General features: G+C 49.4%; 55 protein-coding genes and 2 pseudogenes (1 of these 57 cut by a window edge). 25 read left to right on the forward strand and 32 right to left on the reverse strand.

The window, feature by feature from the left end; genetic code table 11:
- On the reverse strand, positions 1-188 hold a 188-nt coding region (locus tag H141_RS0104200), incomplete at its 3' end, for a transposase domain-containing protein (protein ID WP_019674993.1).
- A 353-nt stretch (positions 189-541) separates the two neighbouring features.
- Here H141_RS0104200 and H141_RS0104205 point away from each other — a divergent pair.
- From H141_RS0104205 to H141_RS0104220, 3 genes are all read left to right on the forward strand, one after another.
- Positions 542-874: a hypothetical protein gene (locus H141_RS0104205; RefSeq protein WP_019674994.1), complete on the forward strand. Its 333-nt coding sequence runs from the start codon at positions 542-544 to the stop codon at positions 872-874.
- 134 nt (positions 875-1,008) lie between these two features.
- On the forward strand, positions 1,009-1,239 hold the full coding sequence (locus tag H141_RS0104215; RefSeq protein ID WP_019674996.1) for a type II toxin-antitoxin system CcdA family antitoxin: 231 nt from the start codon (positions 1,009-1,011) through the stop codon (positions 1,237-1,239).
- Positions 1,239-1,532: a CcdB family protein gene (locus H141_RS0104220; protein WP_019674997.1), complete on the forward strand. Its 294-nt coding sequence runs from the start codon at positions 1,239-1,241 to the stop codon at positions 1,530-1,532. The genes H141_RS0104215 and H141_RS0104220 overlap by 1 nt, the downstream gene beginning before the upstream one ends.
- Positions 1,533-1,593: 61 nt before the next feature.
- Here H141_RS0104220 and H141_RS0104225 read toward each other — a convergent pair whose 3' ends face one another.
- The 5 genes from H141_RS0104225 to H141_RS0104245 form a co-directional block, all read right to left on the reverse strand.
- Complete coding sequence (locus H141_RS0104225) at positions 1,594-2,058, reverse strand: hypothetical protein (RefSeq protein WP_019674998.1); 465 nt, start codon at positions 2,056-2,058, stop codon at positions 1,594-1,596.
- Between the two features lie 24 nt (positions 2,059-2,082).
- Positions 2,083-2,613, reverse strand: a complete 531-nt coding sequence (locus tag H141_RS0104230) for a hypothetical protein (RefSeq protein WP_019674999.1) — start codon at positions 2,611-2,613, stop codon at positions 2,083-2,085.
- Entirely contained in the window at positions 2,613-3,488 is an 876-nt protein-coding gene (locus H141_RS0104235; RefSeq protein WP_019675000.1) for a hypothetical protein, read from the reverse strand. The genes H141_RS0104230 and H141_RS0104235 overlap by 1 nt, the downstream gene beginning before the upstream one ends.
- Positions 3,489-3,674: 186 nt before the next feature.
- Positions 3,675-3,920: a Rho-binding antiterminator gene (locus tag H141_RS0104240; RefSeq protein ID WP_019675001.1), complete on the reverse strand. Its 246-nt coding sequence runs from the start codon at positions 3,918-3,920 to the stop codon at positions 3,675-3,677.
- Positions 3,921-3,939: 19 nt separating this feature from the next.
- On the reverse strand, positions 3,940-4,668 hold the full coding sequence (locus H141_RS0104245; protein ID WP_019675002.1) for a PepSY-associated TM helix domain-containing protein: 729 nt from the start codon (positions 4,666-4,668) through the stop codon (positions 3,940-3,942).
- Positions 4,669-4,984: 316 nt separating this feature from the next.
- Between H141_RS0104245 and H141_RS20885 the strand changes: the two genes are divergently transcribed.
- The gene (locus H141_RS20885) at positions 4,985-6,166 is read left to right on the forward strand and encodes a nuclease-related domain-containing protein (RefSeq protein WP_083923027.1); all 1,182 of its coding nucleotides are present in this window, start codon (positions 4,985-4,987) and stop codon (positions 6,164-6,166) included.
- On the opposite strand, the gene H141_RS0104255 is transcribed toward H141_RS20885, so the two are convergent.
- Together H141_RS0104255 and H141_RS0104260 are read right to left on the reverse strand one after the other, a co-directional pair.
- Complete coding sequence (locus H141_RS0104255; protein ID WP_019675004.1) at positions 6,163-6,669, reverse strand: YgjP-like metallopeptidase domain-containing protein; 507 nt, start codon at positions 6,667-6,669, stop codon at positions 6,163-6,165. The genes H141_RS20885 and H141_RS0104255 overlap by 4 nt on opposite strands.
- A gap of 89 nt (positions 6,670-6,758) precedes the next feature.
- Positions 6,759-7,652 carry a hypothetical protein gene (locus tag H141_RS0104260; protein WP_019675005.1) on the reverse strand — a complete coding sequence of 298 codons (894 nt, stop codon included), beginning with the start codon at positions 7,650-7,652 and terminating at the stop codon, positions 6,759-6,761.
- Between the two features lie 228 nt (positions 7,653-7,880).
- Between H141_RS0104260 and glsB the strand changes: the two genes are divergently transcribed.
- On the forward strand, positions 7,881-8,819 hold the full coding sequence (gene glsB, locus H141_RS0104270) for a glutaminase B (protein WP_019675007.1): 939 nt from the start codon (positions 7,881-7,883) through the stop codon (positions 8,817-8,819).
- Here glsB and ctlX read toward each other — a convergent pair.
- Entirely contained in the window at positions 8,816-9,727 is a 912-nt protein-coding gene (gene ctlX / locus H141_RS0104275; RefSeq protein WP_019675008.1) for a citrulline utilization hydrolase CtlX, read from the reverse strand. The two genes, glsB and ctlX, sit on opposite strands and share 4 nt — an antisense overlap.
- A 199-nt stretch (positions 9,728-9,926) precedes the next feature.
- On the opposite strand from ctlX, the gene H141_RS0104280 reads away from it, so the two are divergent.
- The gene (locus tag H141_RS0104280) at positions 9,927-10,838 is read left to right on the forward strand and encodes a substrate-binding periplasmic protein (RefSeq protein WP_019675009.1); all 912 of its coding nucleotides are present in this window, start codon (positions 9,927-9,929) and stop codon (positions 10,836-10,838) included.
- A 4-nt stretch (positions 10,839-10,842) separates the two neighbouring features.
- On the opposite strand, the gene H141_RS0104285 is transcribed toward H141_RS0104280, so the two are convergent.
- From H141_RS0104285 to H141_RS0104300, 4 genes are all read right to left on the reverse strand, one after another.
- Entirely contained in the window at positions 10,843-12,015 is a 1,173-nt protein-coding gene (locus H141_RS0104285; protein ID WP_019675010.1) for a GGDEF domain-containing protein, read from the reverse strand.
- Positions 12,016-12,193: 178 nt separating this feature from the next.
- Complete coding sequence (locus tag H141_RS0104290; protein ID WP_019675011.1) at positions 12,194-12,448, reverse strand: TIGR03643 family protein; 255 nt, start codon at positions 12,446-12,448, stop codon at positions 12,194-12,196.
- Positions 12,445-13,152: a cupin domain-containing protein gene (locus H141_RS0104295; RefSeq protein ID WP_019675012.1), complete on the reverse strand. Its 708-nt coding sequence runs from the start codon at positions 13,150-13,152 to the stop codon at positions 12,445-12,447. The genes H141_RS0104290 and H141_RS0104295 overlap by 4 nt, the downstream gene beginning before the upstream one ends.
- Before the next feature lie 13 nt (positions 13,153-13,165).
- Positions 13,166-13,537, reverse strand: a complete 372-nt coding sequence (locus H141_RS0104300; RefSeq protein ID WP_019675013.1) for a VOC family protein — start codon at positions 13,535-13,537, stop codon at positions 13,166-13,168.
- A gap of 245 nt (positions 13,538-13,782) precedes the next feature.
- Here H141_RS0104300 and H141_RS0104305 point away from each other — a divergent pair, with 245 nt between their 5' ends.
- Positions 13,783-14,466: a substrate-binding periplasmic protein gene (locus tag H141_RS0104305; RefSeq protein WP_019675014.1), complete on the forward strand. Its 684-nt coding sequence runs from the start codon at positions 13,783-13,785 to the stop codon at positions 14,464-14,466.
- A gap of 140 nt (positions 14,467-14,606) precedes the next feature.
- Here the strand turns inward: H141_RS0104305 and H141_RS0104315 are convergent, their stop codons facing one another.
- Both H141_RS0104315 and H141_RS0104320 read right to left on the reverse strand, forming a co-directional pair.
- Positions 14,607-15,488, reverse strand: coding sequence for a universal stress protein (locus H141_RS0104315; protein WP_019675016.1), 882 nt, complete (start codon positions 15,486-15,488; stop codon positions 14,607-14,609).
- A 157-nt stretch (positions 15,489-15,645) separates the two neighbouring features.
- Positions 15,646-16,203, reverse strand: a complete 558-nt coding sequence (locus tag H141_RS0104320; RefSeq protein ID WP_019675017.1) for an ECF-type sigma factor — start codon at positions 16,201-16,203, stop codon at positions 15,646-15,648.
- Positions 16,204-16,286: 83 nt separating this feature from the next.
- On the opposite strand from H141_RS0104320, the gene H141_RS0104325 reads away from it, so the two are divergent.
- On the forward strand, positions 16,287-18,764 hold the full coding sequence (locus H141_RS0104325) for a tetratricopeptide repeat protein (RefSeq protein ID WP_169337164.1): 2,478 nt from the start codon (positions 16,287-16,289) through the stop codon (positions 18,762-18,764).
- A 54-nt stretch (positions 18,765-18,818) separates the two neighbouring features.
- Here H141_RS0104325 and H141_RS0104330 read toward each other — a convergent pair whose 3' ends face one another.
- The 11 genes from H141_RS0104330 to H141_RS0104380 all read right to left on the reverse strand — a co-directional run bounded on the left by H141_RS0104330 (position 18,819) and on the right by H141_RS0104380 (position 31,541).
- A complete protein-coding gene (locus H141_RS0104330) occupies positions 18,819-20,210 on the reverse strand; it encodes a sensor histidine kinase (RefSeq protein WP_019675019.1) in 1,392 nt (463 codons plus the stop codon).
- Positions 20,200-20,868, reverse strand: a complete 669-nt coding sequence (locus H141_RS0104335; protein WP_019675020.1) for a winged helix-turn-helix domain-containing protein — start codon at positions 20,866-20,868, stop codon at positions 20,200-20,202. The genes H141_RS0104330 and H141_RS0104335 overlap by 11 nt, the downstream gene beginning before the upstream one ends.
- A gap of 99 nt (positions 20,869-20,967) precedes the next feature.
- The gene (locus H141_RS0104340; RefSeq protein ID WP_019675021.1) at positions 20,968-22,611 is read right to left on the reverse strand and encodes a phosphoethanolamine transferase; all 1,644 of its coding nucleotides are present in this window, start codon (positions 22,609-22,611) and stop codon (positions 20,968-20,970) included.
- A 69-nt stretch (positions 22,612-22,680) separates the two neighbouring features.
- Entirely contained in the window at positions 22,681-23,379 is a 699-nt protein-coding gene (locus H141_RS0104345; RefSeq protein WP_019675022.1) for a phosphatase PAP2 family protein, read from the reverse strand.
- Positions 23,379-23,735 (reverse strand): diacylglycerol kinase, encoded by a 357-nt coding sequence (locus H141_RS0104350; RefSeq protein WP_019675023.1) that lies wholly within the window; start codon positions 23,733-23,735, stop codon positions 23,379-23,381. Before H141_RS0104350 ends, H141_RS0104345 begins: the two co-directional genes overlap by 1 nt.
- Before the next feature lie 78 nt (positions 23,736-23,813).
- A complete protein-coding gene (locus tag H141_RS0104355; protein WP_019675024.1) occupies positions 23,814-24,128 on the reverse strand; it encodes a DUF3240 family protein in 315 nt (104 codons plus the stop codon).
- Positions 24,115-27,180: an efflux RND transporter permease subunit gene (locus H141_RS0104360; RefSeq protein ID WP_019675025.1), complete on the reverse strand. Its 3,066-nt coding sequence runs from the start codon at positions 27,178-27,180 to the stop codon at positions 24,115-24,117. Before H141_RS0104360 ends, H141_RS0104355 begins: the two co-directional genes overlap by 14 nt.
- Before the next feature lie 2 nt (positions 27,181-27,182).
- Complete coding sequence (locus tag H141_RS0104365) at positions 27,183-28,220, reverse strand: hypothetical protein (protein ID WP_019675026.1); 1,038 nt, start codon at positions 28,218-28,220, stop codon at positions 27,183-27,185.
- Positions 28,217-29,374 carry a TolC family protein gene (locus H141_RS0104370; RefSeq protein ID WP_169337165.1) on the reverse strand — a complete coding sequence of 386 codons (1,158 nt, stop codon included), beginning with the start codon at positions 29,372-29,374 and terminating at the stop codon, positions 28,217-28,219. Before H141_RS0104370 ends, H141_RS0104365 begins: the two co-directional genes overlap by 4 nt.
- A 191-nt stretch (positions 29,375-29,565) precedes the next feature.
- A complete protein-coding gene (locus H141_RS0104375) occupies positions 29,566-30,870 on the reverse strand; it encodes an ATP-binding protein (protein WP_205620338.1) in 1,305 nt (434 codons plus the stop codon).
- A gap of 11 nt (positions 30,871-30,881) precedes the next feature.
- Entirely contained in the window at positions 30,882-31,541 is a 660-nt protein-coding gene (locus H141_RS0104380; protein ID WP_019675029.1) for a response regulator, read from the reverse strand.
- Between the two features lie 162 nt (positions 31,542-31,703).
- Here H141_RS0104380 and H141_RS0104385 point away from each other — a divergent pair, with 162 nt between their 5' ends.
- From H141_RS0104385 to H141_RS0104425, 9 genes are all read left to right on the forward strand, one after another.
- Complete coding sequence (locus tag H141_RS0104385; protein WP_019675030.1) at positions 31,704-32,024, forward strand: PepSY domain-containing protein; 321 nt, start codon at positions 31,704-31,706, stop codon at positions 32,022-32,024.
- A 120-nt stretch (positions 32,025-32,144) separates the two neighbouring features.
- Positions 32,145-33,431, forward strand: a complete 1,287-nt coding sequence (locus H141_RS0104390) for a ferredoxin reductase family protein (protein ID WP_019675031.1) — start codon at positions 32,145-32,147, stop codon at positions 33,429-33,431.
- Positions 33,432-33,512: 81 nt separating this feature from the next.
- Positions 33,513-33,983, forward strand: a complete 471-nt coding sequence (locus H141_RS0104395; protein WP_019675032.1) for a DUF2271 domain-containing protein — start codon at positions 33,513-33,515, stop codon at positions 33,981-33,983.
- A 36-nt stretch (positions 33,984-34,019) separates the two neighbouring features.
- A complete protein-coding gene (locus H141_RS0104400) occupies positions 34,020-34,709 on the forward strand; it encodes a VIT1/CCC1 transporter family protein (RefSeq protein WP_019675033.1) in 690 nt (229 codons plus the stop codon).
- Positions 34,710-34,801: 92 nt separating this feature from the next.
- Entirely contained in the window at positions 34,802-36,763 is a 1,962-nt protein-coding gene (locus tag H141_RS0104405; RefSeq protein ID WP_026349227.1) for an LTA synthase family protein, read from the forward strand.
- A 62-nt stretch (positions 36,764-36,825) separates the two neighbouring features.
- Positions 36,826-37,308, forward strand: coding sequence for a TlpA family protein disulfide reductase (locus H141_RS0104410; protein WP_019675035.1), 483 nt, complete (start codon positions 36,826-36,828; stop codon positions 37,306-37,308).
- Between the two features lie 5 nt (positions 37,309-37,313).
- The gene (locus H141_RS0104415) at positions 37,314-37,544 is read left to right on the forward strand and encodes a DUF4266 domain-containing protein (protein WP_019675036.1); all 231 of its coding nucleotides are present in this window, start codon (positions 37,314-37,316) and stop codon (positions 37,542-37,544) included.
- Positions 37,535-38,824 carry a DUF3570 domain-containing protein gene (locus H141_RS0104420; protein WP_019675037.1) on the forward strand — a complete coding sequence of 430 codons (1,290 nt, stop codon included), beginning with the start codon at positions 37,535-37,537 and terminating at the stop codon, positions 38,822-38,824. The genes H141_RS0104415 and H141_RS0104420 overlap by 10 nt, the downstream gene beginning before the upstream one ends.
- 28 nt (positions 38,825-38,852) lie before the next feature.
- Positions 38,853-39,752, forward strand: a complete 900-nt coding sequence (locus H141_RS0104425; RefSeq protein ID WP_019675038.1) for an FAD:protein FMN transferase — start codon at positions 38,853-38,855, stop codon at positions 39,750-39,752.
- A gap of 20 nt (positions 39,753-39,772) precedes the next feature.
- Here the strand turns inward: H141_RS0104425 and H141_RS0104430 are convergent, their stop codons facing one another.
- From H141_RS0104430 to H141_RS0104440, 3 genes are read right to left on the reverse strand one after another with little or no spacing between them, the layout of a single operon-like run.
- Positions 39,773-40,693 carry a metallophosphoesterase family protein gene (locus H141_RS0104430; RefSeq protein WP_019675039.1) on the reverse strand — a complete coding sequence of 307 codons (921 nt, stop codon included), beginning with the start codon at positions 40,691-40,693 and terminating at the stop codon, positions 39,773-39,775.
- A gap of 24 nt (positions 40,694-40,717) precedes the next feature.
- Complete coding sequence (locus tag H141_RS0104435) at positions 40,718-41,752, reverse strand: AraC family transcriptional regulator (RefSeq protein ID WP_019675040.1); 1,035 nt, start codon at positions 41,750-41,752, stop codon at positions 40,718-40,720.
- The gene (locus H141_RS0104440; protein WP_019675041.1) at positions 41,752-42,648 is read right to left on the reverse strand and encodes a GGDEF domain-containing protein; all 897 of its coding nucleotides are present in this window, start codon (positions 42,646-42,648) and stop codon (positions 41,752-41,754) included. The genes H141_RS0104435 and H141_RS0104440 overlap by 1 nt, the downstream gene beginning before the upstream one ends.
- Positions 42,649-42,849: 201 nt before the next feature.
- Here H141_RS0104440 and H141_RS0104450 point away from each other — a divergent pair, with 201 nt between their 5' ends.
- From H141_RS0104450 to H141_RS22080, 3 genes and pseudogenes are all read left to right on the forward strand, one after another.
- Positions 42,850-45,369, forward strand: a complete 2,520-nt coding sequence (locus tag H141_RS0104450) for a TonB-dependent receptor (RefSeq protein ID WP_019675043.1) — start codon at positions 42,850-42,852, stop codon at positions 45,367-45,369.
- Between the two features lie 304 nt (positions 45,370-45,673).
- Positions 45,674-46,072, forward strand: a pseudogene (locus tag H141_RS22075) (phytase); the annotation flags it as partial.
- A 291-nt stretch (positions 46,073-46,363) separates the two neighbouring features.
- Positions 46,364-47,296, forward strand: a pseudogene (locus H141_RS22080) (phytase); the annotation flags it as partial.
- Between the two features lie 54 nt (positions 47,297-47,350).
- Here the strand turns inward: H141_RS22080 and H141_RS0104460 are convergent.
- Both H141_RS0104460 and H141_RS0104465 read right to left on the reverse strand, forming a co-directional pair.
- The gene (locus H141_RS0104460; RefSeq protein ID WP_019675045.1) at positions 47,351-50,422 is read right to left on the reverse strand and encodes an efflux RND transporter permease subunit; all 3,072 of its coding nucleotides are present in this window, start codon (positions 50,420-50,422) and stop codon (positions 47,351-47,353) included.
- A complete protein-coding gene (locus H141_RS0104465) occupies positions 50,419-51,495 on the reverse strand; it encodes an efflux RND transporter periplasmic adaptor subunit (RefSeq protein WP_026349228.1) in 1,077 nt (358 codons plus the stop codon). Before H141_RS0104465 ends, H141_RS0104460 begins: the two co-directional genes overlap by 4 nt.
- A gap of 239 nt (positions 51,496-51,734) precedes the next feature.
- Between H141_RS0104465 and H141_RS0104475 the strand changes: the two genes are divergently transcribed.
- Positions 51,735-52,790 carry an alkene reductase gene (locus H141_RS0104475; RefSeq protein WP_019675048.1) on the forward strand — a complete coding sequence of 352 codons (1,056 nt, stop codon included), beginning with the start codon at positions 51,735-51,737 and terminating at the stop codon, positions 52,788-52,790.
- Positions 52,791-52,877: 87 nt separating this feature from the next.
- Here H141_RS0104475 and H141_RS0104480 read toward each other — a convergent pair whose 3' ends face one another.
- Complete coding sequence (locus H141_RS0104480; RefSeq protein ID WP_019675049.1) at positions 52,878-53,390, reverse strand: aldolase/citrate lyase/malate synthase family protein; 513 nt, start codon at positions 53,388-53,390, stop codon at positions 52,878-52,880.
- Positions 53,391-53,982: 592 nt separating this feature from the next.
- On the opposite strand from H141_RS0104480, the gene H141_RS0104495 reads away from it, so the two are divergent.
- From H141_RS0104495 to H141_RS20740, 4 genes are all read left to right on the forward strand, one after another.
- Positions 53,983-55,143, forward strand: coding sequence for a retropepsin-like aspartic protease (locus H141_RS0104495; RefSeq protein WP_019675050.1), 1,161 nt, complete (start codon positions 53,983-53,985; stop codon positions 55,141-55,143).
- Positions 55,144-55,235: 92 nt separating this feature from the next.
- Positions 55,236-56,729 (forward strand): serine hydrolase domain-containing protein, encoded by a 1,494-nt coding sequence (locus tag H141_RS0104500; RefSeq protein WP_019675051.1) that lies wholly within the window; start codon positions 55,236-55,238, stop codon positions 56,727-56,729.
- A gap of 328 nt (positions 56,730-57,057) precedes the next feature.
- Positions 57,058-57,399 (forward strand): DUF418 domain-containing protein, encoded by a 342-nt coding sequence (locus H141_RS21075; RefSeq protein ID WP_083923029.1) that lies wholly within the window; start codon positions 57,058-57,060, stop codon positions 57,397-57,399.
- Positions 57,387-57,463 carry the start of a DUF418 domain-containing protein gene (locus H141_RS20740; RefSeq protein WP_157610736.1) on the forward strand. Its footprint extends 823 nt past the window's final position, so 77 of the gene's 900 nt are visible here — the first part of the coding sequence; the start codon lies at positions 57,387-57,389; its stop codon lies beyond the right edge, outside the window. The genes H141_RS21075 and H141_RS20740 overlap by 13 nt, the downstream gene beginning before the upstream one ends.

The following is a 57,463-nucleotide window of genomic DNA, read 5'->3' on the forward strand; positions in this document are numbered from 1 at the left end:
AACAGAGCCATTCCCAATACGGCCCATACCATTTGCTCCATAGGCAGCCGACGGGTCCGGATGGTTGATACGCCTGCAATACCAAGTCCTGTCTCAATAAGTGCAGGGTCTAGAACATCCGACAGACTGTCGAAACTAATGGTATGGCTGTTTACTAAAACGGTCTCAAGAGCTTGGCTAATGTGCATAAAAAAGGCCTACAGGGTTTATTCTGTAAGCCTTTATATACCAGCCCTTGGATCGGTCAACCGATCTGAAAAACTCTTATCTGATCGGCATTACGCAACTGCGGCCTTTGTTTTTTGTGCGTCTAATGTTATTTAGAGCAAAGCTAGGACGATTAAAAACGCTATTTTGCGAAGTCCGCGTTAGACCAGGGTGCAAATATGCGCCCCTACATGGGGTTTGGATTTTCACCGGAGTTTGGTTGTATAACGCACTTGGGTAGGGGCGCATACTTGCGCCCATATCGCGAATTATTAAAGGCAAAACATTGTTTCTGCTCGCCTTGCAATCTGTCGTGCTATCTACTTACTGACTTTTGGCAGAAAAGGCGGTTTCGGTATCTGCAGCCCGCAAAAACTTAAGCCAGTATTTTAACCTTAAGGGTCAGATCCAGTTGTTACTGGAGCTAACCACTGCCAGCAGCAATGAGCAAGTGCATTCAGTAGTGGCTTTTAGCCTGCGTGCCGAGTTTAAAACCAGAATGTCGGCAAATGTGATTTTTATTGAGCTGATTGGCGACTACCTGCAGCAATTTACCCAGGCTTGTTTTAGCGATGAGCAACTACGCCAGTTTGCTGCACGGTTAAATATGGCGGCGGATAGCAGAAAAGTACTGGGTAAGCTGCATATGCAGCAGTTTGATGCTTAATCGTTATCTACCGACTGAAGGTAGTTACGCCATTCCTGTGGCCGAACTGGATGTTATGCGCAGTTTTGATGCGCAAGAAGTTTGCGCTATACTTCTGTGCAATGTAAATCGAGTTAACCTGGTTGGAGCTTACCATGAGCCAGAATACCAAAGCGGCTTGTAACACCTCAGTTGATGCCAGTTTACTGGCTGAGGCTAAAGCGCTGAAGATCAGCCCCTCTGTTGTCCTGGAACAGGCATTGCGTAATGCAGTGAGTCAGGCGAAAGCTGATTTATGGCGGGCACAGAATGCCGATGCCATCGCAACTTATAACCAACAAATTGCAGAGCATGGCACCTTTGCTGAGCGTTTGGGGCAGATTTAGTGCTGCAGCAATTTGGCGTTGCCCGTATCGATCAGCAGCTGGTGGTAGTGCTTACTAACACCCTATTTCATGAGATTGATGCGTTGTTGGTTGCAGTAATTAAGCCGCAAAATAAACAGGCTTTGCTGACCGCTTTTCACCTTCCGGTGCGGATTAACGAGCAAGCTCACTTTATCGATTTGCTTGATATAGCAACGGGTTCCAAGAAGCGTTTAAAAACTACTGATGTAACTTTGCAGCAGTATCGGCAACAAATTAAAGCTGGCCTGGATCTACTGATTGACGGTTTCTGATAATTACCAGGTTTGCTGTGCAAACGCAGTAAATCTGCTGCCGGGCTAAAAACCACCGAAGTTACTCATACTGCCAGCATTCAAAAACCAGCTGCCCTGACGGATAGGGCTCTGCTTTGTTGCCATAATGCAACAGCTCCAGCCTGGCGTGATGTTTACCGTGGCCGGGGTTGAAATAAGACGCGCTAAAAGCTCGGACCGGTGGTGCTGGGGCTGGCTGTTTTATTTCAAGGTAAAAATCTAATATATAAGGCTCATCGGTAATGTCAGTGCGGTGAACACCAACAATAAAAGTATGGCCATGCACATCAAATAATGGCTTGGCAGTAGCATCATCAGCAGTTAGCGAAATGGCCTTATCCCGAAGGTCGTCCAGGCTAAAACCTGGATAATCTAGCGGGATAAGGTGGCAACTGAGATTCAGCTTAGTCTGGTTGGCATGTGTGGTGGTGGTTAACAGCATCGTTAAAGATACTGTGGCAATGCCAATGCCGTATGAAACGGCTTTTGGTTTGTTAATAGTCATTTGTAATGGCTTTAATTATACCTGCTAACCAGATACAGGTTTATTGGTATTAAACTGTGGCAATAACCGACATTTTTGTCGGTCGGGAGACTCCGCACAGTCGGCGCGCGCCAGTTCAATGCAGTGCTCTGGGGTACTGGTATAAACCATTACCTTATCGTGTAACCACTGGCGTGATTGCAGCTCACATTCGCTGTATCCCTGCCCTTGCAGGTAACTGGCCGAAGGGAAGTGAATAAGTTGCGGCAAAATTACCGCCAGGCCCAGCCCGATAAAAAACACCAGACTCGCCCGCCTATTTTGCCTTGCAGTTACAGTTTTGCCCTGCAATTTTCGCCCGCCAAAATACAACAACATGCTGCCAATTAATGCTGCGCCGAAACAGTAAAAAGCGCCTTTGTTTATAGTTACTGCTGCGGCATCATTAAGCAGACCACTTATTAATACCAGAAGGTAGTAACCAAAGTAGCCAAAGCCAAAGGTAGTTAGCAGCGCAAACACCCCCAAACCCATGGCAAGTTGCCATGGCGCCAGTTCGTTCTCATCTTTTTGCATTAATACAACCTTGGCGATAAAAAGCGATCTAATTGATGTTTAGCGGCATCAATAATAATTCTTCGTGCAGAATCAACAATGTAGTCAAGCACTGGTTTTGCTGCACGTGAAGCAGTTTGTGATGCTCTGTTCTGTAAATCTCGGCGCAACTGTTGAGCGTAATTCTGTGATCTTTCAGAAAGCTCTTCTAATCCTCTGACAACTTTATCCGATATACCAAAATGTTCATCTAAATAGTTAAGGGCTGGAGTTAATGCTAAACCTACCAGCACCACAGCAGCTATAGGGCCAACCGCAATACCTATGGCGGCACCCACAGCAATTGCGCCCCATGCTACACCGGCGGTAATCGCTACTTTTACAACATCAACGGCTAAGTAGCCAATCAGCTGAGTTAATGTAGCCTCATCGCGCAAAAAGAAATCGGCGATTCGGTAAGCCCCAACCAAAACAACGGTAAGAATTCCACCTGATCTGACAGCAGCTTGTGCTGCATGTTTACCTAAACCCAGGGCCATTACCTGAGTATTATTTGCCAGATATCGAGTGCCGGTAAGTATTCTACGTAATCCAGCATGACCTTTGAGAATGATATAAGACTTGCCATTATATGATTTTACATATGCCTGCCCCAAGCCACCCAGAGCATAACCCAGCTGCGCCAGTTTAGTCATATCTCCACCTAAGGCGAGGTAGTTAGCGCCGAACTCTATACTACCTTTTACTTGCTCCCAGAGGGATTTTGGCTCAGCGTTACCTCGAGCTGCCTGACTATTTACAATTTCATCCATCATTTCAGGTGAAATAACACAGACCTCGTGTTGGTTTTCTTGAATCACCCGTTGCATACAGTGTTTTTGTTGATCTGTCAGCATAAAGATTCCTTATGATAGCCATAAATTATCTAAAGGATTCTAAACGCCACATCCTTATCGTTCAAATTAAATTTACATTTAACTTTTTATGTTAATTATTTTGTATCCGAGGGGTGAGGTGCGCGTTTTTTTAGCGCACTCAATGCTCAATAAAATTTTGGGTGGTCATCATCTGCCAACCGGCGGCTATCTAAACCGCACCTGCTGCAAATGTGGGTTTGGCACTGTTACCTGCAGCAGCGCAATATCGTCCAGCACTACCCACTGCTCTGCACCTGCCTGTTCCAGCACCAGACATTCCTGGCGCGCGCTGTTATAGCGGGAGTCCAGCGCGGTACCATAAAGTTCTTCGCCCGAGACCAGTGTCAGACAGAGCGGGTAGCGGTAAAGGCAGACAATCTCAATATAATCATGCAAATCACAATGAAGCATCGTTACTCCAGCGGGTTGTTTAGTTGTTGATTGTTAACGCTGCCTTTTTATATTTGCGTGGCTTGAATCGCCGCCATAACAACACTATGCCGCTCAGGGTAAAGAGCAGGGCACTGCCTGAAAATATGATAAGCAATGGGTTATTAAAGTTACTGCGGTCCTGATAATCCATAATATGCAGCATCCAGAAAAAGTCGAACCAGCGCCAGTTATCTGTGCGTACCCGCAGCACAGCGCCGGTGGCCGGGTCGAGATAAAAGCGGCTGTTATCGCTATCGGCAAACTGTATCTGCCATAGAGGCGCGGGCAGGTGCCTTACTTCCTGTGGCAGTTGCTGCAGCAGTTGGGCCGCTTGTAGCTCGCCGTCGCCCTGATACTGCGCTAAGGCCAGCAAGCGGATGTCTTGTTCAGCCAGTTCTGCCACAAGTTCTCCATTAAGGGCGCTGTAGCGATACACCCCTGCGGTATCATTAACCAGATAAACCGGCGTTGCAGTTAGCTGGTCATTCTGCCAGCTCAGCCGTTGGCTCAGGCTAAGGCTGGCTTGTGGGGTATGTTGATGTAACACCTGTTGTGGGCTTATGGTAGCTTGCTGCCAGTTAGTGCTGACAACCTGGCGTAAATGATCCCCCCGCACCTGCTCTATTGGCAGAATGGCCATTACCAGGCCACTTACAAACCATAGGGTGATCTGGACAACCAGAATAAGGCCAAGCCAGTTATGCAGGCTGCGAATAAATTTAAACATTTTTTATTATTCTGAATTAGCTGATAATTTATCAAAACAGATAACTACCTTAACTGTAAAGCAGTATATTAGAAACGTTAGGGGTCAGATCCAATTGTAACAATTCCAACTTAAGCTACGTTTTCATATTGAACTGGAACACAACATCGAATAGAACCTTTCGTGTATTTGGGTTGTTAGCAAACAAACTGACAAGCCAGCAAACGTCAACACGCCCTGATTACCAATGATATAATTTAGTTACAGTAAACCCCGACCCGGGAAAACAGCTATTGCTGCATGATGATTCCCTTGCTAGCATCAGTTAACAATTATTATGAGACACTTTATGCGCTGGATGCGATTTTTTTTACCGCTGCTGTTATTGATTGCTGTTCCGGCACCTGGCCTGCAACAGTATTCAGAGGGGGCCTGCATTTTGCTGGACCAACAGGTACAGCGTTTTAGTCACATCCCGCAAAGCAGCAATTATCGCAATGCAAAAAGCGAATATGATAGAAAATGCCTGAAACCGACCAGAACTGTTCAGCCAGTAACAGAAGCACGGCGTGATACTCCGCCCGTTAAACCAGCGCCCCGCCAACCTGAAGCTGTAGTGGTCAAGCCTGTAGTCCCTGAAGTGAAACAGCCTGAAGCGGCAGTAACAGAGACTGCCGTGCCTGAAACTACAGTGGTCGACCCCAGCCAGGTAGCAGAAGCATTAGCTACTCCGGCAGCAGTAGCAGAGGAACTGCTGCAGGCTGAACCTGCAAAGGACAAGCCGGCTGAAGAGGCAACGCCGGTAGTTGCTGAGAGCGATTTACCGGTAACGATGCTACCTGTTCCCATTGTTGTTCCGGCAGATGAAGCCGCCCTGTCAGGTGACTGGTGGCAGTTTGATAATCTGCTGGCCCGGATACTAAACAACCTGCCGCTGATTATCGCCAATATCTTTGCCTTTTTACTGACAGTGTTTCTGCTGACCAACTGGCTTGGTCTGAACCTGCCAGGTTTTAAAGGAGTGTTTGCTGAGTACAAATTAAACCGGCTGCTACGCTGGCGCCTGGCCCGTGGCTATCGCCATTTCCGTAAACTAAAATTGCTGACCGCGAAAGAAGAGCTGGTGATCGTCGATCACCTGGTATTAAGCCCTTTTGGGATTTTTGTGATTATGGTGAAGGGTTATCGTGGCAGTATTTTCGGCAATGTGGCAGAAGCTAACTGGATGCGGCATTACTTTGGCAGCAAAAAGCAATTTATGAACCCGCTGCATCAGAACTTTAAACATGTTGAGGCGATAAAACACCACCTGCAGCTGCAGGGTACAGATTTAGCGCAGCATGTGCATTCAGTGGTGGCGTTCAGCCGGGTAGCCCAGTTTAAAACTGACATGCCGGCAAATGTAACCTATGTTGATACTGCGCCAGCGTACCTGAAAAAATTTGAAGAACCCTGTTTTGATGATGATCAACTAAACCGTTTTGCTGCCTTATTACGCCAGGCCAGTACTGCTAATTAAGGCTTGTTGGCGGTATGTTCAAGCAAGGTAAGATACAAGCGTAAATCCAGCTCCAGCTGATGATAGGCTGGCTCCATATGCAGGCAGAGTTTATAAAAAGCTTTGTTATGGTCTTTTTCCCGCAAGTGTGCCAGTTCATGTACCACTACCATTTGTAATAACGGTAGTGGTAATTGCCTTAATAAAGCGGCCACTCTTATCTCATTTTTACTTTTCAGTTTACCGCCCTGCACCCGGCTGATTTGAGTATGGGTACCCAGGGCATTATTGATAACATGAATTTTCGGGTCAAACACCACCTTGCTTAGCGGCTCACTGCTTTTCAGCCACTGCCGTTTTAACGCCATAGTTAACTCATACAGGGCTTTATCAGTTTGCACCGGATGGCTTTGCTCGGGGTAGCGTTGTTGTAAGGCAGGCTCTAATTTGCCGTCGGCCAGCAGCTGGCGCACCTGCTGCTGCAGGCTAGCAGAGTAATTACGAAGGTAGACCAGGTCTTGCATTGATACCGCTCAGTGATTACCAGGTTTCGGGCGATGCATAATAGCTGATCTTACTGCCAGACAGAACAGCAGCTTACGCTGACATCCCCTCACTCTGGCAACCGCTGAAAGGTTGCTTTGGTATTGGATGCCATAAAATAACTTTGCCATTGCTCTAATGGTAATTGGTACTGCACGGTTTGGTCTTTATAACCCACGGTAGTGGTACCGTCTGGTTGCCATGATAAATGGATTAAAGCCGTTTCGCCGGGCGTAATGTCACTGGCCAGCGCTTTACGAAAGGGTTTATAACCCGGCATGATATATTCAATCAGCAGCAGTGCTTTCTCCGCGGTTTTTGGCTGCAACAATGATACCCGCAGGTAATCGTTATCCGGGTCGCCAATTTGGACATGAGCATAAGCGGTTACATTTTTATCCTCTAAAGCCAGTGGGGTAAGCGACATATTAAAACTGACACTGGCCGGCGCCTTTTCCAGCGGTAACGGATAAAGCCCGAATTTACCGGGCGGTACATGCAGCGCCAGCAAACCAGGCTTCACTTTGCCGGCATTTTCAGCCAGCTTACCGGGGGCTGGCGACATACTGTGGTCGGGCTTGTTACTCACCCGGTAGAACTGTTTCACCCCACCATCTTCGGTTTGCACCGTTACCTGGCTATCGTTCTGCTCAAGTACTTTATTACAGATATTCTGATCGTCAGGGGTGTAAGGTAACTCGGTAACGATATCAAAAGTTTTATAGGTCAGATTCTGGCACAACTGGTCGCCATGCCGGCGCCAGTGGCCGGTAGCGATGTAAAACGAATCGTTAACAACGCCATAGCTATAAACTTCGCCGTTTTCAAAGTACGACACATAGCCATCACAGGTTGAACCTGCATCTGCAGATTGACACCACTTGCCCGGCCGGGCGTTGCTGAACGGGGAAAACAGCACAGCTGCTATTGATAACAACAGGGTACAGTAGAGGGTATACTTCATTATTACCTCATCTATTTTACGTCTACTACGCACCCACAATAGGCAGCCGCTGTACAAAGATCAACCTAAAGCGGGTTTTAATTTGAGCTATTTTCAACCACTCTTTTAAGTCGTTGTTGCAGCGGCTATTGTTGTTTTTTGCCTGAAATGTTGACTTAAAACCTGCGAAGGTTGGCAAAGTGCTGCGTAGCTGAGACAATCTGGCTTTGCATAGCCAATGAGAGCATTATGGAAGGCACTCCTAAACAACCCTCTAATTTATCTTTGTTATTACAAAGTTTGCTGGATGAGGCGCGGCAATTACCTGACGCTGGCAAGGTGGCTGATTACATTCCGGCACTGGCGGCGGTAGCGCCCGATCAGATTGGCCTTGCTGTCGCGACCATTGATGGCCAGGTGCACAGCGCAGGTGATGCTGATACCCGCTTTTCCATTCAAAGCGTGTCGAAAATATTTGGTTTGGTGCAGGCGATGAACCGCAAAGGTGATGCGCTATGGCAGCGGGTACATATGGAGCCCTCGGGCCAGCCTTTTAACTCTATTGTCCAGTTGGAATGGGAGCACGGCATTCCGCGCAACCCCTTTATTAATGCCGGCGCGCTGGTGGTAGCTGATATGCTGGTCAGTCATTATTCGGCCAGCAAGGCAGCAGCCCTTACATTTATCCGCCGTCTGGCAATGACTGAACAAATCTGGGTAGATAACGCGGTATACCATTCGGAAAAAGAGCACGGTAACCGCAATGCAGCGCTGGCTTACCTGATGAAAAGTTTTGGCAATATTGAAGCCGAAGTACCCGATGTACTGGACCACTACTTTTATCAGTGCTCTATTGAAATGAGCTGTAAACAGCTGGCTCTCAGTTTATTGTTTTTAGCCAACCGCGGTGTGCATCCGGTAACTGAGCAGAGCATTTGCAGCAGACGCGATGCGCACCGGGTTAACGCTATCCTGTCGACCAGTGGCATGTATGATCAATCAGGCGAGTTTGCCTTTACTGTGGGGTTGCCTGCTAAAAGCGGGGTAGGTGGTGGCATTGCAGCAATAGTGCCTAATTACGGCGTTATTACTGCCTGGAGCCCGAAATTAAATGATTTTGGTAACTCCTGCCGTGGTATGCATATGATTACCCAGCTGGCAGGGCAGCTGGGGTTATCGGTTTACTAGCGTTTTGGCAGATGAATCCCGGCAATCATGCAGCGCAATGAACCCCCGGCTGATTCAATAGTACTGACGTCTATCGGCAACAGCTCAGCGCTCTGGCGGATAATCGCAATTTGCGCCGGGGTTAATGCCTGAAATGCGGTGCTGGATAATGCCAGCACCTTACCCTTGCTGCCTTGCAGCTCAATGGCATTACCACAAAACCGGCTAATTTGCTGATTACTCAGTGCTATTACCGTTTTATGCTGGCGGGCAAAGCTGTCCAGTAGCCACGGCCGCTGTGCTGCCGGAACCATATCCAGGCCAATCAGCACAAAGTGTTCTGCCAGACACATTAATACATTAGTGTGGTACACCGGCTGGCCATTGGCATCCATCGCTTCAAACAATACCGGCTGATAGCCAAGTTCCTGGCATAAAGCATTAAACAGGTTTTTATCGGTGCGGTTCGATGCCACTGCATAGGCAATAGCCGCCTGCTGATCCAATACCATCGAGCCAGTGCCTTCCAGAAACTGGCCCTGCTCAGCCAACGGCGATAAATCACGATATGCCGTTACCTGATAGTGCTGTTGTACAAAATCGATAATATCCCGGCGTACTTCCAGCCGGCGGTTAGGTACATACATCGGATAGCTGATTAGCTGGCCACTGGTATGGGTACTGAACCAGTTATTGGGAAACACTGAGTCAGGCGTGCTGTTGCCTTCATCTTCAAATAAATGAACAGTAATGCCGGCAGCGGTAAGCTGCTCAGCGGCATGCGTTACTTCAAGGTAGGCTTGCTGGCTGATCTGCTTGCTGCAAGCCACTACCTGAAAGGCATTGTCTGACATAGTTTGTGGGTTAGACACAAACTGATGCGGCCGGATCATAATAATATCGTGCGGGGTATTCAGGTTTGCTTTCATCGGCTTTTCTTAGCTTAAGGTTGTTCTTGTAGTCCAGAGGGATATCGATTTTTTAATCCGTGCAGCACTTTTGGCAAAGTGGCCACTGGCTGCGGCGCACACTATAGCCGGGGCGCCCCTGACTGTATAGTGCACCGTGACCGTTTGCCGGAACTATGATAAAACAACAGCCTTATCGCAAAATTTACCCGGGATACTTATGTTCAAGCGTGGAATGGTTACCTTCGTTACTGGCTTAACTTTACTGCTGGCCGGACTGCTGGCTGGTTGCAGCCCGGCAGCGCAAAATGACAACAGCTATACTCAGGCTGTCGCGAAGGGCACCAGCCTGCAACAGGCCAAAGCGCAGGGCATGGCTGAACTCACTGTGCTTTATGTTGCAGCTGAGGGTTTTGCGTACACTGATAGCCAGAACCAGCTGACCGGCGTTACGGTGGAAATAATGCGCGACTTTGCCGGCTGGCTTAACAGCACCCGGCAACTGGCTGTTACCCTGAACTTTGAGGCTGAAACCGACTGGACCCGTTTTTATCAGCGGGTTGTCGCGGCAGACGGCGGCGTGTTTGGCCTGGGTAATGTCACTATTACTGAAGCCCGAACGCAGGAGCTGCAGTTCTCCCCTCCCTATTTAAATAATGTTGCGGTGCTAATCAGCCACGCCGATGTGGCAGAGCTGGCCAGTCTGGCGCAACTGGCCAGCACATTTGGCGGGATCCAGCCATTGGCGTTTAGCGGCACCCTGCACGAAGTCCGGGTAACCGCGTTGCGGGACCGGTATCAGCCGCAGGCGGAACTTGGCCGGGTAGGGTCTAATCAACAATTACTGGAACTGGTGGCATCGGGTGCCTGGTACAGCTATGTTGATGTCTATAATTTCTGGCGCGCCCGGCAACAAGGTATGCCGTTACGACATCACCCTGTGGCCAATGATAGCGCTGAAACTTTTGGGATTATTATGCCGCACAGCAACGACTGGGCAGAGCTGCTGACTGAATTTTTCAACGCCGGCCCGGGCTATCGCAATAGCGGGCGCTACCAGCAGATTTTACAACAGCACCTTGGTCCGGAGTTAGCTACGATGTTAGAGCAAGCGCGATTGGCACAGCAGTAACGGCTTATATTGTTTGTGGCTCCAGCGAGCTATACTGGCGGATCTGATTGCGGCCATTGTGCTTGGCCTGATAAAGCGCCTGATCGGCCCGCGTGAGCAGCTGCTGCCAGTTTACGGTGGGGTTACTGCTCGCTAAACCGGCACTGATAGTCAGGTTAAGCTGGGGATAATTAGCCAGCACTGTACCTTCAATTGCTTTACGGATACGGCTGGCAATTTGATTAGCCACATTGCTATCGGTGTCGGGCAAACATACTACAAACTCCTCTCCGCCATAGCGGAACAGCAAATCGTAGCTGCGTAACTGGGCGCTGGTTACAGCGGCAATATGGCGCAGTGCGGCGTCTCCTGCCAGATGGCCGTATTGATCATTTACCTGTTTAAAGTGGTCTATATCAAATATCACCAGGCTGCAATAACTGCCCTGGCGTTGGCAGCGGTCCAGTTCAGTTGTAATTTTTTGTTCCATTGAGCTGCGGTTCAGCACACCGGTTAACGGATCGCGTTCTGAACTTGATTGCAAAGCCAGCTGTTGTCGCCGGTAAACCAATAAAATGCCGCTGCCGAAGACTAAAATCGCAAAGGTGGTCAGGCCGAAAAAGCCGAGGCTGTGCAGCAGGGTACTGCCGCTAATCAGCGATAACTCTGTTTGCTCAGACAATACCAGCATAAATCGCAGACTCAACTGCATGATATTAAAAATAAATGCCAGTTTAAATGCCAGGTAAACGCTGCTCAGGGCAGGATCGCGTTGGCCGAATAACAACCGCAGGCTCAGCACATTAATCCAGATCATCACCGGGAAGTTTAATAACAAGCGGTTAACTGTTGCCTGCTGGGCGAAGTCAGTGAAATGCAGGCAAAACATTACCAGCGCAGCAGCAAAGAACCAATATAACCTGACATGGTGCTGAAAATACCGATATAGCCCGGCCAGGAGTGCCAGATGAATACCCAGTGTAAGATTGTTACTTAATGCCGGCGCTAGCCAGTATGGTAATGGCTGGCCAAGATGAAACAGGGTGGCTAAGGTGGAACTGACAAACATACAGCAGGCTGCAACCGTCCAGTACAACAGATACTGTTGCCTGGTATCTGCCAGAAATAACAGCAGTAACAAGGCAGAGGCAGTACCAGCGATAAACTGGTTAACGATGGTTAAAGTAAGTAGATCCATTTACTTATGTTCCGGTTGTAGGTTCAGCCGGACAGTAGCACATTTGTTTCTAAAAACGAACATAAAAAATGACTAATAAAGAAACATGTTGATCTGAAATAAGAAAACGTAAACAAAGAGTACTGAGCCTGTTGGCAGGATAATACTGTGCTGTTGAGCGCCGTGCAGTTGAGTTGGCTTAGCGCTTATATTGGCTGGGACAATACGCCCGGCTGATATCCGGGCTGCGCAACTTGAGATGTTTGGTATTGCGGCCGCTGACCCTGGCCCGCCATAACCGGAACGAGCCGGGTTTCAGCTCGCGGCGCATCAGGCTAATCACCGCAGCTTCGTTCAGGCCATACAGCTGCTCAATTGCCTCAAATGGCGTGCGATCTTCCCAGGCCATCTCAATAATGCGCGATAAATCTGCCGCGCTGAAGTGGTGGCTCATGGCGTTGTTTCCTGTTCACTTTGGATAAATTTATCGCCCAGTAAGCCTGCGCCTAAATGGCCAACTTTAACGTAAATTAAAGCCCCTTCAGCTTGCGTAAAAGGAGTATGTTGGCTGTAGCGCGGGCTGCGTATCCAGCTACCAGCAGGATATTGGCCATATTCGTCGCAGAACAAGCCTTCAAGTACCAGAATTTCCTCACCGCCGACATGAATGTGCCGGTTAAATTGGGTATCCGGTGCCCAGCGTACCAATGCCGTACTTACACCATCGTGTTCATGTAGTGGCAGTACCGACAAGCCTGGCACCAGCCCGGGGCGCCATTGTTGCTGATCGGTATTGATTGCCAGCTGTTGAGTGTCAGTTGCCGCAAATTGCCAGAGCTTAACCAGTAAGGTACAACCGTTTTCCGAGAAAGGCTGATGCGAGCTACCGGGCGGATTACGCAAATAACTACCTGCCGGGTAATCGCCATGTTCATCGCTGAATACACCGTCCAGCACCAGAATTTCCTCACCGCCATCGTGAGTGTGGCTGCTATAGCCACTGCCTGCGTCGTAGCGGACAATACTGGTAGCCCGGGCCACTTCAGCGCCGGCGCGGTCCAGCATCATTCGGCTGACACCTGCCAGCGGTGAAGCAACAAATTTGTAGTCAGCGGGCAGGATTACTGCCCGTTGACTGAAATTACTGTTTAATTGCATTGCCGGTTATGCCTTAACCAAAGTGGCAAAAACACAATTTATTACCATCATCATCTTTCACGTAAGCGCCATAAAAAGTATTTTCGATACGCTGGCCCGGTGCGCCATCACAGCTGGCGCCAAGCGCAATGGCTTTGTGGTAGAGCGCATCAACTTTTTCTTTAGAGCCAGGCTGAAAAGACACCATATTACCATTGCCCGGGTTGGCTGGCTGACCGTTAAACGGTTCACACACTGCCAGCATTGGCTGCGCCAGATTTTTACCGAAAAAGGCAATGCGTCCCATATCAAGCAGCGATTTGCTGCCAAGATCGCCTAACAGCTGGCTATAAAAGGCCTTGGCGGCGGTTAAATCGTTAACACCTAACGTCACATAACTGATCATGCTAATACTCCGGTTGTTTAATACTAACTCACTATGGGGGCTTAATACGCAGTAAGCAAACAACTGGAGCAGAGTAATTGGTGTTTTCTTTAGGTTGCTGCGCGGAAATCTTCGTCTTACTGTTGATATACTTTGTTACTAGCTGAATTGGTGCTATCAGATGGTGGTATAGTCGATTATCGTTACAATAAGTTTGTGTTGTTGACTAAAGGTAATTAAGGCTGATTATGCGAAGATTGTTAATCATGATGTTTTTTTTGAGCTTTGCAGCTAACGCAAGCACAGAAATACGTCTGGGGGTGCATAATTTCCCGCCGTACTTTGTGATGAAAGATAATGATAATTGCGGTGGTGAAGCGGTAGAGCTCACCCGTGAAATTTTGCAAACTGATGGAGTAGAAGTCCGCGCTATCTGCGCGACACCGGCCAGACTGTATAAAATGTTAAGCAGTGGTGAAGTAGATTTAACTATTAATATTAAACAAACTAAAGCTCTACCAGATAATATCAGCTTTGTGGAACCGCCTTATGTGACGTTATCTTTGGTTTTACTGAGCTATATCGGCCAAACTAAAATACCAACGTCGACAAAGCCAACTACTATTGCGGCGATTCGCGGTTTCGATTATCTGGGGCAACGACAGATCTTATCTGATCTTGGCTATCAGTTTATTGATATGCCGGATAGTATTGATGCGATAAAAATGTTTGTCAGGGGGCGTACCGATGCGTTACTTACTTATGAAGCACCGTTTAACTATTACCTGAAACAACAACCCTCAACAGGCATGCAGCCATACCAACGCAAGCTACTTGAAAGCATTGGTACTTTTTACGTGATATCTGATCAATCACCATACAAAACGTATATCGGTACTAAGTTAGCTGACTTTGCCGCTGCAAAACAAATAAGCCAATTCAGGCCGTAAGGTCTTTGTATAACAAGAATATCATTCTCAAAAGCCTGCATGCTGCTGAAGTTAAGCTGGCTATGGCCAGGCTTATTTATATGCCTGGCCTGGTAAATTTGCAGATATAAAACCCCTTGCTACTGTAAAAGTAATGACGACTAATTGTGCTGTGGCTTGACAACCAACACATCGCAAGGGGTATGCCGGCTTAAGTAGTGGGCGGTATCACCAAACAACACCGAACTGAAGTTATCTGGGTGGCTGTTGCCAATAATGGCCAGCTGACACTGGTAATTCTGCACAGCTTTGGGAATTTCATCGTCGGGCAGGCCTTCGCTCAGATGCACGGTCTCTGCTCTTAACTGATGCTCTGCCAGGTAAGGTGACAGTTTATCACTGTGTTGTTGCTGGATATCAGGTAGCGGGGCAAAGCCATGATTGCTGTCGTAGGGCAGGCTCATACTGTAATCGTCTGCCTGGTAACAGTTCAGCACATGCAGCTGCTTGCTGTCCTGTTGCACTAATTGCTCACCAATCGACAGAATGGCGTCGTTTAATTTATGCTGTTGCAGTTCGCTGCCGTCCACATCAAGGCAGGCTAGAATACTGAGCTCGCTGGTGGCTGTACCCTGCTTTACCAGCCAGACCGGCAGATTACAGCTGCTGATCAGGTAATGCTCTACATCGGGTACCAACCAGGACAAGATACTGCGTTTAGGTTGCTGCTGTTTAATAATCAGGCTGATATCGTGCTGCTGCAGCAGCTGAGCAATGGCGCACTGTGCCGGTTGCTGCCAGTCAATAGTGATATGGGCACCAGTTACTGCTATGTCCGCCTGGCCAATTTGCTGTAACAGCTGTTGCCGGTATTGCTCCGCCTGTTCAGCAATGCCTGGCTGTTGCCGATCTTTATACCATGAGCAAAACAATGTCAGCTTGCTGTGGTGCTGCTTTGCTAAACTTATGGCTCTGGTTAATACCTGCTGCTCATCGGCCTGGTGCTGCAACACAATCAGTAAATGTTTAAATACCTGTTTCATAGCGTTATCCGGTTTATCTGTACGTTTTTGTCACAATGACAACTCGTCAGCCATACCGCTTAACTGGGCTGTTATAGTAGTAAGCGGATTTGCTGGGATAAAAAGACAACAACATGAAAAAAAAATTAAAAAGGAGAGGAAAACCGGGTAATAAGCCCTAGATAGCCTGGGCCAGCCAGGCTCTTGCCAGCTTGGCGCTGCGCTCTATGGTTTTGCCTGAAACACCATATAAATCACCAATTTGTGCCGGGCTTAAACCGGCGAAGAACTGTAGATCAAGAATATCAGCTTTTTGCTGGTCAAACTCAGCCAGCGCCGTCATTGCATTGTGTAGCCCAATAATACTGCTGCTGTCATCGACCCCAAGCACATCGTCTGCCAGGGTAATTTGGAGTAAGCCATCGCCCCTTTTGGCAGCATTGCGTGCCCGGGCATGGTCTACCAGAATGCGGCGCATAATACTGCCAGCCAGCCTGAAAAAATGTAACCTGTCCTGATAATCTACTTCAGCCTGCATCAGGCCGATAAAGGCTTCATTCACCAGTGCGGTTGCCTGCAAAGTATGGTTAGGCCGTTCTTGCCGCATATATTTTGCTGCCAGCTGATGTAACTTATCCTGCACCAGCACGCTCAGCTGTTTTTCGGCCTGCAGGTCGCCATCGCGCCATTGGCCAAGCAGGGCTGTGACATCAGTGTGTTCCTTAACGGTAGACATAAGGCTATTTTCAACTAGGCTGTTAAAGGACTATCAGTATAGACACAATTTAACTAGTTTAGAAAATGCGGGGCAAAGCTTTAATGGATAAGCAATTGTGGCTTAAGGTAGAGCAACTTTACTATCAGGCGACAGAATTAGCTCCTGCTGAGCGCAATAGCTTTATTAAACAACAAAGTAATGGCGATACTGAACTTTACAATACTTTGCAGCAGTTACTGGCCACTGACGGCCAGACCTTGCAGCTACAGGAAATTTTCGCTGCCGCAGCTGCCAATCTGCTGGCAAGCCAGCAAGATTTAACCGGTACTGAGCTTGGCCAGTATAAGTTAGTAAGTCAGCTCGGCCGGGGTGGTATGGGTACCGTGTATCTGGCAGAGCGGGCAGATAAGCAATTTGAAAAACAGGTAGCGATTAAGGTTATCGGTACTACCCTGGTTAATCCGGTGCTGTTGCATGCCTTTAAAACTGAGCGGCAAATTCTGGCGGATCTGGAGCATGCGGCCATTTCCCGGCTGCTGGATGGCGGTACTACCAGTGACGGCATGCCTTATCTGGTCATGGAGTATGTTAAAGGTAAGCCAATTGACCAGTATTGCGCGGCGCGCCTGTTATCGCTAACCGGCCGGCTGCAGTTGTTTGTTAAAGTGATGGCCGCAGTGGCTTTTGCTCATCAGAAAATGGTGGTGCATTGTGATCTTAAACCCTCCAATATTTTAATTAACCAGCAAGGCGAGCCTAAATTGCTCGATTTTGGTATCGCCCAACTGCTAAACCGCGCCACCAGCCCGGCAGTAACAACGGGGGGCGAGCAGCTTGGTTTAACCCTAAATTATGCCAGCCCGGAGCAAAAGCAGGGTAAAGCACTTTCTACCCTCAGCGACGTGTACGCTTTGGGATTGGTATTGCAGTTGCTGGTTGGGAAAAGCACCAACAGCGACCTGCAATGGATTATTCAGCGTGCGCTGCAGCAAGAGCCAGCCAACCGTTATCAATCGGTCACGGCGTTCGCCGATGACATAAAGCGCTTTTTGGGTAAGCGTCCGATCCTGGCCCGGCCCGACAGCTGGTGGTACCGCTGCCAGACGTTTGTCCGGCGCAATACCGCCAGTAGTATCCTGGCGGCGGTGATTTTGTGTGGTATTACAGCTTTTAGCGCTGCATTCTGGCAACAGGCGCAGCAGGTAAAGCAAGAACGGGATATCGCCCGGCTGCAGCGGGATAAAGCGTTAGCAATTACCGACTTTGTTACCAACATGCTGGGAAAAGCTGATCCTAACGAAGCGCAGGGCGCTGAACCTAAGGTGCGGGATGTGCTGGATGAAGCCAGTAATCAGTTGGCAGCACAAAATGGTCATGCGCTTAGCCAGCAACCTGAAGTTGCAGCGGCAATTCACCGGATTATTGGCCGCACCTACCACTCGCTTGGTTTGTTACCTGCCGCACAGCAACATATGGAACAGGCCCAACAATTAGCAATAAAACATCACTTTACCAACACCGAATTGTATTGGCAGATATTAATGACTTTGGCTGATATTTATCAGGATCAATATAAAACAGCTCAGGTTCTGGAATTACGTTACCAGAGTCTGCAACTGGCAGAACAGTTGTTTGGCAAAGAGCATAAGCTTACTTTGGGTTCATTAAGTAGCTTAGCCAGTGCTTATCATACTAGCGGCGATTTAATAAAAGCTGAGCAGATGTGGCTGCGATTGCACCAGGACAGGTTACGGCTGCTGGGCGAGCAACACCCTGATATTGTGCATTCACTGGTACAGCTGGGTATCATTTACCATTGGTTGGGGCAATATAGTCAGGCTGAGCAATATTACTTGCAGTGTTTGGCTAAAGCGCAACAGCTTCATGGTTCCAGGCATCCTGCAACACTGCAGTGCATGAGTACTTTGGGTTCGCTATATGAAGGGAGCGGACAGTATGAAAAAGCCGAACCGCTTATTTTGCAACATATTGCGCTAGCCGAGCAGGTATTGGGACCGCTGCATCCTGATACCTTGCGCTCGCAACATAATCTGGCTGACACCTATCGTGGTTTAGGCCGCTATCCGCAGGCAGAAAGCTTGTTCCGGCAGGTATTGGCCAATCGCACTGAGGTGCTGGGCAGTGACAATATTGAAACCCTGCAAAGTCAGATGAAACTTGCCCGCTTATTGCGCCAACAACAGCAATTTACTGAAGCAGAGCAGTTAGTGCTGGATGCCTATAATAAAAAAAAGCAGCAGTTGGGTGAAGCACACCCCGCTACCCTGATAACGGCGCAAATCCTGGCAGATACTTATCTGGCTCAGCACAAGACCGGGGCAGCGCTGCAGTTATACCAGCAAATTGTTAGCTTGCACGGCGGGGAAGCTGCCCAACATCCTGATGTAATAGATACCTGGGCCGGCATGGCCCGGGCCTATTTAGTCCAAAACCAACCAGAGCTAGCCGCTCAGGCTCTGTATCAGGCTGATGCCGTTGCTGCACTGCACCCTCAGAAAACCAGTGCCAATTTGCAGTATGCTACCAAGGCGTTACAGCAAAAGGGTGTTGTGCCCTGAGCTTAATGTGTAAATATTCCGAATTGGGCAGCTTATGTTAATCTTGAATTAGCCCTAAGCGGGTGCTTGCGGCAGAATGATCAGCACGTCGAGTCCATGTTGGCTATTGGCGGTAAAGGATATGCTGCCATGGTGCAGTTCGACAATATGTTTAACAATAGATAAGCCCAGGCCCGCGCCGTCAGTTTGCTGGTGTTGCTGATGGCGGTAAAACCTGTCGCCAAGCCTGCTGATATCGGCATTTGTATTGCCGCTGTTACTGATCCGGACCATGATGTTATGGTTGCTTTCCCGGTGGGTCTGGATACTAACCGTACCATCTACCGGAGAGTATTTGGCGGCGTTATCCAGCACATTACGTAGCACGCTTTGTAATAAGATACTGTCACCATAGATCTGACAACTATCATCCAGCTCCAGCTGCCAGCTTACTTTATCCAGCAACTTGATTGGTAACTGCGACAGGCTCTGGTGCAGCAGCGGGGTTAATTGCACCTCTGTATAATCGACTTGTTGCAGATGATCGAGCCGGGCGATAGATAACAATTGATTAACCAGATGTGACATGCGCTTGCTGCTTTCAGTAATCGCATCCACGGCTTCAGCCACCTCCAGCGGATCAGTGGCGCTGCTCAGGTTTTGTGCATGCAATTGTAAGATACTAAGCGGCGTGCGCAACTCATGCGAGGCGTCGGCAATAAAGCGTTTTTCCTGCTGTAGGTAGCGGCTGATCCGCTGTAGCAGACTGTTTATCGCACTTTGCACAGGCTGCAGTTCGCTCGGCAGCACCAATTGAATTTCATGTAATTGTTTCGGAGTTTTGTTGGCAACCTGCTGTTGTAACAACTGCAGTGGCCGCAATACCAGTTTGATCACCAGATAAATTAACAGGCTAAGTGGCAGCATCATAAACAAAATAGGCCTGACCTGAGCCTGAGCAATATGTGCGCCCAATTCTTCGCGAATATCTTCGCGCTGGGCGGTAAAGATCCATAAATCCTGCTCTGGCACAAAGTAGCTGAAGGTTACCCATAAGGTGTCGTGCTCGGTGATCTCGTGATAGCCGGCCTGCCGTTTCGGGGTTGGAAATTGCAGGGCATTTTCCGATAGCATAATCAGCTTGCCGCCCTGCTGGGCCTGAAAAGCAATTTTGCCCTCATACTTATGGCCATCGAGCAACCGCTCCTGCTGGGCACTTAGTGTTTCGCCCATTTCAGTAATATGTGGCACTGCGATTACCAGTGGTTCGGCATTGGTTTGTTGTAATGGGTTGCTGCTTAGCAACAAACTGATTAATTTAGCGCTGCGAGCCAGTTCGGCATCGTAAATTTCATCCAGCTCGTGCAACGCATCGTGGTAGGCAACCCAGGCATTTAAGCTTAAGGTGCCAAGCATCAGCAGGTTAATACCCAGCAGCAAATAAAACTTAATACTGTTAAATGCCATACTGGGTTACCAGCATATAACCGACGCCACGCACCGTTTTAATTACATCGGCTGAGAGTTTTTTGCGCAAATTATGAATATGCACCTCAATAGCGTTACTTTCATTGTCACCATCCCAACCGTAGCTTAGCTCTTCCAGTTGCTGACGCGATAAAATCCGATCTGGCTTTAGCATAAATTCTTTCAGCAGCATAAATTCGCGGCGGGTCAGGCTGACATCCTGCTGCTGAAACTGACAATGGTGGTTTTGCAGGTTCAGGCTGATGCCGGCCAGCTGCAGCTTGTCATCTGTGCGTTGTTGCTGGCGCCGGCATAATACTCTGATCCGAGCCTCCAATTCCAAGACGTCTATGGGTTTAACCAGATAATCATCAGCGCCACTGTTCAGGGCGGTAAGTTTGGTTTCAAGCTGGCTTTGGGCGGTCAGTACCAGAATTGGCATGGTTACGCCACTGTGGCGTAGCTGGCGGATAATATCCAGCGCAAAACCATCCGGCAGCCCCAAATCCAGAATCATTAAGCCAAAACCGCTGTCCTCTGCTGCCAGCAGCGCTTGCTTACCCGTTGTGCACAGTTCCGGCTGATAGCCCATCCGCTTTAAACGGGTGATCATGCCCTGAGCCAGTAATTCATCATCTTCAACTAATAAAATACGCATTATATTACTCTGATTGGCAAAAGAGCTTAATTAAGTTCTGTACCCAGACTATAAGTGATCTGGACTGAAAATGTTTAGCTTGCGTTTATCTGACTATTTTTATGATGCGTTGCTGCATCCCCAGAGTAAATTAAGTTCAGTTCTGGCTTGTGATGTGTTAACCGCAAAAAGTGCCAACATGGTGTCAAAAATATGGTCATGGCTGACATTATCTTTTTGCGTTATACAATCAGGATTGGCCTTCAGACGCTGCTGCAGGTTGTCAGATAGCCAAAAAAACAAAGGGACCTGAGTCTGGGCGCTTGGCGCCATCCAATAAGGCAAACCATGTAAATAGACCCCCTTTTCACCCAGTGATTCGCCATGATCCGATAAATAGACCAAAGCGGTGTCATATTCGCTACTATAAGTATCCAGCAAGCTGATGGTTTCATCCAACAGCAAATCGGTGCTGACAATAGCATTATCATAAGCATTGATAATCTGGTTGCTGTCGCATTCGTTTAGCAGATTAGTCCGGCACTCTGGCATAAACACCTTGTGCTCCGGCAAACTGCGTTTGTAGTATTCCGGCCCGTGATTGCCTTGCTGATGCAGCACCAGCAGAACAGACTGTTGTGCGTTATTCTGTTGCGGGATGCGCTGCTTAAGACCATGCAACAGGGCCAAATCCGGGCAACTACCATCAGCACAATGATAACGGCTGTCAGCAGCAAACTGGTTATCCTGCTCGACCCTGTTACACATGGTTTTGCAGCCAGAATTATTGTTTCGCCAATAAACTTTTATTCCGGCACGCTGCAGCACATCAAGAAAATTGTCAGAGTTTTTAGCAATATCTTCGTCATACTTATCTTTAGTCAAATGACTGAACAAGCAGGGTACAGACAGCGCTGTGGCTGTACCACAAGCACTGATTGCGCCTAAATTAATCAGCTGACGTTTGGCCAGCCTGGGGGTAGTGTTACGGGCATAACCATTAATACCAAGGTGATCAGCGCGCACGGTTTCACCCAGTACAAAAATAACAAGTCTGGGTTTGCTGCCAGCGGCCAGTTGTTGAGTTGCATCAGTAGCATATGGCTCATAACTACGCGCTGACACAGCGTTTAAACTTAATAGGCCGGCGGTTGCGGTTAGTGCGCTAAGTGGTAAAGTTTGATGCTTAATAAAACGATGTGCACGAAAAATGCTGGCATAACTTTGATACTGAGTCGCTATTAATATCAGCATGATAGTTAATGTTGTCACCAGCGATAGGCTGTACCACAGCATTTTCCTGGTTTTTCTGACATAGGCTACCGGCGCTTTGCTCAGGATAGTGACAGGTAGCAGCAGATATACCAAAAAATAGGGGATCATTTGCACGCTTAACAAACCCTGTACTTCACTGGCATCCGTCTCCAGTGCGTTAAGTAGCATGTTTTTATCGATCAGTGCGCCATAGTTCAGCATAAAATACTGACAACCGGCACTGATGCTAATCAGCAATGAAAGCCAGAGTTTCTGGCCTTTGCCAAGACCACCCAGTTGGCATAACAACAGGTTGAGCATAAATAGCAATACTGCCATTCTGACAAAGACCCGGTACCCGCCAATTTGTGCCATGCTGCTAAACAGCGCCTGGTTGTAACCTGCTGTCAGCAGTAACGCACATATTACCGTTAGCTGCCAGGGATCTAACTGCGATATCCTGCTGCGTATATTGCCAAATACTGGATATGTCCCAGGGAGTAGTTGCATCGCTAAAAGCCCTTTATCCGTTAACTTACAAGGCTAGTTTGGCAATAGGGTCTTAAGAGCGGCTTAAATTCAACCAGAGGTTGCAACAGATTTCGATTGAGGGAAAACGACAGCAAAACATATTCTGGCACTGGTAAGGCAAATAAATAGTGTGGTTATGTCATGTGACATAAAGTGTGCGCCGCGCAGCTGCTGCGTCAAGCCCAGAATGAAACCCGCTGTCAGACCAACAGCTAAACCCAGCAAGCGATACTCAGCCTTGCAACATTTGAAAAAATAATACAACGCCACCCAGGCGTAACCGACGCTGGCATGTCCGGCCGGAAAGCACTGGCTGTAAGGTAAATAGGAAGGACGATTCTGCAGCAGGTGAAAGTAAGGCTCGTTACCACCAAAGAGCGACAGGCTCCAGGGACAGGCGACGTTTGATATTGCCTTAAAGTATGCCACTAATGTGAATGAGCAGATAAGTGATAAACACAGTGCCAGAAAAGCTTTGCTAAGTTGGGGCTGGGTTTTATTTATAACCTGAAAATAAGCGGTAATGAGCAAAATCGCTAGTGCCAGCACATAATTAAGCTTACGTGCTCCGATATGCAGCAACTGTTCTGTTACCCAGTAGTCTTTTAACGCCCAGGTATAGCCCTCGAGGGCGTAAAATTTAGTCGCCAGCCAGATATCAATCCCGCCAACATCCAGCAGTAACATAAGAATACAATAACCGCTTGTCAGGGCGAACAGTGATTTACTGACCAGAAATTGGCGCATTACCACAAAATTATGCCCCAGACACAGGCGGCATTAATTAAGCTGAATAACACGGCGGCTGAAGCAATATCTTTGGCCTTGCCACTTAACGGATGAAAATCAGCGCCCACTCTGTCAACTACCACTTCGACAGCAGTGTTTAACAATTCAACAATAAACACAAAAAAGACAGAGAACACCAATAATGCGCGCTCTGCAGCAGGTGCGTCTGCCAGCATTGCCACCGGCAATAGGACTAGCATCGCAAATACTTCTTGCCTTAAGGCCGCCTCGCTATGTAAACCGGCTTTTAGTCCCTTCCAGGAATACTTACTGGCAAACCACAACCGGCTAAGCCCCTTTGCTTCAGATTTCATTACTTACTCCAACTGATTGTTTGCACAATAAGTTTAGCTTAAACAGCTTAAGCATTTATTAAGGTGAAATCTAACTGTTTAAAGGTGACCACTGTCGAGTATCGGAGTGACATAGTAGCGAATGCCTTTGTCGCCGGGTTTGCAGGAACGGCATTGCCGTAGCTGTGTAATAACCTGCTGGCGCAGGCCGGCATCGACAATCACTTCTAAACGGAACATATGCCGGTATCCGACTACCTGTTCTAATTTATCAAACTGGCTATTCTCGCGACTATGGCCGTCTATAGGAACAATCGAAAAACCGCTTAAGTTATCCAGTTCCAGTAAAGTATCGACCACTGCATCGCGTAGCTCGAGTGGAAAAAAAGCGTGCAGAACTTCAAGATTTTTCATTTCGACCTCGTAAACGCGCGTACATTAATGGCAGCAGGAATAAAGTAGTTAGGGTTGATGTTACCAGACCACCAATTACCACTATCGCTAATGGCCGTTGAATTTCTGCACCAGGACCACTTGCCAGAGCCAGCGGTATAAGCCCTAACATGGCGGTGGTAGCCGTCATCAGGATGGCACGTAACCGGTCACTCGCCCCCGTTATCACCAGTTCGTCAATGCTGCTGTAGCGGTTGTCGATACTTTGAAAATGAGACAGCATCACGACGCCATTTAATACGGCGACACCCAATAAGGCGATAAAGCCAACGGAAGCAGGTACCGACAGATATTCACCGCTGATAAACAGTGCAATTATCCCACCCATCAGTGCAAACGGAATATTGGCATATACTAAGCCTGCTATTGCCAGCGAGCGAAAAGTGGTAAATAAGATTAATACAATAATAAGTAACACCACAGGCACTATCATCATTAAATTTTTGGTTGCCCGAGCCTGATTCTCAAATTCACCGCCATATTCTATGGTGTAGCCACTGGGGAGCAGTATGCTGGCGTTGATTTTTTGCTCCAGCTCCTCAACGAAGCCGACGATGTCACGTTGCTGCACGTTACTGGTAACGACAGCAAAACGGCTGCCATTTTCCCTCTCAATTAAACTTGGACCAAACTGGGTTTCAATGGTGGCAACGCTGGCTAATGGTGCAACTGAGCCATCAGAAAGGCTGATCGGCATTTGTGCCAGTTGCTGAATATAGGTAACCCTGGAAAGGCTTTGACTGCTGCTGAACATTAACGGCGTTTTAATTTTGCCAGCGGTTAGCTCACCAACCTGAAGTCCGTCGACAAAAATCCTTAACCGCCTGGACAGCTCTGCTGTGGTAAGGTGATAGCGGGCAGCAACTTCCGGACGCAAGCGAATATTAATAAATTCACCGCCGTCGATAAGGGTTGTTTGCACATCAACACTGCCAGCAATTTGGCCGGTAGTGCCAGCAATCTGCTGCGCCAGATCACTTAGCATCGTAATGTCATCACCAAATACTTTAACCGCAACGTCACCAGAAGTGCCGGTCAGCATTTCTGATACGCGCATCTGAATGGGTTGAGTAAAATTAAAGTTGATACCCGGAAATTGGTGCAAAATTTGCCGGATATTTTCAATCAACTGCGCTTCGCCTGTGACCTGCCAGCTGGCTACCGGCTGCAACTGAATAAACATATCTGTTTCATTCAGGCCCATAGCGTCCATGCCAAGTTCATCTGAGCCGATCCGGGCGACGATTTGCTTAATTTCCGGTACGTCGCGCAGTAGACGTTTGCTAATCTGGCCATCCACAGCAAGCGATTCGGCTAAACTGACGCCCGAATGCTTTTCTAACTGGACGATAAGATCGCCCTCGTCCATAACCGGCATAAAGGTTTTACCGACAAATGTCCCGATAATGCCAGTGGCAAAAAGCAGAACAAGTGCCATGACAAGCCATGGCGCTGGCCGCCGGATCAGGTTTTTTAATGCGTTTTGATAGTGTTGCAGCAACCATTGTAAAAAACGGGGCGCCGGTTTATCTGTGAATTTAATAATGCTGACTGCAAGCACCGGAATAACGCTTAAAGCAATAAGCAGTGATGACAGCATCGCGAAAACGATGGTCATGGCGACCGGCGAAAATAATTTGCCTTCCAGGCCGGTGAGAAATAGCAGTGGTGCGAACACTATAATGACTATTAGGGTGCCGGAGATCACCGGTTTTGACACTGCCAGGGTGGCGCGGTATATCCGGTGCGCGCGCGGCGCATGGCGCTGTTGCTGGCTTTGGCTCAGGATGTTTTCCACCACCACCACGGCAGCGTCAACCAACATACCAATAGCGATGACAATACCACCCAGTGACATCAGGTTTGCTGTGAGTCCTGCCAGGTCCATGGCAAGAAAAGTCAGTGCTACTGCCAGCGGGATCGAGATAGCCACAACCAGCGCCGCCCTTACATCTGCCAAAAATACAAACAGCACCAGCAATACTAACAATACGGCAGCAAAAAGTGCCTCTAAAATGGTGTTAACCGCGGTTTCAATCAGGCGGGCCCGGTCATAAAACACATTTAGTTCACTACCTTCTGGTAAGGTCATCTCAATTTGGGCAATTTTTGCTTTGACCGCCTGCACGACATCGCTGGTGTTCGAGCCTTTCAGCGCAATAATCATGGCCTGGGCGGTCTCGTCACCATTATGGGTTACGCCACCAAAGCGTGCCAGATGACCGATGTTGACTTCGCCAAGTTGCTCCAACCGCAACGGTTCGTTGTTAGCGGATTGGATTGTCAGCTGGCCCAGGTCGTATGCATCGTTAAGCTTGCCTTCTGTCCGGATAACCAGGGTACTGGTGCCGCTGTTGATCCGCCCGACACTGCCATTCAGATGATGTTGTTGCAACCAGTCAATAAGTTGTTCCAGGCTGATCCCTGCCTGCTGTAAGCGTTGCAGATCAGGTGCAAATTCGTAGGTTTGAACATAGCCCCCCATAGTTGTCACTTCCGCCACGCCGGGTACCGTGCGCAACAGTGGCCGGATTTGCCAGTCTAAAATGTGGCGGCGCTCGGTCAGCGTTAAATTAGGGTTGTTATAGCTAAACATGAATATTTCACTGAGCGGGGTACTCATAGGTGCAATGCCGCCTTCGACATTGGCAGGCAGACTGCCCCATACCCCGGCAAGACGCTCACTAACTTGCTGGCGGGCCCAGTAGATATCAGTACCCTCTGCGAAGTCGATAGTAATAGAGGTTATCGCGTATTTAGTGGTAGAGCGCAATATGCTTTGATCGGGTATCCCAAGCAATTCGGTTTCTATTGGCTGGGTGATTTGAGCTTCAACTTCGGCAGTCGTCATCCCGGGGGCGCGAATAATCAGTTTTACCTGAGTTGGTGAAATATCCGGAAACGCATCTACAGGCAAGCGTTGCCAGGCTTGCACCGCAAGGGCAACAATCAGGGTGGTCATGGCGAGCACAAAAAGCTTTTGGGTGAGAATAAAGCGTAACAATGCAGCCATGCTTATTCGCCTCCCAGGCCCAGATAGTGGCCATAAACCGCGCTGACAGATTGGCTAAGGATTTCAGAAGCGCTGCTAAGGGCGGCACTTTGCACCCAAAATGAATCAGCATCTTTGGCTAAAATAGTCACAGGTACTAAGCGCAGGCTTGCTGCTGATTTAAGCCATACATGTTGCTGGCTATTATGCCGGACAATACTATTGCCGGGCACCCGGAACACTTCCTTAGCATAAAGCGGTACCACACTGAGGTGTTGCTGCCAGTTGGCCTGGCATGCTGGCTGTGTTGTTAACGGAGCACTCCACCAGATCCGACTAAAGCCCTGGCTCACAGCTTCCAGCCGGGCGATATCAAGTTGGCAGCTGCCAAAACCAATAGCCGTCAGTTCTGCCTGTTGGTCGGTCAGGGTTCCCTGCAGACGAACTTGTTCTGCTTCAATAACCCGGAATAGTGTGCTATCTGCAGAGTCTGTCGCCAGTAGCACACCTGCCATGGGCGCGCTCAGGGTAATTTGTAAGTGATCATCACGGATGCTGCTGATACGTTCATAAAAATGATCTAAGTGCTCAAAATCAAGCAAAGCAGTTTGATATGCCAGGCTGATCTCTTGCCATGAGCCGGAACTTATTGCCTGGCGGGCAAACAGTGCGCGATTATCGTTATAGCGTTTTTCAACCAATTGGAAGTGGGCTTTGCGGGTTTGGTACTCGGTCAGAAAATGATGAACTTCAGAGCCCTCCAGTTGCAACACGGCTTGCCCCTCTGTAACGAGAGTGCCGGGCTGTTCCAGCCATAAAGTCGCCGCATTTTCCACCACCCGGCTAACCGGAACCGCACTATTTGGATAAGCACTGACCCGGGCACTCAGTTCAGGCCCGCCAAAATGAGTTGCTGCAGTGACTTCTGAGTAGCGAAGCGCCAGGGCCCTCAACTCGTTAATAGCCACTTCGGCTGACTGCGCGGCCGCAGCAAGCGGCAGGCTTAGCATCAGCATGATACTGATCGTGCTGGCAAAGCGTAACGCTAAGCAAGGCTTCATAAAATAACTCCGGCAGTCTGATTTAATGTAGTGATGGCTTGTTGCACTTGCACTTCAAGTAACGCAATCTGAAGTTCGGCCTGCAATAGTTGTTGCAAACGCTGTTGCGCAATATCCGGGCTGATCTCCTGGCGTTCGAGTAGCATAAATAACGCTGCTTTCGCCTGCTGGCGTAAAGGTTCATTGCCTTTTAATAACGCTAATCGTGTTTTAACGCTGTTTAGCTCAGTTTGCGCTGTTTGATATTGTTGCTGGATGTCAAGTTGGGTGTCGCTGAAGCTGTTTAACCACTGCTGATAGTCCGTTTGGAAATTGTTGTACTCGAGCTGATTTGTTTGCCGGCCAAATGTCAGTGGCACATCAAGCTGCGCGCCGATTTGGTTATCATCAAAGCCAGGGGTGCTAACCCGCTTGACCCGGGTGGTTAGTTGCCAGGCTGAATTAGCTGTCGTGCTGGCCTGAAGCTGCAGTTTGAGTTGTTGCTCTTGCATCATCAACAGGTGCAGACGAGGATGTTGTTGTAAATCTGGCTGGCTAAACTCAGCTTCATTCACGTCCGTAGGAGTGCTCCGCTGTCCAGTTAAATATTGCAACTGCTGCCGGGCATTTGTCAGCTGCTTTTCACTTTGCAGACGCTCAAGTTCAAGCTCTGTCGCAGCTTGCTGATACAAATATTGGTGAAAGACATCGGTCCCCCGACCACTGCTGAGAGCTTTAAGCCTGGTAAGAAAACGTTGATAAACCGTTAATTGCTCTGCCAGAATAGCCTGTCTGGTTTGCTCGGTTTGAATTGTCCAAACGATATCGCGGACCAGGCCGCTGGCGTACCAGCGTCGATAACTAAGCAGGCTTGCTCGCAATCGTTGTTCGTTGTTAATCAACTCATCATCAAGCCGTGCGCGGCCGGGGCTTTTCAACGGCAGGGTTAAAGCGAGTTCAACTTCATCACTACCGCCATTCGTCTGGCTTTGCAGAAATGCCGCCGACAAGGTCGGTGCATCAGCTAACCAGCTCGATATCCAGGGTGCCACTTCTATTGTGGCCTGGCGTTGAATGGTTGCCTCAGCCGCATCGGTAAGTTGCAACATATTTTCGGCAATTGTTGGCGCTGGGTCGGCAGAGGCAACGCTACTATGGCCAGATAAAACGTACATCAGAAGCACAATTCCAGCGGATTTCGGTTTAATCAGGCCCACAATAGAGTGCATTGGAATAACCTTATTAATTTCATCATGACCACAAGGTAAATGATGAAAATTAAGCTTTTCTTAAGTTGTGATAGTTTTTGCACATTTAGGTGCCAGCTTACGCACTAAAAGCAGCAGAGGGATAACAGTCTTAATGACTATTCTGGAAGCTTAATGATCACTTCAAAGCCGCTTTCAGAACCACTTACCGGTGACAGTAGTTGCAAATGCCCTCCGATCCCCTTTACCAACGCCACTACAATCGCTAGTCCCAGGCCTGAGCCTGAGGTATTTTCAGAGGCACGAAAGAAACGCTCAGGTAGCTGCAGCAGCTGTTCTTTACTGAGAGGATTACAGTTATTGATTATCCGCAGTTCGCCATCTGCCTTGAGTTGCACATAGATAGGGCTGTCGCGGTCGCCATGCTTAATAGCGTTTTCAAGCAGATTCTTGACCAGTATAGAGAAAGCATCTGGGTCGAGGCATGCCCTGACCGGTTGCTGTGGCAACTGCAGTTGCACGTTTTGCCGTCCCGTCCACTGGTACTCCGCAACAATAAGTCGCAACAAAGCATTTAAGTCTTGCGGGGTGGCGGTTAACAGCCCGCCACTATCAGCTTTTGCTAGTTGCAGCAGTTTATCTGACAAGTTAATCAGATGGTCTAGTGTTGTGGCTAACTGAGCGACTTTCAGGCGTGAAGCTTCGTCGGTTAAGGTTTTCGCCAGGCGCTGGGTTTGTGCCTTCATGGTGGCCAAAGGGGTACGTAATTCATGCGCTGCATTGGCGGTAAAATAGCGCTCTGTATCAAGCGCAACTTGCAGCCGCAGTAGCAGCTGATTCACTGCCTTTGTTATGGGTTCAAGCTCATGGGGTAGGGTTTTGGGTGCTACCGGCGTCAGATCTGCCGCACCTCGCTGATCTAACTCAATACCGTATTGCCTGACTGGCTTGATCACCTGGCGCACTAAAAAAATGGCTACCAGCAAACATAAAGGTAGTAACAGCAATAAGGGTATTGTCATGATGAGCATAGTGTGCAGCACAGCCGCACGGCGGTGAGAGAGTGGTTCAGCTACCTGAAGAAAGTAGGTGCCCTGGATTGCTGACACCGTAAAAATCCGATAATCATCCTGACTCTCAAAACCATTACGCAAGGGTAGATTAAATGTTTTAAGGCGGGCAGCATGCGATTGCAACAACACCTGCCCCGCGGCATTCCGTACCTGATAGGTTATGCGTTCATCATGAGGGTTTAATGCCGGTAATAGCTGCAACAATTTCGATTCTTCCCGGTTAAAAATTTCAACTAACGCTAGCGGTAAAATACGTTCTGCTGTTTCCTGCAAGGTACTGTCAAAGGTATTGTTTAGTTCTTGTTTCAGTTGAAATCCCGCAAAAAATAAGCCTACCAGCCATAAACCAGTAACAACGATAAGCAGCCGTATAATAAGTTTTTTTTGCAAGCTGAATGATTTCACCGGCGTAGCATCCGATATCCCATCCCGCGTACCGTTTCGATGCAGCCTTTGCCTAATTTTTTACGTAAACGGCTGATGTATACTTCTACAGTATTACTTTCGATTTCAGCACCGAATGCGTAGAGCGCATCTTCAAGTCGTGACCGGGTTAATAGCTGGCCGGGATGATGAATAAAGGTTTCAAAGATGGCCCATTCGCGCGACGTAAGCTCAACGGGTTGTTCTGCGTGGTAAACTGTTTTCTCAGCCAGATTGACCTGGATAGCTCCCAGCACAATATTCGGGTTGGGGTTGCCACTATATCGCCTTGCCACCGCGGCAACTCGGGCAATCATTTCATCAAGATCAAAGGGTTTAACTAAGTAATCGTCTGCTCCGGCATTCAGGCCACTAATTCGATCGGTAATCTGATCTTTGGCCGTCATAATAATCACCGGAAGAAAAGTGTTGGAGAGTCTTAATTGTTGCAAAAAACTTAGCCCGGAGCCGTCAGGTAGCATCAGATCCAGCAGTAATAAATCATAATGGGTGCTTTGTAAGCAGCTATCTGCAGCACCTAAACGCTGCACCCAGTCAACAGCGTACCCTTCGTCCTGTAATTGCTCACGGATCGCTTCAGCAAGACCTGCGGTATCTTCAACTAACAGTATGCGCATAATACAATCCCTAAAAAGTTATCTTAGCGCTCTTTTCTGACAAAAGTCTGAATCCAGCGCAGCTTTTCAGCATATAAGGTGAGCAATAGTTCAGCGCTTTGTCAGGAATAAGCGGTACAGTCTTGTGGCATTGAGAAACAACTCAGTATCCGGAGATAGACCATGAAAAAAAAAGTATTCACCCTGCTGCTTACCAGCTTCTTTATAACTGCCGCTGTATTTGCCAGCGATAATTGCAACGAGCCGGTGAATACCTGGCAGCCCCAGCACAATTTACAACAGATGTTAGAGAGCAACGGCTGGCAAGTGGAAAAGATTAAAATTGACGATGGTTGTTATGAGGTTAAGGGTACTGACACACTGGGCAACCGTTTTGAGGCTAAATATCAGCCAGCATCTCTGCAGATCCGTGAGCTTAAAATAACATTTAACGTTGAGGGTTTCGCCAGCGATTACCTTGATAAAAGTACCTTCGTTCGCTGAGCATCCTGGCAGCAGCATAAATGCCATTGCGGGTTTTCATATTAAGTAATTAAATAGTCATCTTAAGGTAGTTGTCAGAAAGGCAGCGCAGAATACTCCCGAATCTTAAGGAGTGAATGTATGGCAAATTCTCGTCTTCTTTTAAACTTGCTGGCAATGCTGCTATGTCAGTTGGTTTTCTGGCAATGGGGCCTGAGCTATGAACACTTGCTGACCCTCAGTGGATATCTTGCGATTAATTTTATGTCTATCACGATGCTATTAGCCATGCGGCCAGTTTGGTTGGAGTCGGTGCTGGGTGGCTTAGACAAAATATATCAGCTACACAAATGGACCGGTATTCTGGCAGTTATTTTTGCACTAGGGCACTTGCTGATTGAAATGACAGATGATTTCTTTAAAGCGCAGTTTGGCAAAGAGCGTAGCCTCAGAGAAGCAGACTTTTCAGGGGTACTTGATGGCTTGCAGGAATTAGCTGAAGATTTTGGAGAGCCGGGTTTTTATCTACTGCTGGCACTGGTTATTATTACATTAATCAAATGGCTGCCATATCACTATTGGCGCTACCTGCATCGGGCTATGCCGCTTGTGTATCTGGCACTGGCGGCGCACGCGTTACTACTGGCGCCGCTGCTCTGGTGGTCGCAGCCTGTTGGCTGGTTAATGGGGTTTCTAATTTTCTGCGGATTAGTCGCCAGTTTGCTGTCATTAAGCGGAAAAGTTGGTAAGTCGCATCGCTGGCAAGGTTTAGTGCAAATGGTTCGGCAACTGTCGCATAATACCATTGAGGTAGTTTGTGATATGGGTCAATACTGGCCGGGACATAAAGCCGGCCAATTTGCATTAGTAACATTTGACCGATCTGAAGGGGCACATCCTTTTACGATGGCTAGTGCAGACCATCATAATGGCCGGCTGTACTTTCATATTAAGGCCCTGGGTGATTACACCTCCACTTTGCGACATCGACTGAAACCGGGGCAAGCTGTTACCGTTGAGGGCCCCTATGGGCGTTTTAACCCCAATACAGGTAACGTCAGCGCACAACAAATTTGGGTAGCAGGTGGCTGCGGCATCACCCCGTTTCTGGCGGCACTGGAAAGCCGGATCTATGCGACTGAAAAAAGCTATTCTGCGGTGGTGCTGCATTATTGTACACAGCTTACAGAGAATGACCCTGTAGTAGCGCGATTGCAGGAACTGGCGGCAAGGTTACCGGAAGTGACCCTCTGTATTTATCAGAGTCAACAAGGGCAGTTGCTTACTTCCGCGCAATTACAAATCCACTCTGCTACGGTTGATATCTGGTTTTGTGGGCCGTCAGGTCTGGCAACAGCGCTGCGCCATGAGCTGAAACAGCAGCCTATCTCAGTGCGCTTTCATCAGGAGCATTTTGAATTCAGGTGACCGTATCTGGCTTCGATATTGGCATTAACAGGATGTAACGACATGACAAACTCAACCAGCTTAGTAATTCGGAGATATAGCATGAAAAAGCAACTGTTTCATGTCGCCTTCGCAATGTTGATGACGTGGTCGCTGTGTGTGCAGGCAAAAGAGGTAACCTTTACCACACAATTAACAAATTACCAGGGTGATGGCGCTTATCTGGCTATCTACCTCACAGACTCTGTGGGTAGCTATCAACGAACCATTTGGGTCGCTGGTAGCAAGAGTAAGCATTATAAGCATCTGACGGATTGGGCCCGTGGCAGTAAAATGAGTCGCTCAGAATATGACGGTTTTACCGGTGCCAGCATTGCTAATGGCATGCTGCTTAAAGTTACTATAAACGTAGACGATGCCCTGATCGATAGCGGTTATCAGGTTCGGGTAGATACTGCCGTAGAAGATATGAGTGAGAATCCTGCGGATATCATCATTCCCCTCACGACAGCAGGAGTAGGTATCGTTGTTAAAGGCAAAGGATATGTGAAAACGTTCAGTTATGAGTTTTAAATAGTATGCTGCTGAGCAGAGAAAAAAGGAGAGCATATGAGCCATATCGAAGTTCACCGTTCGCATCGGGTTGGCTGGCTGCGTGCGGCAGTGCTGGGCGCTAACGACGGTATCGTTTCTACCGCCAGCTTAATTATTGGCGTGGCCGCTGCCAGTACAACTCATGCCAGCGTGATGTTAGCAGGGGTAGCAGGTCTGGTCGCGGGGGCGATGTCGATGGCGGCGGGTGAGTATGTGTCGGTCAGTTCGCAGGCTGATACTGAACATGCTGATCTTGAACTTGAAAGAGTTTCACTGGCAGAAAACCCACAGTTTGAAAAAAATGAGCTGGCGGAAATTTATGTAAAAAAAGGTGTTGAGCCGGACCTGGCACAACGGGTTGCGGAACAGCTGATGGTCCACGACGCTCTGGGTGCCCATGCCAGAGATGAGATCGGTATTTCAGCAAATGGTGCCGCCCGACCTGTTCAGGCAGCACTGTCATCTGCGGCCACCTTTACCATTGGTGCTGCATTGCCACTATTGGTTGCCTGGGCCATGCCGGGGCAATACCTGATCCATGCTGTTGCTGTGCTGTCGCTATGTTTTCTTACAGTGCTCGGGGTACTGGCAGCGCGGGCAGGTGGGGCACCTGTAATAAAGGGCGCTGTAAGGGTCACTTTCTGGGGCGCACTGGCCATGGCGCTAACAGCAGTGGTAGGAAGCGTTTTTGGGGTAGTTGCTTAGGAAGGCGGGCCTCAGAGTCTGTTTGTGTACTTAAGTCTTGCTTAAGCTTTAACCACTAGCATCCAATGCAAATAGCTGTTGGATGTTATTGCATGTCATTAAACCGTCGTTTGCTTAGATTTTTCGGGCCCTATCTGCACTATGTGGTGATGCTGCTGGTGATTCTTTTGTTATTGTCAGCCAGTCGGGCAGGGTTATTTATCTGGCAGTACGACAGAGTTGTTGCTGCCGGCGATATCGCTACCATGTTACTGCAGGGAATAAGAGCCGATCTGATCCTGGTCGGCTTATGGTTAAGCCTGCCGTTGTTGCTGGCGCCACTGTTGGCTCATCAAGCCAGTTTTACTTTGTGGCGCTACTTTAGCCATGGCTGGGTATTGCTCGGTCTTTGTCTGGTTATTTTTATTGAAGTATCGACCCCGCAGTTTATTCTGCAATATGACATCCGGCCGAACCGGCTGTACATTGAATACTTAAAATACCCTAAAGAAGTCTTCAGTACCCTGTGGCAGGGCTATCGGGCGATGTTGCTCGGTGGCATCGCCATCACCTTATTGTTGCTGTGGCTGTTGCACCGTTTATTTCGCAAGGTTACGGCTGTCGTCCAGCCTTATGCAACCAGAACATTCTGGTGCAGCTGGCCTGTTATTTTATTGCTGGTATTTGCCGCTATCCGTTCTTCCACCGATCATCGGCCGGCCAATCCGGCGTTGTTTGCGATAACCAGCGATGCATTAGTAAACTCACTGATTATAAGCTCGCCATACTCAGTATTGTACGCTTTATATAGCCTGCGACATGAAGCGCGCTCCGGTGAAATATACGGCACGCTGCCTGACGACGAGATGCTGGCCCTGGCTCTGGATTGGCCCTGGCTGAAACAACTGAGTTTCTTAAATAAAACGCTACCGACCTTAAGCTATCGCCAGGCCAGTGCAACCCGCAGTAAACCGCTGAACCTGGTGATTATTTTGCAGGAAAGTCTGGGGGCAACTTTTGTTGAATCGCTGGGCGGGGTGGCGGTAACGCCGGAACTGGAACAGCTAAAAAGCAGTGGCTGGTGGTTTGAGCAAATGTATGCCACCGGCACCCGCTCAGTGCGCGGTATTGAAGCTGTGGTCTCGGGCTTTATGCCAACACCGGCACAAAGCGTGGTTAAGCTGTCTTTAGCGCAGCAGAATTTTTACACCCTGGGCAGCACGCTATCGCAGCAAGGCTATCACACCAGTTTTATTTATGGTGGTGAAGCGCACTTTGACAATATGCGCAGTTTTTTTACCGGCAATGGCATCAAGCAGGTGATTGATCTGGCACAAATGCCAGCCCCGGTATTTGTTGGCAGCTGGGGTGCCAGTGATGAAGACTTATTTACTGCTACAGCCCGTCATCTGGCTGATATGCACCAGCAGCAGCTGCCCTTTTTCAGTCTGGTATTTACTTCGTCAAACCATACGCCTTTTGAGTTTCCGGATGGCCGTATCAGCTTGCATGAACAGCCGAAACAAACGGTAAATAACGCCGTTAAATATGCTGACTATGCGCTGGGCCAGTTTATCGCCCATGCCAGGCAACAACCTTACTGGCAGGATACCCTGTTTCTGATTGTGGCCGATCACGACAACCGGGTTTACGGCAGCAGTCTGGTGCCGGTAGAGAAGTTTCATATCCCCGCCCTGATCTTAGGTGCCGATCTGATGCCCAGGCACATTAAGCCGGTCGCCAGCCAGATTGACCTGGCGCCAACCTTGTTATCGTTGATGGGGATCAGTGGCCAGACTCCATTAACCGGACGCGATTTCAGCAAAGATGATAGCAGCCCGGGCCGTGCCTTAATGCAATTTGATCAGTATTTTGCCCTGATGGAGCAGCAACAACTGACGATTTTGCGACCCGGTCAGCCGGCGGTCAGCGCACGTTATAACCTGCTGCAGAAACAGCTGGTACTGTCGGAGCAGGCGCCAACTGCTCAGCAAGTCAAACGGACATTGGCCCAGGTACTGTTGCCCTCTTATCTGTACCGGCAGCAACAATATCATTTAGCAGACCAACCGTAATGGCGCTTAAGGTTTGCTTAAGCAATCCAGGTTAGCCTGAACACCAATATATCGGAGGTGTTATGCAATGTCGGTTTGTCAAAACATTGCTGATCGGGTGTTTGCTGAGTGGTTTGCTGGCTGGCAGGGTTGCTGCAACCGAGCTTAGTGATTTAGAGGGCAGCCCGGTTCGCAGCATGCAGCAGCTGAAAGGTAAGGTGGTTCTGGTCGATTTCTGGGCGTCCTGGTGCGTGCCCTGCCGCAAGTCTTTTCCCTGGTTAAACACTATGCAGCAACAACATGCCGCCGCTGGCTTGCTGGTGCTGGCGGTAAACGAAGACAGCGAGCGTAGCGAAGCTAACCGGTTTTTACAGCAGGTACCGGCGCAGTTTGCTGTGCTGTATGACCGCGCTGGCTCGGTGGCAGAGCAATACCAGTTAAAGGGTATGCCCAGCAGTTTTCTGATCGACAAAAAAGGCCAGATCCGTTATCGCCATATTGGTTTTAAACAAGCAGATATCGCCGGCTATGAAGCAAAAATTCGCCAGTTACTGGCTGAGGAGTAAGCAGAATGAAACTGACAAAAATACTTAGCGCTGGCGTAATCACCCTGCTGCTTAGCCAGCTTAGCGCTTGCAGCACCCTTGGGGTTAAGCCATGGGAGCGCGACGTGCTGGCAAAAGAAGAGATGGCGCTGAACAGTGCACCACTGGATAGCCGGCTGGACGACCATATTTACTTCAGTAAAGAAGGTAGTAGCGGCGGCCGCAGCTTTGCCGGTGGAGGTTGCGGATGCAATTAAAACAGCTGGCGAACATCAGTGCAGCATTGGCTGCAGCCAGCTGCGCCTTGCTGGGACAACAGGCTCAGGCCGGCACTGTGTTGGATGACTGGCAGTTTAACAGTGCCATTTTACTGTACAACGAAACTGACCGGGTTAGTGCGGGCGAAGCTATTCTGACGGCACGCGGTGATTTTGGTGATGACAAGTTTCTGAATCTGGGGCTGGTAGTGGATGCCCTGACCGGTGCATCAGCGACCGGTGCTGTGGCGCAGCCTTATGTCCAGAGCTTTACCCGGCCATCGGGCCGCGGCAGCTATGACGTCGCGCCAGGCGTCACACCGCTGGATGATACGTTTCATGATACCCGGGTGCAGCTGGATGCGAGTTGGGAGCAACCGCTGGCGCCTAACTGGCGGGTTAGTGGTGGTGGCCATCTGTCGAAAGAATACGACTATTTGTCGATGGGCTTGAACGGTTCTGTAGCCCGGGACTTTAACCAGAAAAACACCACAGTATCGTTGGGCCTGGGCTACAGCCATGACACCATTTCGCCTGAAGGCGGTATTGCAAAGGCATTTGCACCCATGTTGCTGCGCAGTAGCTATGTCGATGACAGCAGTTACCAGGCGGCTTTTGACGCCACTCGCGACCGGGCCGATGATACCAAAGACACCCTGGATATGTTACTGGGGCTGACTCAGGTCATTAACCGTAACTGGTTAATGCAGGTTAACTATTCACTGAGTATGGCCGATGGCTATATGACTGACCCGTTTAAACTGGTTAGTGTGGTTAACAGCAATGGTGAAGTACAGCAAAACCTTTATGAAACCCGGCCAGACCAGCGTACTAAGCATAGTTTGTACTGGCAAAATAAATTACATCTGAGCGGTAGTTTTCTGGATGCGTCGTACCGTTATATGTGGGACGACTGGGAGCTGACATCACATACTGCTGATGTAAAATGGCGCTTGCCGATGGGAGATAGCTGGTATGTCGAACCACAGTTTCGTTATTACCAGCAAAGTGCGGCAGAGTTTTATCAACCGTTTATATTGCAGACAGAGCCACTGCCGCAGTACATCAGCGCTGATTACCGTATTGGTAAAATGAATACCTATACCGTGGGGGCTAAATTTGGCACTAAGTTGGCGCAAGGCAACGAGCTGTCATTCCGGATAGCACTGTATCAGCAGACACCGGAAAATGACGGGATAACGGCCCCGGGTGTACTGGCCGATGTTGAGCTGTATGAAAAAGTCACGGCGGTGATGGCGCAGCTCAGTTATTCTTTCTGATCCTAACTGAGTGAGGTAAGGATAGCGCATGCCGGAAATATCGCTGCGTAGCGGCAGCCATTGTGTTATTGGTCAGTTCCGAGCGATGGCCAGCCCCTGTGAAATTTTGCTGGAGCAGCATGATATGGCGTTGTGCCGGCAGCTCACTGAGTTGGCCGCTACTGAAGCAGAGCGCATTGAGCAAAAGTACAGCCGCTATCGCAGTGACAGTGTTCTAAGCCAGCTAAATAGCCAGGCAGGTAGCTGGCAGACGCTGGATGTTGAAACCATGCAGTTGTTGGCCTTCGCTGATAGCTGCTATCAGCTTAGTGCGGGGTTGTTTGATATCAGCAGTGGCATTTTACGCCGCGCCTGGCAGTTTGATGGCTCGGCAAATATTGCCAGCCAGCAACAGCTTGATACTCTGCTGCCTTTGATTGGCTGGCAAAAAGTAAAACGAGAAGCTAACCGGCTGTGGTTGCCAGCCGGGATGGAACTGGACCTGGGCGGCATTGCCAAGGAATATGCGGTAGATAAAGTACTGCAATTACTCAGCCTGCAGTTTACTGACGCAGCGATACCCAGCGTGGTGGTAAATTTCGGCGGTGACATGCGTTGTAGCCGGCCCCGCGATGATGGCAGCTTATGGCGGATTGGCATTGAAAACCCGGCGCTGGCTGATCAGGCAATATCGGCAGTCGGATTAAGTAACGGTGCGCTGGCTACCAGTGGTGACAGCCGGCGCTTTCTATTAAAAGATGGCGTACGTTACAGTCATATTATTAACCCGACAACCGGCTGGCCTGTTACTGACGCGCCACGCTCAGTGACTGTGGCAGCACCAAACTGTCTGCTGGCCGGTATGCTGGCCACCACTGCCTTATTACAAGGCAGGGATGCTGAAGCGTTTTTACAGGCACAGCAACTGCAATATTGGCTGGTGCCGTAACAATTTCACGGCTGAAATAACTATTGATTGCCACTTAAGCTGAACTGATAGGCATGTCGCGCCAGTGGCTGTTTTACACCGGTCTGGTAGGTATCAACCTGCACCAGGCCGTTGCTGTCGATATTAAACACCCGGTACATCGCAGTATGCTGGCTTTCATCCGGAATTTTAGTCCGTTCCAGCCCCGGTATATGCAGGTAATGTACTTTGCCCAGTTGTTTTGAATGCTGCACCCGGTCCATATCCATATGTAAGTCACCGGAAATTACCGCAGCCAGATTGGGCTGAGCAATTACCCCGGCAAAACCAGGATGTTGAATACCTTTTTCGGCATTTTCAGGGTAGACACCGGCCTGAGCGCCATGCACCACCAGTAATACCGGCTTGGGATAAAGCTGACTGATTTGCTGCTGCATCCAGTCAATACCGCTGTCGTTAAAGTCGCGGCCACGATCCGGTGAGGCCAATACCAGCGCCACAGTATCAAATTCCAGCACATAGCTTGCTGCATCTATGCTGATTTTGTCCTGATTCCACTTATTGGCATACTCCAGAAAACGCTCTACGGTGCTGCCGTGCTCTTCATTGCCCATAATAGGGTAAAACGGCAGGGTCAATTGTTGCAGCACCGGCGTAACGTTGTCGTACTGCAGCAGCGTACCTTTGTGGGCAATATCACCTACGCCAACCACAAAATCGAGCTGCAGCTGCGCGGTTAACTGATTAACGTCAGCTACTGCTGCAGCCACATTCGGAAACTGCGGCTCAGGTTTGGGCTCGGCATCTCCCAGCACGGCGAAACTCAGTACTTTGCCGGCAGCTACTGGCTCTGCTTGCTGCTGTGGACCTGAACATGCGCTAAGTAGCGTACCAAAAATGGCGCCTAAGATTGTCAGTTGCAGCAGTTTCCAGCTACAGGTTTTGGTTTTAACAGGTTTCATAAGGTTCCTTTATTGATGTGGCGGTTAATTGAAATTGAATAAGCCTTTAAAATCTGTAGGTATTAAGCCAGTCAAGCGCTTAAAAGCCCGGCGAAAATTATGCTCATCGGAATACCCCAGCTGTTGCGCCAACTGGCGGTTAGAATAATGGCCTTGTTGCAACAGACGGCGGGCTTGATCGCGCCGGATTTGATCCAACAGCCGGGCAAAATTAGTCTGATGCAGGCTAAGCTGGCGCTTCAGGCTGTTACTGGTAAGCCCCAGCGCGCCGGCTACTTGCTCCTGACTAAGCAGGTGCGGCAGAGCGAGTTGTTGCATGCTGCAGACGTTTTCCAGCAAGCCGCGCTGTTTTGCCAGCACCCGGTTCAGCTGACGACAGCTGCGACGGGCGGCCAGGAAACGTTCAGGATCAGCATCGGTAAAAGTTTGTTGCCACAGTGCCAGCGGAATACTGATACTGTCGCATGGCTGGCTGAAGCTGACAGTGCAATCCCAATGCAGTTGTGACTGTAACTGTAAAGCGTCACATCCTGACTGCAACTGCACTTGAATATCTTGGCTGCTGCCAAGTTGCTGCTTGATTAAGGTCAGCAGCAATGAACACAGGACAGTAACCATAAACGGCTGCTGATTACCGAGGCCGATAGCGGGTCGCAGCTCGATGGTAACGACTTGTTGTGACTTCAGGTATGCAGAGGCGTAAACTGCAGGGAACAACTGATGTCGAAAATACCATAATTGTGCAAGAGCCTGCCGCAGATTTTTAGCGGCCTGCAAACACTGGCACAGCGAAATATAATGACTGTTTAAGATGGCACTACCCAGCAAAAAAGGCAGCTCCGGGCTGTTCAGTTGCTGCTGACAATTTTGCAGTAATTTAAGCCAGTCGGCATGATGCAGCCTGCCATGCGGTTTATGTAAGTCCTGCTCGAATATGCTGGTGCCGGTAAGCAGTTTGCTTAACGTCGCCCCGCGGCGCTGTGCCAGTGCCAGCAACTCGCTGCTACCGTGCTGTAATAGCAGTATTTTATCCTGATAACCAAAGCTGCGCGCGTTCATCAGGCAGGTTTGTGACTGAAGTTACCGGCCTGCTTGGCCACTGCCAGTGCCTGCTCTGCGGCCTTAAAAGCCGCTTTAGTGCTGCCCTGTCGAACGGCCAGAGCAACGACGGTGGTAGCCGGTTCGTTTTGGCTGTCAGCCAGCTGCAGCAATTGCTGACGCAAGTGCTGCGCCATAATCAATGCTTGCGGCTCGGCCGTCTCGGGTAGCAGGGCAATAAAGCGATCACCGGCATAGCGGCATACCAGATCACTGTGCCGCAACTGGCTGCTGAGTAATTCACTTAACTGGCTAAGATACGCATCGCCGGCCGCCATGCCATGCTGACGGTTAAACTGAATGAAATTGTCGATATCAACTACCAGCAAACTGAGCGCCTTGTGCTGGCTTTTGTGCAGTTCAATCTCGCGTTGCAGCACTGCTTGCAAATAAGCCGCGCCATAGAGTTGCGTTAACGGATCAATCAACTGATGCTGGCGTAAAAACAGCTCGCGGCCCTGCAGCTGGCGGTTAATGGCCCGTTGTTCGCGGTGCCAGCCGACCAGACCGTAGGTCAGGATCAGCATGCCAACCGGCGCGGGTAGTGATTCCAGCCAGCTCATCAACCGGATAGTGTCCGGATAGCGGATAAACTCGTCCAGCAAGTCCAGAAAGTAGGAGTAGACTAATAGCAGGCTGCCATAATACAGCCATTCGGTTACCCGCCCCGCTGGCCGGCTGCTGATAATAAGCCCCAGCCAGCCGCAGGCTACCAGCAAGGTAGTGCCCTCGCCCAGAATATCTAACCAGTCGAACTCCGTGGCTTGCTTGCCGCTGCCACTATGGATAGCCAGCAGCAGGCCACTAACAAGCAACAGCAAGCTGGATAGCATTTTATAACGGTGTTGTTGCCACATAGGCTGAATGTTCCGGCAAATAATGACCAGTTTGCGGCGCTGGCATGACAGCAATATGACAAATTCCGGCCGTTATCCGGCTCTGTTGCACCCTGAAGACCCGGGTCAGCAGCGTGCATGCAACCCTGTGCACAACCACCGTTTTGTCACAGAGTGCCGGCAGACTAATTTGCACTATTTATTGCAACTCGAGAGCACGTTATGAAGCCAAACTATCGTCTTACCCTGCTGGCATCTGCCATTACCCTGGCGTGCAGCGCCGTATCTGCACAATTAATGGCCGACACCGAAACTGACCAGCTTGAACATATTGAAGTACGCGGCCAGTTTGGTGCCTTAAGTAAAGCGCTGAACCGCCAGCGCAATGCTGCCGGTATTGTTACCGTAGCCAGTACCGATGAAATGGGCCAGTTTCCCGACAGTAATGTCAGCGAAGCTCTGCAACGATTAGCGGGCTTGTCGGTAGAGCGGGATCAGGGTGAAGGCCGTTTTATCCGGGTGCGGGGCCTGGCACCGGACTACAACTCGGTAACTTACAACGGTACTCAACTTGCCGCGCCGGAAGCGGGCCGACGAGCAGTGGCGCTGGATGTGATCCCGTCGGACTTGCTGGAATCGGTTGAAGTGAATAAAACCCTGACCCCTGATATGGCTGCCGGCTCTCTGGGCGGTACAGTCGAAATAAAAAGCTTGTCAGCCTTTGATCGCAGCAACGATTTTTACTCTTTTACCGCAGAGACGGGCTACAACGAGCAACAGTCGAAAACCAGCCCCAAAGTGTCCGGCGTGTTCAGTAAAATACTGGATTTCGGTGGCGAAGCAGACAGCCTGGGGATGGCAATTGCTGCCAGTTTTGCCGAGCGTAAATTTGGCTCAGAAAATGTTGAAACGGGCGGCAGCTGGGACTTTGCTGACGGCTTAGAAGAGTTTGAACTGCGCGACTATACCATCACTCGTGAGCGGCTGGGGCTGGCCCTGAATCTGGATTACCGGCCAGGCAGCAATAATGAATATTACCTGCGCAGCCTGTACAGCCGCTTTAGTGACAATGAACAGCGCCAGGGGCTGGTGGTCGAATTTGCTGATCCGCAACAGCCTGGTGCCAGCGGTGAAGCTGAACTGCTGCGATCATTAAAACAACGCAAAGAGACGCAGAGCATTGCAGCTCTGGTGCTGGGTACCCGCCAGGTTACCGGTAGCTGGGAATGGCAACTGGAAGCCGGGGCCAGCAAAGCCGACGAAGACACCCCGTTTAATATCGGCGCGGCCGACTTTGAGCAGGCGTTTGATGATGCAGTTGGTTTTAGCGGCAGCCATATACTGCGGCTGAATGCGCCGGCCGATGCGTATCTGGCAGACGGCTATGAGCTAAAAGAAGTGGAAATGGGTGATACCTACACCAAAGAGACCGAGCGTAATATTAAGTTTGATCTGAGCCGCGAAATGCTGCGCGGCGACAACAGCCTGCAACTGAAAGCTGGGGTTAAATTCAGTCAGCGGGAAAAAGCAGCGGCCGAAGATGTCTGGTTATTTGAAGATTTTGCCGAGCAGGGTGTCACAGCACTAACTATGAGTGATTATGCCGGTGGCATGGTGGACTACAGTCTGAGTAACCTGGGGCCGGCGGTCAGCAGTGCGGCTATTTATCAGTTAGTGGCAGGGCTTAACCGCGCGGACTTTGTTGATGAGGTCGAATCACAAATTAACGATTATCAGGTGGATGAAGATATCAGCGCCGGCTATGTTATGGCGCAGTGGCAGTATGCAAACTGGCAGCTGGTTGGTGGGGTGCGCTTTGAGCATGAACAGCGTGATGCCGTCGGCACCCGTTATGATGACAGCACCGGCCAGTTCAGTGCCAACCGGCAAAGCAGCAGCGAAGGCTATTGGCTGCCTGCGCTGGTTGGGCGCTATAACCTGGCAGAGAACAGCATAGTGCGGGCGGCGTTCAGCACTGGCCTGGTGCGGCCGAACTTCGAACAGCTGGCGCCGGCCTTTATTCTGGAACGTGACGATGATGAGCTGGAAGCCGCATTCGGTAACCCGGACTTAAAAGCGCTGACGTCAAACAATTTTGACCTGGGCATCGAGCATTATGCCGATAAGCTTGGTGTACTGTCGGCTATGTTGTTTTATAAGCAGATTGATAACTTTATTTATGAAGCCGATTTAGCCGGGCGCGGTGAGTATGCTGACTTTGCCAAAGCCGAAACCTATGTTAATGGCGGCAGCGCCGATTTATATGGTCTGGAATTAAATGCGGTGCATCAGCTGGCAGGTTTTGGTAACTGGCTGGATCACCTGCTGCTATCGGCTAACCTGACTCTTACTGACTCAGCGGCAGATATTGAGTGGTTTGACGATGGTAGTTTACTGCGCCGGGAAGTGGCACTGCCCAGCCAGTCAGATAAAACGGCTAACCTTAGCATCGGCTACGAGACTGACAGCCTGAGCCTGCGTTTGGCTGCGAATTATAAATCGAAGTATCTGGCCGAGGTCGGCGACGTCAGTGACGCGTCCTATGACGTTTATGCTGATGATCATCTGCAGCTAGACTTCAGTAGTAAATGGACCTTCAGCCGTGGTATGCAGCTGTATTTTAATGTTATCAATTTAAATGACGAGCCGTACTACGCCTACACCGGCCGTAAGCCTTATAACTTCCAATATGAACAGTATGGTCGCACTGTGGTGCTGGGCCTGCAGATCACTAACTGGTAACAGGGATTAGACGATGCTATTAACTAAAAAAGTTTTGATCCGCAGCACAGTGAGTCTGGCATTGGCAGCACTGGTAAGTGGCTGCCAGCTGGAACAGTCGCGGTCAACTATAGCGCCACAGCAGCTGACTGTCAGTGCCAGCCATTATTACCAATTCCAACTGGCTGGTCAGCAGTATCAGGTACTAACTAACGAGTCTCAGCTGCAGTTAGTTACAGGCACTACCCAACTGGCAGCGGTCGGGGGTAATTTCGGCCGGCTCACTTTGCAACCACTTGACGAGGATACTGCACTGCTGGCGGCAATGGATGCAAACAACAATAGTCTTTATTTGTGGCAGGTAAGCTCAAAGGCCAGCGAGTCATTGCAGCTTATCCGGCAACAACTGATCAGCAGCAGGGTAGTGGATGATCTGTGCTTTTATCAAAGTAGTGAGAACCAGCAGTTAAGCCTGTTTTTACTGGGTGGCCGCGGTGGCGCCGACCAGCTGTTGTTACAACAACAGCAGCAATGGCTGGCAGAGCCGTTGGTGATCCGTGAATTAAATGTGCCTTACGACAGCACGGCCTGTGTAACCGACCCGGTTACTGGCGCCTTATATATTGCTGAAGCTGATCGGGCAATCTGGCGCTATCAGGCAGAACCGGAGGCTGATGAAGGTCGCAGTCTGGTGCAGGTAAATACCCCTTTTGGCAAGTTACAGGGCGAAGTAAAAGCGTTGCAGCTGTTACCAGATGGCAGTTTACTGGCACTGGAAGAACAGCCTGCCCGGATACTGCAGCTTAGCGGTAGCGGAGATCTGTTAACTACCCTGCGGGTGCCGGCGCTGCCTGAAGCAAGTGGTCTTTCCGTCAATCTGCAAGCCAATAAGGCCGCGTTATTTGTCAGCAGTGAAGATGCCAGCCCAGTGCAGCAGCTATCTTTATCGCTGCCTGTTGCTGCCGCCCGAAGCAGCAGAGCACCGCTCGTACAGGTAATGCCAACCTTACAGACCGAAGCCGCCAGTCAGCGCGGTGATGTAATGGACGACCCGGCAGTATGGCATCATCCGGCTAAGCCTGAGCTGAGCCTTATTCTGGGTACCGATAAACGCGCCGGACTGGACGTTTACAATATGCAGGGCAAGCGGGTGCAGCGCTTAACAGTGGGGCGCCTGAACAATGTTGATGTTCGTTACGATTTGGCCTGGCAGGGCCAACCTCACGATATTGCTGTGGCCAGCTTAAGGGATGACAACACCTTGCAGTTGTTTGCTATTGATAAGCAGGGCAAGTTGCATAATGCTGGCAAGGTTGCCACCTCAATGAGTGAAATTTATGGCCTGTGTCAGTACCATAGCGACAGCAGTGGTGCGCACTATGTGTTTGTAAATGACAAAGCGGGCTTAATTGAGCAGTACCGGATTGATAGTGATGGCATGAACTGGCAAGGGGTTTTAGTGCGTTCGCTGCAAGTACCCAGCCAACCAGAGGGCTGCGTGACGGATGATAAACGCGGCATTTTGTTCGTTGGTGAAGAAGATCAGGCTATCTGGCGCTTTGCAGCTGCAGCCGATGCACCAACAACCGGCGAGGTAATATTGCGGGTTGAGGGGGAGCGTCTGGTTGATGACATTGAAGGTATCGCGCTGGCAGAACATAACGGTAATAGTTATCTGCTGGTATCCAGCCAGGGCAATGACAGTTATCTGATTTATGATGCGGCGCCACCTTATACTGAGCGGTTACATTTCAGAATAGGCACCAATCCGCAACTGGGGATAGATGGTGCCTCAGAAACTGATGGCTTAGAGGTTACCACCCGCTCGCTGGGCCCGGGTTTTGAACAGGGAGCCTTGGTAGTACAGGATGGCCGTAACCGGATGCCGGAGCAAGGCCAGAACCTGAAGCTGGTGCCCTGGCACGCACTATTACAACAGCTGAAGTAACAAACTGTTCGCGCAGGTGAAAAGCCCCATTCAGCTAAACTGAACGGGGCTTTTTTATTCTATATATTCTTCTTTGCGCCAATTATGCAGTTTTTCACCCAGCACCAGCATGCAGGGGGTTAAAAACAGGGTAAGTAAGGTTGCGAAGGTTAACCCGCCGGCAATGGCGCTGGATAACTGGGTCCACCACATGGTGGAGGGAGCACCAAAGCCGAGGCTTGGCTCCAGCAAGTTAACGTTTACTGCTAATACCATCGGCATTAAGCCCAGTACCGTGGTGACAGAGGTTAGCAATACCGGCCGTAAGCGCAGGCAGCCGGTTTCCAGCGCAGCTTCGATTGCCGACATACCGCTTTGTCGCAGCTGATTAAAGGTATCGATTAACACGATATTATTATTTACTACTATGCCTGCCAGGCCAATGATGCCCATGCCCACCATCACGATACCAAAGCTCTGACCGTTAACCAGCAGGCCCAGCAACACCCCGGCAGTGGAAAAGACAATGGCTGACAGTACCAGCAAGCTTTGGTACCAGCTGTTAAATTGCACCAGCAAAATCATCAGCATAAGGAAAATTGCGGTAATAAAAGCGCTGATTAAAAATGTAATGGCTTCCTGCTGGTCGGCACTTTCCCCGGCCGTTTTCACCTTAACATTGTCTGGCAGCTTAAGATCACTGGCCAGTAACGCCTGTAAGCGCTCATTAACCTGCGCGCCGGGCGTTAAATCACTTTTAATCGTTATCGCCCGATTACCGTCTATCCGTTTGATAACACTGGTTTTTGGGGCGGGTACCAGTTCAACAAAATTACTAAGTGGTACCTGTCCCCGCATGGTCTGAATGGTTAAGCGGCCCAGTTGATCCAAGGATCGCCACTGCTCTGGAAAGCGCACCCGGATATCCACTTCATCACTGGCATATTCTGGGCGGAACTTGGCCAATAATAAGCCGTTACTGACCATTTGCACCGCATTACCAACGGTAAGTACATCGGCGCCAAAACGGGCAGCGGCGGCGCGGTCTACTTCAATCCGCCATTCAATACCCGGTAGGCTGCGATCATCTTCAATATCGAGAAAACCTTCCATTTGCTGCATTTGGCGAATAATCAGGTCGACTGCGTGCTCCGTTGCTGCTGCATCTGTGCCGCTGACCTGCAATTCAACCGGTTTACCGGCGGCCGGGCCTTCCTGCTGCTGGCGGAACTCCAGAATAATACCGGGAATGTCGCTGGTAAGCTGGCGCATGTCGTTCAGGATGGCGGCCGCTTTGCGCCGTTCAAACCAGTCGATAAACTGAAATTGCAGGGTGCCGACCACATCGGGCGCCAGCTCACCACTGCTGCTGGCCAGAGAGCGGGCATACAGCGCTTTTACTTCAGTCAAACCAAGCAACCGTTGCTCTACCTTTTGCAGTAGCGTATCTTTTTCGTAAATAGACATATCGCCACGGGCCCGCACCCATACCTGGGCTGACTCCGGCTCTACTTCAGGGAAAAACTCCAGGCCATGATTAAACTTGCTGTAGCCTACAAATATCAGCGCCATGGCAGCCAGCAAACCGCCCAGGGTAAGGCCGGGGTGGCGTAGCAAGCGGCTTAGTACCTTACGATAGGCCAAACCTGCCCGGCTGGCTTCGACGTTATGGGGTGCAGGCCGGGCGCGGCTGATGCCACCCATTACCGGCAGAAAAATCAGCGCCATAAACAACGATGCCAGTAAACAGAGGATCACCGTCGCCGGCAGATACTTCATAAACTGGCCTACCACACCAGGCCAGAACAACAGCGGCATAAACACCACTACCGTGGTGGCAGTAGAAGCAATAATAGGCCAGGCCATCCGGCCGGCCGCGTTGGCCCAGGCTTGTTTTGGTTTTTGACCTTCACCAAGATTACGGTCGGCCAGTTCACTGACCACCACCGCACCGTCTACCAGCATGCCGGCGACCAGAATAAGTGCAAACAGCACAATAATATTCATGGTGTAGCCAAGCGCGAAAATCATCAGAATGCCGGCAAAGAAGGCACCGGGAATGGTGATACCCACCAGCAACGCAGAGCGCACCCCCATGGTTGCGACAATTAAAATCAGCACCAAAACCACAGCAGTTAACACGTTGTTCAGTAAATCTGACAGCATGTTTTTCACTTCTTTTGACTGATCCATAATGTAGTTAATATGCATGCCGTCTGGAAACTGGGTACTGGCCTGATCGATTAACGCTTTGGTTTGCTCGATGGTGGAAATAATATTGGCGCCGGCCCGTTTTTTGATTTCCAACACTACTGCTGGCTGGCCGTTAATCCGGGCAAAACCGAGCGGATCTTTAAAACTGCGGCTAATGGTCGCGACATCGCCGAAGGTAATCACAGTATCGCCGTCGACTTTAATCGGCATCGACAACACGTCGTCAAGGTTTTCAATTACTCCCGGCACTTTCATGGCGAGGCGGCCGGCACCGGTATCCAGGCTACCAGCGGCGACCAGCCGGTTGTTATTTGAGACCAGGCTGAACAGCTGCTGGTAATCAAGGCCATAACCCTCCAGCACTTGCGGGTCGACCACGATTTCCAGCATATCTTCGCGGTCGCCACCAATATCAACTTCCAGCACTTCGGGGATAGCTTCGATGTTTTCCTGCAGCTGACGGCCAATGTAAACCAACTGACTTTCAGAGATAGGGCCGGATAGTCCAACCGACAGTACCGGAAACAGCCCGACGTTAATTTCGTTAACGGTTGGCTCATCGGCTTCGCCCGGCAGTTTGGCGCGGGCCGCGTCTACTTTTACCCGCACATCGGCCAGGGCCTGCTCGGCATTAAAGCCAGCATCAAACTCCAGCATTACCGAGGCATGGCCTTCGCTGGAGGTGGAGGTCATTTTCTTAATCCCTTCCAGCGAGCGCAGCTCATGCTCCATTGGCCTTACCAATAAACGCTCGCCATCTTCCGGGCTGATGCCGTCGAGTGACATCGATACATACATCATCGGAATGGCAACATCGGGGTTGGCTTCTTTCGGAATGGTTTGGTACGCGGTAATACCGGCAATAAATAAAAACAGCAGCAGCATTAAGCTGGCGCGGCTGCGGTTGATCGCCGCCTGAATAATGGCATTCATGGTTTAGCCTCTGCCACCTGCACCTTATCGCCGGGTTTTACAAAGCCCGCGCCCTGGGTAATGATCTGAGCACGCTCGGGCAAGCCGGTTACGCGTGCCCCGTTGTTGTCAGCAGTAATAATTTGCACCGGATAAAATACCACTTGCTGCTGGTCATCCACTACCGACAAGCCCAGCTTGCCACTGCTATCCAGACTTAACAGTGCCGGTGAAACCAGATGCGCCAGCACCGGTTCCAGTTGCACTTCAACAGTGGCGCTACCGCCGGCAATCCGCAGCAGTTCAGGGTTCGCAACTGTCACTTCAATGTAGAAACTGCGGGTAGCGATATCGGCAGCATAGCTGATAAAACTGAGCTCGCCGCTCAGTTGCCTGCCATCGAGCAGCCGCAGCTTCACACTCTGGCCCGGTTGCAATGCTGCGATATGCTGTTGCGGAATTTGAGCGGTAACTTTTAATTTATCTATCTGCACTAATTGCAGTAACTCAGTGCCAACTTGCACCATGTCGCCCACTTCGACGTAGCGCCGGTCTATCACGCCATTAAAAGGCGCAACCGGTTCAATCTGGGCCAGCGCCAGGCGGGCGCTTTCTAGCTCAGCTTCAGCCCGGGCCAGTTCACTTTGTAGTCGGGTGAGTTCTGTTTCTGAGACAAACTGTGAGGTGCTCAGCGTGCGGGCACTGGCCAGCTCGTTTTGTCTTAAAGTTAAATTTGCTCTGGCCTGAGCTAATACTTCGCTGCGGCCTTCATCAGACTGTCGCAGCAACTTTTGGCCCTGTTGCACCCTGTCGCCCTGGCGGGTTAGCAGCTCAACTATAGTACCGGCTTGCTGTGATTTAATGCTGACACTGCGCCAAGGCAAAACCTGGCCCTGCGCCACCCGGGTAAGCTGATAAGGCCCGGCGTCCGACCAGCGGGTTTCCACCAGAGCCAGTTGCTGCTCCGGCGGCTGTTGCTCGGCAGGTGATTGCTGTTTAGCACGGTAGTTATCCCCACTTAGCAACCAAAGCAGCAACGCCAGCGCTAAAATTACGGCAATCATAACAGGAGAGGCAGCTAGCTTTTTAAACATGAGCGATCCTTGGCGTAACAATAGACAGAATGGCAATTTTAACAGCTGAAAAATACCTACATCAATGAATGTAAGCAAGCTGATATCTGTAAGTAAATGTAGCCAGTTTAACATGTCATGGTTGCAATGTATGTTGGCGGCCCCTTGTTTTTTAATGGTTGCAGACCAATTAACTCTGTCAGCTTATCGGTGCCTTTGTTGCCGTTAAATTTTGTAATTGCTAACTAACGGGACATGTTATGGCCACTTTATTCGACCCTATTCAAGTGGGTGATTTACAGTTACCAAACCGGATCATTATGGCGCCATTAACTCGTTGTCGCGCCGATGCCGGCCGGGTGCCAAATGAGCTGATGGCAGAATATTACCAGCAGCGTGCTACCGCGGGTTTGATAATTACCGAGGCCACGTCCGTTTCGCCGATGGGGGTAGGTTACCCGGACACTGCGGGTATCTGGTCAGATGAACAGGTTGCCGGCTGGCAAAAAGTCACGGCTGCTGTGCATCAGGCGGGTGGCCGGATCATGTTGCAGTTATGGCATGTAGGCCGGATTTCAGACCCGCACTATTTAAACGGCGAGTTGCCGGTGGCGCCCAGTGCCATTGCTGCACAAGGTCACGTTAGCCTGCTGCGACCAAAGAAAGCTTATGTTACGCCACGGGCGCTGGCAACTGATGAAATTGCAGGCATTGTCGAGGCGTACCGGCTGGGAGCTGAAAATGCCAAAAAGGCCGGATTTGATGGCGTAGAAATACATGGCGCCAATGGCTATTTACTCGATCAGTTTCTGCAGGACGGCAGTAACCAGCGCACCGATCAGTACGGCGGCAGCATTGAAAATCGTGCCCGCTTAATGCTGGAAGTGACCGATGCGGTAATATCGGTGTGGGGCCCAGGCCGGGTCGGCATGCATCTTGCGCCCAGAGCAGATGCTCATAGTATGGGCGATTCACAGCGTAGCGATACCTTTGGTTATCTGGTGCAACGACTGGCTAAGCGCAATATTGCCTTTATCTGTGCCCGCGAAGCGCAGGGCGCTGACAGCTTAGGACCAAAACTAAAACATTTGTTTGGTGGCGTATATATTGCCAACGAAAAATTTGATAAAGCCAGTGCCAATAAGCTGATTGCCAGCGGCGATGCTGATGCCGTGGCGTTTGGCGTGCCCTATATTGCCAACCCCGATTTAGTGGCCCGTTTTGCCAGCAACACTGAACTAAATACCGCAAAGCCAGAATTGTTCTATAGCGGCGGTGCTGAGGGCTATACTGATTATCCGGCTCTTGCTGAATAATCTAGCTGGCATGTTACGCATTCGTGATTAGGTTTCAATAAATCTCAGCGTCCTGTTCTGGACGCTGAAACTTTCAGGTTTGCATGCTCACGCCTGGTAAAGGCCACCATCTTTGGCAGTAAAGCGTTTTTCGCTCTGGCAACCTTTATTAACCTGCTTACCGGTCAGCATACTGAACCAAGGTTCTGAGGGCTGTTTTGCCTGCAGCTGAATGTCATCAATTCCGGCACAGTCTTTTTCACCGTTGCAGCCATGGCGGTTCAACACCAGCTCTACATGACGGCCTTCGTTTACTAATACCAGCGACTCCGGTGCTTCGCGGTGGCCGCTCAGTGCCACAAACTGCGCCGGATTTTGCAGGCCACTTTTGCTGCCGTCGGCAAAAAACGCCAGCAGGTGCTGGAAATACACCATATAGCACACTACATCTTTGTGCGAGCCTTCCGCTAATGGAAAGGTTTTATCCAGGAAGCCTTTCGAGTAATCCATGATCTGCTTGACATGGCGCTCATTCAGCTGATTAATCACGTTAAGCTCGGTCGCCATCCAGGCTGTTTGGTTTGGCGTGTTTTGGCTGTGGGTTGGGGCCAGTGTAGTCATGTTTTTATCCTCGTTTTTGTCGGGTATTGGTAAATCTCACTAAGCAGGCTTGGAATCCTGCTGGCGCAGCCACAGAGTGTCTGAGCGGGTGCGTCAGCAGCGAGTTGCTGTGGCGAGCACGGCAGGAATTTCAAGTCGTGCTCTGTGCAACTTCATTGTTATCCTGTTCCTAATGAGCTTGTTGCTATCGGTTAAAAGCTAGTCTAGGCTAAAAATCAGCATAATTTCACAATAAAAATTTTACAGTGTTAATTTTACAAAATGAAAGCAAACAAAAGCCTGCTCAGAAAGTAAAATTTTTAGGTACTAAAATCAGAAACCTGAGAAAGTGCAATAACTTAACCATGGAAGGCCAGTCTACCCGTTGCATTAGGGGTAACCCGGAACCGGCGCCGTCGGTGTCCTATCTGTAAATGATTAAACGCGGCAAACGCACGCCCAACATAGAAATGTTGGTGGTGATCGCCGAACTATCTCAAAAAGATCTCGATTGGTTTATAGCCGCTCGCAATTAGTGACTTCTGGCACTATTGGCTGACTTTGTCTTAATTCAGAATGGTTGAAGTTTAGCGAATCTAAACAGGTTAAAAACATGATGAAAATGAAAACACTCGCTGTTGTATTACTGGCCGTTGTATTACTGAGCCTGCTGACCTCCGGATACGGCTACCTAAAGAATGTTCAGCTACTCTTGACGGGCGATTTAGAAGCCGATACGCCTGTAACCGTCCACTTCGAGTACGAAAAAGACCTGATTATAGTACGGGCCAACATTGGTGGAGAATCAGGGCTATTTTTGTTAGACACGGCTGCATTCGACTCAAAAATTGAACGGTCTTTCGCGCAATCATTAAACCTTAGTCCGCTCACCACAAAAAAAGTTACCACAGCACAAGGCGTTGATGGTGAAGTCTCGGTCACGCAGATACCTGAGTTAAGGTTAGGTCAGGCTAAGTTTACCAAAACCAGTGCGGGTATATTAACCTTTGGAGACAGCTCGGCAACACAGTGTATTGCACCTCAGGGACTGATTGGGGCAAATTTAATGAGCAGAGGATACTGGAAGATAGACTACCAAGCACAAACCTTGGCTATCAGTGAGCACCCTTTGGCGATCCCTGATAACGCGACAAAGATTGACTTCAAGCACCCTACTTTATCTGCAGTGCCTGCCATTCAATTAAAAATTGCCGGTTTAGAGGTTGGTGGCGTGCTGTTTGATACCGGTTTCAACGGTGGCTTGGTATTGCCGAGAAATCTCGCTGACAGGTTCGATGCCGATGTTGCTATGAATATTGTCGATCAGTCTACATCGGGCATCTTTGGTACCAACCAAGATGAGATTGTTGTTAAAGAACTTGATGTTGAAATTGGCGCATCAACCGCGACCATACCTGTTGAATTCTCCAGTTTAGATAAAGCGCTGTTAGGCAACGATGTACTGGAGCACTTTGACGTCTACCTTGATTATCAGCAAGACGCCATTTACTTAACACAACGCACTGAAGTTGAAGTGGATTCTCCAAGGTCGTTTGTGGTTGGTATCACAGATAATAACGAATGGGTTGTTAATCGCGCGCTGACATCGCATCCGTTCAAACTTGGAGAGCGCATACGCACCATTAACGGCAAAAAACCAAACGATTTATACAGCGATTTTTGTGACTATTTCCGCAACCTTGACCGCTTGCTTGGTAACGACACCCTTACGCTTGAAACCACAAAAGGCGAAATAATTGAAATCAAGCAGTAGCCCTGCTGCTGTTGTTTTACTGTAAATGCACAATTAATTGGAACAACGCCAAAACACTGGCAGTTCAGCAATAAATGTTAGATGGAGGATGTATGACTAGAATACTGGCAAGTCGTTTAAGTGTGTGCCTGTTTTTAATGTTTGCAGTAGGATGTGCTGTTAAAGCGGTGTTGGAAGTACCGGCTGAAGTGGCAGCAACAGCGCTGGAACAGGTGGTTCAGCAGTTAGATTCTGTGGTGCCAGCCTACAGTATTGTTATTGTGAAGGGGCAGCAAACTATCCTTAATCGACAGTTTGGTGTCGTCAGTGTTGACACAGGGGTTAGGGTAACCCCCGATACGGCATTTTATATTGCCTCGCAAACGAAAGCCTTTGTTGGGCGCATGGCAACACAGCTTAGCCAGCAGGGTATATTGCCATTAGAGACCAAATTGAGTGATATTTGGACCGGTTCTGTATTTAGCAGCAACACTATTCTTAGAAATAAAACGCTGGCCGACGCGTTAAATCATCAGCTGCCAATAAATGCTTTTCCTGTTACGTTTTTAGAAGCGTACGTGGGTGCATTGCCGCAAGATTATTACTTGCCAATATTAGAAGCCACTACCACGGCAAGAACGCCTGGCTTTGAATATGACAACCTGGGTTACAGTGTTTATGCTGCGGCACTGCAGCAGCAAACGGGTAAAAGTTGGCAGCAATGGCTAGATGAACAAGTTTTGCAGCCACTTGGTATGGTTAATTCTGGCACCTCAAATGCTAAATTAAAACAGGTAGTGCAGCCACACCAGCTTATCGATATTGGCAACTGGCATGCATTACCTAACAAGACTGACGACATTATGCATGCCGCTGGCGGTATGTCGGTGTCATCCAATGATATGGCCAGCTGGCTTAAAGCATCGCTCAAACACAAGAACTGGCAACCGTTGGTTGATTTAGAGCAGCGCTATACCCTACGCCAGCATGATGCCTACGACTTGCCGTGTGACGGTTACGCATTAGGCTGGAATGTGTGCTATCTAAATGAGCATAAGGTGTATATGCATGGTGGCGGTTATACCGGCTCTCAGTCACTGATGGCTGTGGTGCCTGGTCTTGAAGTTGGCATAGCGGTTGCCGCCAGTTCTGACCATGTTACCCATTGGCTAAACCGGCAGCTAATTGTCAACTATATTAAGGACGTTACGGGTGAAGCTTTTACTCCAGAAAAACAGAATGAGCTGGTAGCTAAAATGCATGAATTCCGTAACAGCCTCATCGCCAGAAGACAATTGAGTCGCAGCGAGAGTTTGGCAGCAGAAGTATTTAAGGGCGCTCCCTGGCAAGCTACAGCCAGTGAGCTTGGTCGGTTTGCCGGGCACTACGTCAGTGATGAGCTGCCGGTGGCAGCTGAAATTACCTTCAAGGATGGCCAGTTAATAATGCAAATTGGCGCCCTGGTTCGCCAGCTTAAACCAATAACTACCAATAGCCTGGCAGCTTACGAAACGCCGGTGTCGGACTACGAGCCGGTATTCTTTACACGAGATGCCCAAGGTCAGGTAAGCAGCATACGCTATATGGATACGGTGTTAACGAGATAAACGCCAACGCGCCAGGCTAGCTGAGCCAGCTAGCCGCCTTTCCAGCCCAGCGGCCGCTGCCCTTCTCCAGTTTTACTGATACCTCAAACAAAATATTGTTGCTCAGTTTTTTGCTGATTCGCAGAGGCATTTAAACATGACTTCCTGCACATGTGCTTAACACGATAATGCTAAATAATGCCCATTCCGTATTGACTGCGGTTAACTAGCATACGGAAGTAATTATTGTGATTTTTAAACACAAGGTGCTGAGGCGCAGGAGCATGGTGGTGCAACACCGTTTGCTGAGTCACTAATGATTGATATTTTATTGAGCTAGAGAACAAGTATGAACATTCAAACAGATTACCCCATTAACCAAGGTGCGCGATTAAATCAGTTGGATATTCTCAGAGGAGTGGCTCTTCTGGGGATATTGCTAATGAATATTCAAAGTTTTGCGATGCCTGGTGCGGCGTATTTAAATCCTACAACTTGGGGCGACTTACAGGGTGTCAACCAAATCGTATGGATTTTCAGTCATGTTTTTGCCGATGCTAAATTTATGGGGTTATTTTCGATTCTGTTTGGCGCTGGAGTGTGTCTTTTTGCAGAAAGAGCGATGGAAAAACCGGCAAGTCTTCAGCTTTGCACTACAAACGAAATTTTTGGTTGCTGGTGTTTGGTTTAATCCACGCCCATTTTATTTGGTACGGCGATATATTAGTTAGTTATGCCTTGTGTGCTTTTTGGGT

Origin of the sequence: Arsukibacterium perlucidum DSM 18276, from assembly GCF_000382165.1 — a bacterium.
Lineage (GTDB): Bacteria > Pseudomonadota > Gammaproteobacteria > Enterobacterales > Alteromonadaceae > Alishewanella > Alishewanella perlucidum.

Coding starts and splice junctions, on each gene's coding strand:
- H141_RS0104360 (WP_019675025.1), bottom strand. CDS start 27,180: ATGGCTGCATTGTTACGCTTTATTCTCACCCAAAAGCTTTTTGTGCTC.
- H141_RS0104355 (WP_019675024.1), bottom strand. CDS start 24,128: ATGAAAAATCTTGAAGTTCTGCACGCTTTTTTTCCACTCGAGCTACGC.
- H141_RS0104300 (WP_019675013.1), bottom strand. CDS start 13,537: ATGATCAGTTATGTGACGTTAGGTGTTAACGATTTAACCGCCGCCAAG.
- H141_RS0104365 (WP_019675026.1), bottom strand. CDS start 28,220: ATGAAGCCTTGCTTAGCGTTACGCTTTGCCAGCACGATCAGTATCATG.
- H141_RS0104345 (WP_019675022.1), bottom strand. CDS start 23,379: ATGCGCCAATTTCTGGTCAGTAAATCACTGTTCGCCCTGACAAGCGGT.
- H141_RS0104415 (WP_019675036.1), top strand. CDS start 37,314: ATGAAACTGACAAAAATACTTAGCGCTGGCGTAATCACCCTGCTGCTT.
- H141_RS0104305 (WP_019675014.1), top strand. CDS start 13,783: ATGATGTTTTTTTTGAGCTTTGCAGCTAACGCAAGCACAGAAATACGT.
- H141_RS0104315 (WP_019675016.1), bottom strand. CDS start 15,488: ATGAAACAGGTATTTAAACATTTACTGATTGTGTTGCAGCACCAGGCC.
- H141_RS0104500 (WP_019675051.1), top strand. CDS start 55,236: ATGACTAGAATACTGGCAAGTCGTTTAAGTGTGTGCCTGTTTTTAATG.
- H141_RS0104350 (WP_019675023.1), bottom strand. CDS start 23,735: ATGAAATCTGAAGCAAAGGGGCTTAGCCGGTTGTGGTTTGCCAGTAAG.
- H141_RS0104495 (WP_019675050.1), top strand. CDS start 53,983: ATGATGAAAATGAAAACACTCGCTGTTGTATTACTGGCCGTTGTATTA.
- glsB (WP_019675007.1), top strand. CDS start 7,881: ATGGAAGGCACTCCTAAACAACCCTCTAATTTATCTTTGTTATTACAA.
- H141_RS0104385 (WP_019675030.1), top strand. CDS start 31,704: ATGAAAAAAAAAGTATTCACCCTGCTGCTTACCAGCTTCTTTATAACT.
- H141_RS0104400 (WP_019675033.1), top strand. CDS start 34,020: ATGAGCCATATCGAAGTTCACCGTTCGCATCGGGTTGGCTGGCTGCGT.
- H141_RS0104290 (WP_019675011.1), bottom strand. CDS start 12,448: ATGAGCCACCACTTCAGCGCGGCAGATTTATCGCGCATTATTGAGATG.
- H141_RS0104460 (WP_019675045.1), bottom strand. CDS start 50,422: ATGAATGCCATTATTCAGGCGGCGATCAACCGCAGCCGCGCCAGCTTA.
- H141_RS0104230 (WP_019674999.1), bottom strand. CDS start 2,613: ATGCAAAAAGATGAGAACGAACTGGCGCCATGGCAACTTGCCATGGGT.
- H141_RS0104295 (WP_019675012.1), bottom strand. CDS start 13,152: ATGCAATTAAACAGTAATTTCAGTCAACGGGCAGTAATCCTGCCCGCT.
- H141_RS0104430 (WP_019675039.1), bottom strand. CDS start 40,693: ATGAAACCTGTTAAAACCAAAACCTGTAGCTGGAAACTGCTGCAACTG.
- H141_RS0104475 (WP_019675048.1), top strand. CDS start 51,735: ATGGCCACTTTATTCGACCCTATTCAAGTGGGTGATTTACAGTTACCA.
- H141_RS0104320 (WP_019675017.1), bottom strand. CDS start 16,203: ATGTCTACCGTTAAGGAACACACTGATGTCACAGCCCTGCTTGGCCAA.
- H141_RS20885 (WP_083923027.1), top strand. CDS start 4,985: ATGAGACACTTTATGCGCTGGATGCGATTTTTTTTACCGCTGCTGTTA.
- H141_RS0104395 (WP_019675032.1), top strand. CDS start 33,513: ATGAAAAAGCAACTGTTTCATGTCGCCTTCGCAATGTTGATGACGTGG.
- H141_RS0104370 (WP_169337165.1), bottom strand. CDS start 29,374: ATGTACGTTTTATCTGGCCATAGTAGCGTTGCCTCTGCCGACCCAGCG.
- H141_RS0104380 (WP_019675029.1), bottom strand. CDS start 31,541: ATGCGCATACTGTTAGTTGAAGATACCGCAGGTCTTGCTGAAGCGATC.
- H141_RS0104340 (WP_019675021.1), bottom strand. CDS start 22,611: ATGCAACTACTCCCTGGGACATATCCAGTATTTGGCAATATACGCAGC.
- H141_RS0104225 (WP_019674998.1), bottom strand. CDS start 2,058: ATGACTATTAACAAACCAAAAGCCGTTTCATACGGCATTGGCATTGCC.
- H141_RS0104465 (WP_026349228.1), bottom strand. CDS start 51,495: ATGTTTAAAAAGCTAGCTGCCTCTCCTGTTATGATTGCCGTAATTTTA.
- H141_RS0104325 (WP_169337164.1), top strand. CDS start 16,287: ATGGATAAGCAATTGTGGCTTAAGGTAGAGCAACTTTACTATCAGGCG.
- H141_RS0104330 (WP_019675019.1), bottom strand. CDS start 20,210: ATGGCATTTAACAGTATTAAGTTTTATTTGCTGCTGGGTATTAACCTG.
- H141_RS0104335 (WP_019675020.1), bottom strand. CDS start 20,868: ATGCGTATTTTATTAGTTGAAGATGATGAATTACTGGCTCAGGGCATG.
- H141_RS0104235 (WP_019675000.1), bottom strand. CDS start 3,488: ATGCTGACAGATCAACAAAAACACTGTATGCAACGGGTGATTCAAGAA.
- H141_RS0104480 (WP_019675049.1), bottom strand. CDS start 53,390: ATGACTACACTGGCCCCAACCCACAGCCAAAACACGCCAAACCAAACA.
- H141_RS0104425 (WP_019675038.1), top strand. CDS start 38,853: ATGCCGGAAATATCGCTGCGTAGCGGCAGCCATTGTGTTATTGGTCAG.
- H141_RS0104405 (WP_026349227.1), top strand. CDS start 34,802: ATGTCATTAAACCGTCGTTTGCTTAGATTTTTCGGGCCCTATCTGCAC.
- H141_RS0104260 (WP_019675005.1), bottom strand. CDS start 7,652: ATGAAGTATACCCTCTACTGTACCCTGTTGTTATCAATAGCAGCTGTG.
- H141_RS0104280 (WP_019675009.1), top strand. CDS start 9,927: ATGTTCAAGCGTGGAATGGTTACCTTCGTTACTGGCTTAACTTTACTG.
- H141_RS0104420 (WP_019675037.1), top strand. CDS start 37,535: ATGCAATTAAAACAGCTGGCGAACATCAGTGCAGCATTGGCTGCAGCC.
- H141_RS0104450 (WP_019675043.1), top strand. CDS start 42,850: ATGAAGCCAAACTATCGTCTTACCCTGCTGGCATCTGCCATTACCCTG.
- H141_RS0104215 (WP_019674996.1), top strand. CDS start 1,009: ATGAGCCAGAATACCAAAGCGGCTTGTAACACCTCAGTTGATGCCAGT.
- H141_RS0104255 (WP_019675004.1), bottom strand. CDS start 6,669: ATGCAAGACCTGGTCTACCTTCGTAATTACTCTGCTAGCCTGCAGCAG.
- H141_RS21075 (WP_083923029.1), top strand. CDS start 57,058: ATGAACATTCAAACAGATTACCCCATTAACCAAGGTGCGCGATTAAAT.
- H141_RS0104390 (WP_019675031.1), top strand. CDS start 32,145: ATGGCAAATTCTCGTCTTCTTTTAAACTTGCTGGCAATGCTGCTATGT.
- H141_RS0104240 (WP_019675001.1), bottom strand. CDS start 3,920: ATGCTTCATTGTGATTTGCATGATTATATTGAGATTGTCTGCCTTTAC.
- H141_RS0104435 (WP_019675040.1), bottom strand. CDS start 41,752: ATGAACGCGCGCAGCTTTGGTTATCAGGATAAAATACTGCTATTACAG.
- H141_RS0104410 (WP_019675035.1), top strand. CDS start 36,826: ATGCAATGTCGGTTTGTCAAAACATTGCTGATCGGGTGTTTGCTGAGT.
- H141_RS0104440 (WP_019675041.1), bottom strand. CDS start 42,648: ATGTGGCAACAACACCGTTATAAAATGCTATCCAGCTTGCTGTTGCTT.
- H141_RS0104245 (WP_019675002.1), bottom strand. CDS start 4,668: ATGTTTAAATTTATTCGCAGCCTGCATAACTGGCTTGGCCTTATTCTG.
- ctlX (WP_019675008.1), bottom strand. CDS start 9,727: ATGAAAGCAAACCTGAATACCCCGCACGATATTATTATGATCCGGCCG.
- H141_RS0104285 (WP_019675010.1), bottom strand. CDS start 12,015: ATGGATCTACTTACTTTAACCATCGTTAACCAGTTTATCGCTGGTACT.